General features: G+C 43.8%; 60 protein-coding genes (2 of these 60 running past the window's edge). 23 read left to right on the top strand and 37 right to left on the bottom strand.

What is annotated here, in order from left to right:
- The 6 genes from AB9P05_RS22890 to AB9P05_RS22865 all read left to right on the top strand — a co-directional run.
- Positions 1-529, top strand: partial view of a glycosyltransferase family 4 protein gene (locus AB9P05_RS22890; RefSeq protein WP_371911168.1) — the 3' end only. 683 nt of this gene lie to the left of the window's left edge; only the last 529 of its 1212 coding nucleotides appear in the window; its start codon lies beyond the left edge, outside the window; its stop codon occupies positions 527-529.
- Positions 529-1629 carry a non-hydrolyzing UDP-N-acetylglucosamine 2-epimerase gene (gene wecB, locus AB9P05_RS22885; RefSeq protein ID WP_371911167.1) on the top strand — a complete coding sequence of 367 codons (1101 nt, stop codon included), beginning with the start codon at positions 529-531 and terminating at the stop codon, positions 1627-1629. The genes AB9P05_RS22890 and wecB overlap by 1 nt, the downstream gene beginning before the upstream one ends.
- Positions 1616-2293 (top strand): GNAT family N-acetyltransferase, encoded by a 678-nt coding sequence (locus tag AB9P05_RS22880; protein WP_371911166.1) that lies wholly within the window; start codon positions 1616-1618, stop codon positions 2291-2293. Before wecB ends, AB9P05_RS22880 begins: the two co-directional genes overlap by 14 nt.
- Positions 2290-3522 (top strand): DegT/DnrJ/EryC1/StrS family aminotransferase, encoded by a 1233-nt coding sequence (locus AB9P05_RS22875; protein WP_371911165.1) that lies wholly within the window; start codon positions 2290-2292, stop codon positions 3520-3522. The genes AB9P05_RS22880 and AB9P05_RS22875 overlap by 4 nt, the downstream gene beginning before the upstream one ends.
- Positions 3519-4109, top strand: coding sequence for a sugar transferase (locus tag AB9P05_RS22870; RefSeq protein WP_371911164.1), 591 nt, complete (start codon positions 3519-3521; stop codon positions 4107-4109). The genes AB9P05_RS22875 and AB9P05_RS22870 overlap by 4 nt, the downstream gene beginning before the upstream one ends.
- 162 nt (positions 4110-4271) lie before the next feature.
- On the top strand, positions 4272-6200 hold the full coding sequence (locus tag AB9P05_RS22865) for a polysaccharide biosynthesis protein (RefSeq protein WP_371911163.1): 1929 nt from the start codon (positions 4272-4274) through the stop codon (positions 6198-6200).
- A gap of 286 nt (positions 6201-6486) precedes the next feature.
- Here AB9P05_RS22865 and AB9P05_RS22860 read toward each other — a convergent pair whose 3' ends face one another.
- The gene (locus tag AB9P05_RS22860; protein ID WP_371911162.1) at positions 6487-7347 is read right to left on the bottom strand and encodes a DUF6089 family protein; all 861 of its coding nucleotides are present in this window, start codon (positions 7345-7347) and stop codon (positions 6487-6489) included.
- A gap of 274 nt (positions 7348-7621) precedes the next feature.
- On the opposite strand from AB9P05_RS22860, the gene AB9P05_RS22855 reads away from it, so the two are divergent.
- The 6 genes from AB9P05_RS22855 (at position 7622) to AB9P05_RS22830 (ending at position 20331) form a co-directional block, all read left to right on the top strand.
- A complete protein-coding gene (locus tag AB9P05_RS22855; RefSeq protein WP_371911161.1) occupies positions 7622-8206 on the top strand; it encodes a phage tail protein in 585 nt (194 codons plus the stop codon).
- 5 nt (positions 8207-8211) lie between these two features.
- On the top strand, positions 8212-8793 hold the full coding sequence (locus AB9P05_RS22850) for a phage tail protein (protein ID WP_371911160.1): 582 nt from the start codon (positions 8212-8214) through the stop codon (positions 8791-8793).
- A 50-nt stretch (positions 8794-8843) separates the two neighbouring features.
- The gene (locus tag AB9P05_RS22845) at positions 8844-9893 is read left to right on the top strand and encodes a hypothetical protein (RefSeq protein WP_371911159.1); all 1050 of its coding nucleotides are present in this window, start codon (positions 8844-8846) and stop codon (positions 9891-9893) included.
- 351 nt (positions 9894-10244) lie between these two features.
- Positions 10245-18422, top strand: coding sequence for a Calx-beta domain-containing protein (locus AB9P05_RS22840; protein WP_371911158.1), 8178 nt, complete (start codon positions 10245-10247; stop codon positions 18420-18422).
- A gap of 19 nt (positions 18423-18441) precedes the next feature.
- Positions 18442-19431 carry a type IX secretion system membrane protein PorP/SprF gene (locus AB9P05_RS22835; RefSeq protein ID WP_371911157.1) on the top strand — a complete coding sequence of 330 codons (990 nt, stop codon included), beginning with the start codon at positions 18442-18444 and terminating at the stop codon, positions 19429-19431.
- 132 nt (positions 19432-19563) lie between these two features.
- Positions 19564-20331 (top strand): DUF6503 family protein, encoded by a 768-nt coding sequence (locus tag AB9P05_RS22830; RefSeq protein WP_371911156.1) that lies wholly within the window; start codon positions 19564-19566, stop codon positions 20329-20331.
- A gap of 13 nt (positions 20332-20344) precedes the next feature.
- On the opposite strand, the gene AB9P05_RS22825 is transcribed toward AB9P05_RS22830, so the two are convergent.
- Both AB9P05_RS22825 and AB9P05_RS22820 read right to left on the bottom strand, forming a co-directional pair.
- A complete protein-coding gene (locus tag AB9P05_RS22825; RefSeq protein ID WP_371911155.1) occupies positions 20345-21169 on the bottom strand; it encodes a universal stress protein in 825 nt (274 codons plus the stop codon).
- Positions 21170-21255: 86 nt separating this feature from the next.
- The gene (locus tag AB9P05_RS22820) at positions 21256-21405 is read right to left on the bottom strand and encodes a hypothetical protein (RefSeq protein ID WP_371911154.1); all 150 of its coding nucleotides are present in this window, start codon (positions 21403-21405) and stop codon (positions 21256-21258) included.
- Between the two features lie 111 nt (positions 21406-21516).
- Here AB9P05_RS22820 and AB9P05_RS22815 point away from each other — a divergent pair, with 111 nt between their 5' ends.
- Both AB9P05_RS22815 and AB9P05_RS22810 read left to right on the top strand, forming a co-directional pair.
- Complete coding sequence (locus AB9P05_RS22815; protein WP_371911153.1) at positions 21517-22680, top strand: lycopene cyclase family protein; 1164 nt, start codon at positions 21517-21519, stop codon at positions 22678-22680.
- A gap of 42 nt (positions 22681-22722) precedes the next feature.
- On the top strand, positions 22723-22866 hold the full coding sequence (locus tag AB9P05_RS22810; protein ID WP_371911152.1) for a hypothetical protein: 144 nt from the start codon (positions 22723-22725) through the stop codon (positions 22864-22866).
- A 150-nt stretch (positions 22867-23016) separates the two neighbouring features.
- On the opposite strand, the gene AB9P05_RS22805 is transcribed toward AB9P05_RS22810, so the two are convergent.
- The 4 genes from AB9P05_RS22805 to AB9P05_RS22790 are packed head-to-tail and all read right to left on the bottom strand — an operon-like array spanning position 23017 to position 24819.
- A complete protein-coding gene (locus AB9P05_RS22805; RefSeq protein WP_371911151.1) occupies positions 23017-23202 on the bottom strand; it encodes a hypothetical protein in 186 nt (61 codons plus the stop codon).
- 11 nt (positions 23203-23213) lie between these two features.
- The gene (locus tag AB9P05_RS22800) at positions 23214-23774 is read right to left on the bottom strand and encodes a hypothetical protein (protein ID WP_371911150.1); all 561 of its coding nucleotides are present in this window, start codon (positions 23772-23774) and stop codon (positions 23214-23216) included.
- A complete protein-coding gene (locus AB9P05_RS22795) occupies positions 23771-24664 on the bottom strand; it encodes a DUF692 family multinuclear iron-containing protein (RefSeq protein WP_371911149.1) in 894 nt (297 codons plus the stop codon). The genes AB9P05_RS22800 and AB9P05_RS22795 overlap by 4 nt, the downstream gene beginning before the upstream one ends.
- Positions 24664-24819 (bottom strand): hypothetical protein, encoded by a 156-nt coding sequence (locus AB9P05_RS22790; protein ID WP_371911148.1) that lies wholly within the window; start codon positions 24817-24819, stop codon positions 24664-24666. The genes AB9P05_RS22795 and AB9P05_RS22790 overlap by 1 nt, the downstream gene beginning before the upstream one ends.
- Positions 24820-25186: 367 nt before the next feature.
- On the opposite strand from AB9P05_RS22790, the gene AB9P05_RS22785 reads away from it, so the two are divergent.
- The 3 genes from AB9P05_RS22785 (at position 25187) to AB9P05_RS22775 (ending at position 28221) form a co-directional block, all read left to right on the top strand.
- Complete coding sequence (locus tag AB9P05_RS22785; RefSeq protein ID WP_371911147.1) at positions 25187-26740, top strand: OmpA family protein; 1554 nt, start codon at positions 25187-25189, stop codon at positions 26738-26740.
- A gap of 230 nt (positions 26741-26970) precedes the next feature.
- Complete coding sequence (locus tag AB9P05_RS22780) at positions 26971-27324, top strand: YtxH domain-containing protein (RefSeq protein WP_371911146.1); 354 nt, start codon at positions 26971-26973, stop codon at positions 27322-27324.
- Positions 27325-27453: 129 nt separating this feature from the next.
- On the top strand, positions 27454-28221 hold the full coding sequence (locus AB9P05_RS22775) for a metallophosphoesterase (protein ID WP_371911145.1): 768 nt from the start codon (positions 27454-27456) through the stop codon (positions 28219-28221).
- Here the strand turns inward: AB9P05_RS22775 and AB9P05_RS22770 are convergent.
- The 12 genes from AB9P05_RS22770 to pdeM all read right to left on the bottom strand — a co-directional run bounded on the left by AB9P05_RS22770 (position 28210) and on the right by pdeM (position 36790).
- Positions 28210-28764 carry a hypothetical protein gene (locus AB9P05_RS22770; RefSeq protein WP_371911144.1) on the bottom strand — a complete coding sequence of 185 codons (555 nt, stop codon included), beginning with the start codon at positions 28762-28764 and terminating at the stop codon, positions 28210-28212. The two genes, AB9P05_RS22775 and AB9P05_RS22770, sit on opposite strands and share 12 nt — an antisense overlap.
- A gap of 75 nt (positions 28765-28839) precedes the next feature.
- Positions 28840-29202 (bottom strand): phage holin family protein, encoded by a 363-nt coding sequence (locus AB9P05_RS22765; RefSeq protein ID WP_371911143.1) that lies wholly within the window; start codon positions 29200-29202, stop codon positions 28840-28842.
- A gap of 67 nt (positions 29203-29269) precedes the next feature.
- On the bottom strand, positions 29270-29929 hold the full coding sequence (locus AB9P05_RS22760) for a 3-oxoacid CoA-transferase subunit B (RefSeq protein WP_371911142.1): 660 nt from the start codon (positions 29927-29929) through the stop codon (positions 29270-29272).
- 29 nt (positions 29930-29958) lie between these two features.
- Positions 29959-30657, bottom strand: coding sequence for a CoA transferase subunit A (locus tag AB9P05_RS22755; protein ID WP_371911141.1), 699 nt, complete (start codon positions 30655-30657; stop codon positions 29959-29961).
- Positions 30658-30782: 125 nt separating this feature from the next.
- A complete protein-coding gene (locus AB9P05_RS22750) occupies positions 30783-31718 on the bottom strand; it encodes a bifunctional riboflavin kinase/FAD synthetase (protein ID WP_371911140.1) in 936 nt (311 codons plus the stop codon).
- Positions 31715-32398, bottom strand: a complete 684-nt coding sequence (truB, locus tag AB9P05_RS22745; RefSeq protein ID WP_371911139.1) for a tRNA pseudouridine(55) synthase TruB — start codon at positions 32396-32398, stop codon at positions 31715-31717. Before truB ends, AB9P05_RS22750 begins: the two co-directional genes overlap by 4 nt.
- Before the next feature lies 1 nt (position 32399).
- Positions 32400-33191 carry an undecaprenyl-diphosphate phosphatase gene (locus AB9P05_RS22740; protein WP_371911138.1) on the bottom strand — a complete coding sequence of 264 codons (792 nt, stop codon included), beginning with the start codon at positions 33189-33191 and terminating at the stop codon, positions 32400-32402.
- Positions 33188-33400, bottom strand: coding sequence for a DUF3098 domain-containing protein (locus tag AB9P05_RS22735; protein WP_371911137.1), 213 nt, complete (start codon positions 33398-33400; stop codon positions 33188-33190). Before AB9P05_RS22735 ends, AB9P05_RS22740 begins: the two co-directional genes overlap by 4 nt.
- Positions 33401-33402: 2 nt before the next feature.
- Positions 33403-34302 (bottom strand): cell division protein FtsX, encoded by a 900-nt coding sequence (locus AB9P05_RS22730; RefSeq protein WP_371911136.1) that lies wholly within the window; start codon positions 34300-34302, stop codon positions 33403-33405.
- A gap of 213 nt (positions 34303-34515) precedes the next feature.
- Positions 34516-35427, bottom strand: a complete 912-nt coding sequence (locus AB9P05_RS22725; protein WP_371911135.1) for a hypothetical protein — start codon at positions 35425-35427, stop codon at positions 34516-34518.
- Between the two features lies 1 nt (position 35428).
- Complete coding sequence (locus AB9P05_RS22720) at positions 35429-35968, bottom strand: RNA polymerase sigma factor (RefSeq protein WP_371911134.1); 540 nt, start codon at positions 35966-35968, stop codon at positions 35429-35431.
- 144 nt (positions 35969-36112) lie between these two features.
- Positions 36113-36790, bottom strand: coding sequence for a ligase-associated DNA damage response endonuclease PdeM (gene pdeM / locus AB9P05_RS22715; protein WP_371911133.1), 678 nt, complete (start codon positions 36788-36790; stop codon positions 36113-36115).
- A 249-nt stretch (positions 36791-37039) separates the two neighbouring features.
- Between pdeM and AB9P05_RS22710 the strand changes: the two genes are divergently transcribed.
- The gene (locus AB9P05_RS22710) at positions 37040-37492 is read left to right on the top strand and encodes a DUF2147 domain-containing protein (protein ID WP_371911132.1); all 453 of its coding nucleotides are present in this window, start codon (positions 37040-37042) and stop codon (positions 37490-37492) included.
- Here AB9P05_RS22710 and AB9P05_RS22705 read toward each other — a convergent pair whose 3' ends face one another.
- Together AB9P05_RS22705 and AB9P05_RS22700 are read right to left on the bottom strand one after the other, a co-directional pair.
- On the bottom strand, positions 37493-39991 hold the full coding sequence (locus tag AB9P05_RS22705) for a ligase-associated DNA damage response DEXH box helicase (protein ID WP_371911131.1): 2499 nt from the start codon (positions 39989-39991) through the stop codon (positions 37493-37495).
- A 1-nt stretch (position 39992) separates the two neighbouring features.
- Complete coding sequence (locus AB9P05_RS22700; RefSeq protein WP_371911130.1) at positions 39993-41618, bottom strand: ATP-dependent DNA ligase; 1626 nt, start codon at positions 41616-41618, stop codon at positions 39993-39995.
- A gap of 175 nt (positions 41619-41793) precedes the next feature.
- On the opposite strand from AB9P05_RS22700, the gene AB9P05_RS22695 reads away from it, so the two are divergent.
- On the top strand, positions 41794-42633 hold the full coding sequence (locus AB9P05_RS22695) for a patatin-like phospholipase family protein (RefSeq protein ID WP_371911129.1): 840 nt from the start codon (positions 41794-41796) through the stop codon (positions 42631-42633).
- 65 nt (positions 42634-42698) lie between these two features.
- Here AB9P05_RS22695 and AB9P05_RS22690 read toward each other — a convergent pair whose 3' ends face one another.
- From AB9P05_RS22690 to AB9P05_RS22645, 10 genes are all read right to left on the bottom strand, one after another.
- On the bottom strand, positions 42699-44951 hold the full coding sequence (locus tag AB9P05_RS22690; protein ID WP_371911128.1) for a sodium-translocating pyrophosphatase: 2253 nt from the start codon (positions 44949-44951) through the stop codon (positions 42699-42701).
- A gap of 113 nt (positions 44952-45064) precedes the next feature.
- Positions 45065-46117, bottom strand: coding sequence for a ligase-associated DNA damage response exonuclease (locus AB9P05_RS22685; RefSeq protein WP_371911127.1), 1053 nt, complete (start codon positions 46115-46117; stop codon positions 45065-45067).
- A gap of 54 nt (positions 46118-46171) precedes the next feature.
- Complete coding sequence (locus AB9P05_RS22680) at positions 46172-46633, bottom strand: MarR family winged helix-turn-helix transcriptional regulator (protein WP_371911126.1); 462 nt, start codon at positions 46631-46633, stop codon at positions 46172-46174.
- An 88-nt stretch (positions 46634-46721) separates the two neighbouring features.
- On the bottom strand, positions 46722-47360 hold the full coding sequence (locus tag AB9P05_RS22675; RefSeq protein ID WP_371911125.1) for a flavin reductase family protein: 639 nt from the start codon (positions 47358-47360) through the stop codon (positions 46722-46724).
- 1 nt (position 47361) lies between these two features.
- Positions 47362-47607 carry a hypothetical protein gene (locus AB9P05_RS22670; protein WP_371911124.1) on the bottom strand — a complete coding sequence of 82 codons (246 nt, stop codon included), beginning with the start codon at positions 47605-47607 and terminating at the stop codon, positions 47362-47364.
- A gap of 74 nt (positions 47608-47681) precedes the next feature.
- A complete protein-coding gene (locus tag AB9P05_RS22665; RefSeq protein ID WP_371911123.1) occupies positions 47682-47945 on the bottom strand; it encodes a hypothetical protein in 264 nt (87 codons plus the stop codon).
- A 5-nt stretch (positions 47946-47950) separates the two neighbouring features.
- Positions 47951-48397 carry a hypothetical protein gene (locus tag AB9P05_RS22660; RefSeq protein ID WP_371911122.1) on the bottom strand — a complete coding sequence of 149 codons (447 nt, stop codon included), beginning with the start codon at positions 48395-48397 and terminating at the stop codon, positions 47951-47953.
- 35 nt (positions 48398-48432) lie between these two features.
- The gene (locus AB9P05_RS22655; RefSeq protein WP_371911121.1) at positions 48433-49143 is read right to left on the bottom strand and encodes an SDR family NAD(P)-dependent oxidoreductase; all 711 of its coding nucleotides are present in this window, start codon (positions 49141-49143) and stop codon (positions 48433-48435) included.
- A gap of 79 nt (positions 49144-49222) precedes the next feature.
- Positions 49223-49918 carry a GTP cyclohydrolase I FolE gene (gene folE, locus AB9P05_RS22650; RefSeq protein WP_371911120.1) on the bottom strand — a complete coding sequence of 232 codons (696 nt, stop codon included), beginning with the start codon at positions 49916-49918 and terminating at the stop codon, positions 49223-49225.
- Entirely contained in the window at positions 49878-50288 is a 411-nt protein-coding gene (locus AB9P05_RS22645) for a 6-pyruvoyl tetrahydropterin synthase family protein (RefSeq protein WP_371911119.1), read from the bottom strand. The genes folE and AB9P05_RS22645 overlap by 41 nt, the downstream gene beginning before the upstream one ends.
- A gap of 267 nt (positions 50289-50555) precedes the next feature.
- Here AB9P05_RS22645 and AB9P05_RS22640 point away from each other — a divergent pair, with 267 nt between their 5' ends.
- The 3 genes from AB9P05_RS22640 (at position 50556) to AB9P05_RS22630 (ending at position 52345) form a co-directional block, all read left to right on the top strand.
- On the top strand, positions 50556-51212 hold the full coding sequence (locus tag AB9P05_RS22640; protein ID WP_371911118.1) for a phosphoadenylyl-sulfate reductase: 657 nt from the start codon (positions 50556-50558) through the stop codon (positions 51210-51212).
- Between the two features lie 4 nt (positions 51213-51216).
- Entirely contained in the window at positions 51217-52137 is a 921-nt protein-coding gene (locus AB9P05_RS22635) for an NAD-dependent epimerase/dehydratase family protein (protein WP_371911117.1), read from the top strand.
- 70 nt (positions 52138-52207) lie between these two features.
- Positions 52208-52345: a hypothetical protein gene (locus AB9P05_RS22630; RefSeq protein ID WP_371911116.1), complete on the top strand. Its 138-nt coding sequence runs from the start codon at positions 52208-52210 to the stop codon at positions 52343-52345.
- A gap of 86 nt (positions 52346-52431) precedes the next feature.
- Here the strand turns inward: AB9P05_RS22630 and AB9P05_RS22625 are convergent, their stop codons facing one another.
- Positions 52432-53376 (bottom strand): ion channel, encoded by a 945-nt coding sequence (locus AB9P05_RS22625; RefSeq protein WP_371911115.1) that lies wholly within the window; start codon positions 53374-53376, stop codon positions 52432-52434.
- Between the two features lie 194 nt (positions 53377-53570).
- On the opposite strand from AB9P05_RS22625, the gene AB9P05_RS22620 reads away from it, so the two are divergent.
- Positions 53571-53912, top strand: coding sequence for a hypothetical protein (locus tag AB9P05_RS22620; protein ID WP_371911114.1), 342 nt, complete (start codon positions 53571-53573; stop codon positions 53910-53912).
- A 48-nt stretch (positions 53913-53960) separates the two neighbouring features.
- Here the strand turns inward: AB9P05_RS22620 and AB9P05_RS22615 are convergent, their stop codons facing one another.
- The 5 genes in view from AB9P05_RS22615 to sufD are tightly spaced (at most 46 nt apart) and all read right to left on the bottom strand, a layout consistent with a single transcriptional unit that may run on beyond the window.
- On the bottom strand, positions 53961-54380 hold the full coding sequence (locus AB9P05_RS22615) for a BrxA/BrxB family bacilliredoxin (RefSeq protein ID WP_371911113.1): 420 nt from the start codon (positions 54378-54380) through the stop codon (positions 53961-53963).
- Positions 54381-54426: 46 nt separating this feature from the next.
- A complete protein-coding gene (locus AB9P05_RS22610; protein WP_371911112.1) occupies positions 54427-54738 on the bottom strand; it encodes an iron-sulfur cluster assembly protein in 312 nt (103 codons plus the stop codon).
- 22 nt (positions 54739-54760) lie between these two features.
- The gene (locus AB9P05_RS22605; protein WP_371911111.1) at positions 54761-55198 is read right to left on the bottom strand and encodes a SufE family protein; all 438 of its coding nucleotides are present in this window, start codon (positions 55196-55198) and stop codon (positions 54761-54763) included.
- 5 nt (positions 55199-55203) lie between these two features.
- Positions 55204-56469 (bottom strand): aminotransferase class V-fold PLP-dependent enzyme, encoded by a 1266-nt coding sequence (locus tag AB9P05_RS22600; RefSeq protein WP_371911378.1) that lies wholly within the window; start codon positions 56467-56469, stop codon positions 55204-55206.
- A gap of 7 nt (positions 56470-56476) precedes the next feature.
- Positions 56477-57671, bottom strand: partial view of a Fe-S cluster assembly protein SufD gene (gene sufD / locus AB9P05_RS22595; protein ID WP_371911110.1) — the 3' portion only. It continues 107 nt past the right edge of the window; the window shows 1195 of its 1302 coding nt (coding positions 108-1302); its start codon lies off the right edge, out of view; its stop codon occupies positions 56477-56479.

Genomic DNA, 57671 nt, shown 5'->3' with positions numbered 1-57671 from the left:
CGCAGGCCTGATTGGGGTGGCTCAGGGGTTGAAAAGGTACGTCAAAGAATTAAAATTTGCCGACCGTAACCTGGAGTTGCATATTTATGGAGATGGAGCAGAGAAAGATGAGGTGGAAAACTACATTAAGGCAAATCCTGATTGTGGCATAATTATGCATGGCCGTGTTAGCAGAGACAGGATTCCAGCCCTTTTATCGGCTCACGATGGTATATTTGCTCCCCTCACCCGGCCTATCTTTGGGGCAGTTCCCTCCAAGATTTATGAAGGGATGGCAGCCGGAGTACCTATCCTCTTTGCCGGTGGGGGAGAAGGTCAGGAACTTATCGATCGATTTGAAGCAGGGTTTAGTGCTGAGCCCGGCAATATTGAAGATATGCAGAGCATGCTGGATAACTTTGCCAGCAACGATGAAGAACAACTCAGGAGAAAAGGCGAAAATGGCAGAAAAGCCGCCCGGGAAGTTTTTGACAGAAGGATACAATTAGATTCCTTCGCAAATTTTTTAAATAAAAATATTAACTCATAATGGTTTCAATAACCTTTATAGCAGGTGCCAGGCCTAATTTTATGAAAATTGCGCCTTTAATTCATGCAGTTAAAAAGCAACAGAAAGAAGGTGAGGCTATTTCATACAGGCTTATTCATACAGGTCAGCATTATGATGAAAAACTGAGCGAGACCTTTTTCAGACAACTCAATATTCCCCATCCTGATGCAAACCTCGAGGTAGGTAGTGGATCCCATGCCGTGCAAACGGCCAACATAATGATTCGGTTTGAAGAAGAACTACTTAAGAATCCGGCTGATGTAGTGGTAGTAGTGGGTGATGTCAATTCCACTCTAGCCTGTAGTATAGTGGCTAAAAAGTTGCATAAGCAGGTAGTTCATGTAGAAGCAGGCATACGGTCATTTGACCTGAGCATGCCTGAAGAAATCAACCGGATGGTTACAGATTCAATTGCGGATCATTTCTTTACCACTTCCGAGTTTGCCAATAAAAACCTTAAGAAAGCTGGAATAGAGGCTGATCGTATTCATTATGTTGGTAACACCATGATTGACACGTTACTGGCAAACCAGGACCGGCTTAGAAAACCCGAGGTAGCAGATGAGCTGCACCTTGAAGAAAATAATTATTTTGTGCTTACTCTTCACAGGCCAGCCAATGTTGATGAAGGTGAAAAGCTAGCCGAAACACTTCGCGCCATCATGCAAAATGCAGGAGGTAAGCCGGTAGTTTTTCCAGTCCACCCCCGCACAGCATCCATTCTGGGGCAAACCGGCCTCAAATATGATAACCTGCATTTCATTGACCCCCTGGGATACCTGGAATTCATCTATCTGATCAAAGGGAGCTTTGGCGTCATCACTGATTCCGGAGGTATACAGGAAGAAACCACCGTTCTGCAAGTTCCTTGTCTTACCTTGCGAGATAATACTGAGCGACCCGAAACCGTAGATATTGGTACAAACGTGCTTGTAGGCACCGCCATTCCTGATATTGAAAGAGAAGTAAAAAACCTGGTTTCAGGAAACCGAAAAACAGGCCGTGTGCCTGAACTTTGGGATGGCGAAGCATCAGACAGAATCATCAGGAAGCTCATCGAATTGTATGGTGAGGAATGAAAATACGAGTCGAACGTCCAGCGTAAAGTTTGCGGGTAAAGAAAATCTGGAGAGTATCGCCAAATGTCAGCGGCGGGCTTTTCCTGCCTCTCTATCCAGTGCTATGGGAGTCACCTACCTGCAAAAAATGCTTGAGTGGTATATTGTACAACCCACAGCGTTCTTATTCTACCTGGAGACAGAAGAAGGCCTTTGTGCAGCATATTGTGGAGGATTCGTTGTAGATGGGTCTTTAGAAACCGGCTCTGCGAGTGGCATGCTTCAGCATAGTTTTAATCAGGCAGTAAGGGCCTTTGTAGTAAGACCCTGGCTAGTCTTACATAAGGAAATGCGGGCTAAAGCCTCCTTCACCCTCCGTAATGTCCGGCGTAGGTTAGGCTTAGTTGACCAACGTGGTGAAAAAATGATCAGTGCGGATATACCTCAGCCAGCGGAACCCTACACAGGCTTAGTTGTAATAGGTACGGACCCCGCCTACCGTGGAAAAGGGTACGGTACTCTATTGCTGAAAGAGTTTGAAGAAATATCAAAACAAAAGGGCGTTAAGCTCATGAGGCTTACTGTAAATGCATTCAACCATCAGGCTATCAAAAGTTATAAGCGCAATGGCTGGGTGACTGTTATTGAAAAGAACAAAGCCCTGGTAATGGAAAAAAAGATATGAGCGAGCAACAGGAAAAAATTAGCTTTTCACCTCCATTCATAGACCAGTCAGTCATAGATGAGGTAACAGATACACTGAATTCTGGCTGGATTACTACTGGCCCAAAAGTAAATGCCCTTCAGAACCTGTTAAAAAACCATACAGGAGCGAGTGAAGCACTCTGCCTTAACTCGGCCACTTCAGCCCTCATGCTTGCCCTGCATTGGTACGGAGTTGGTAAGGGGGACGAAGTCATTATTCCTGCATACACCTATTGCGCCACGGCCCTTGTGGTGATGCATCTTGGTGCTAAGCCTGTTATGGTTGATATTAAAGAAGACTTTACGATCGATCCGGAAAAGGTTAGAAAAGCTATTACGGCCAGAACTAAAGTTATTATTCCTGTGGACATTGCAGGGTGGACTTGCGATTATCATGCACTTTACGAAGTTATCAAATCACCCGAAGTGAAGGCTCTGTTTGACCCAGCCGGTGAACCACAGCTTTCCTTAGGCCGTATCTTACTCCTTTCGGATGCAGCGCATAGCATTGGCGCAAAATATCAAGGCCGTGATAGTGGCTCCCTGGCCGACATTACTGCGTTTTCTTTTCACGCCGTTAAAAATGTAACCACCTCAGAAGGTGGAGCACTATGTCTTTCGCTTCCTCAGCCTTTTGATAATACATCTGTTTATAACACCCTTAGGCTTTGGTCATTAAATGGTCAGACTAAGGATGCTTTCACCAAGACAAAAGCCGGCGGGTGGCGGTATGATATTGTCTACCCCGGCTTTAAGTGCAACATGCCCGATCTGGCAGCCGCCATGGGACTTGCCCAATACCGGAAGTACCATGAAGAGCTTCTGCCAGCCAGAATAACCATATTCGAAAAATACAATAAGGCTTTTGAACAGTATGAGTGGGCCCTGACCCCCCCTTTTCAAACTTCCGGTTCCACTCGCGGTTCAGCCCACCTTTACCCATTAAGAGTCAAAGGTATGAGCGAAGCTGGCAGGGATGCCATGATTGAGGAAATAAGCAGTAAGGGAATTGCTGTCAACGTGCATTTTGTACCCTTGCCTATGCTAAGCGTTTTCAGGGAGGCTGGTTTTACGGTAGAAGATGTACCCGTAGCCTATGATATGTATCAGAATGAAATTAGTCTGCCAATTTACCCTCAGTTGACAGATGCCCAGGTGAAGCGGGTAGTAGAAGCCGTGGCAGAAGCCAGGGAAGCGGTGATTGGATGAAAAGGATACTTGACCTTATAGCTTCCGGCGTGGGGCTAATAATCCTTTTTCCGGTGGTATTACTCATTGCTATTTTGATAAAGATGGACTCGAAAGGACCGGTTTTTTTCAGACAGGTGAGGGTCGGAAAAAACAACAAGGACTTCAGAATGTTTAAATTCCGTACCATGCACACCGGATCGGATAAAGGTAGGCAGATTACAGTAGGAGACAGGGATCCGCGCGTAACCAGAGTAGGATACTACATCAGAAAACTGAAACTCGATGAACTGGCCCAGCTTATTAACGTCTTTATTGGGGACATGAGTTTGGTAGGGCCCAGACCGGAAGTAAGAAAGTTTGTGAATTACTACTCTGAAGAACAAATGAAGGTTCTTACAGTAAGACCAGGTATCACTGATCAGGCATCTATACAGTTTGTAGGAGAAAGTGAGTTGCTTGCTCAGGCAAATGACCCCGAAACCTATTACATAGAAGAAATAATGCCCAAAAAGCTGAATTTGAACCTTGAATATATCAGAGATCAGTCCTTTTTTGGAGACATAAAACTAATTTTCAGGACTTTTTTCGCTATCTTAAAAAAATAGGTTCGTGGGTAAATTGTAGCGACGTACATTCAAAATGTATGTACCAGATTTAATATTTTTTTAATACAATACTCCTTCATAGGCTGTATCTTTACAGATGCATTGAATTTTTTAATGAGGGAGAGAGATTTTTTCACAAGGCGTGATTTTTAAAATATGGTAATGACAAATTTTATCAGAAGTTTAAAGATAATTCCCCGATGGATTATTTTACTGATAGACCTTGCCGTCATACTTTTATCGGTCTGGATTGCATATTCCTTAAGGTTTAACTTTGTGTTGAGCGATGTTATTGCCCAGCAGCCAGAGGTAACTCTTGGTCTGTACCTTATGGCCTCTCTTATTTCTATCCTATTGACCCAGAGTTATGCCGGTATTATCCGCTATACCAGCCTTCAGGATGGCCTTAGGTTACTTATCACCGTAACACTTACCTCCGTTCTGATCTTTTGTGGCTCAGTAATCTATCGTTATGTTACTGATGTTAGCCTCGTTCCCGTATCCGTTATACTTATCACATACTTTTGCAGTATTACCCTGCTGTTTCTTTACCGCATGCTTGTCAAGTATGTGTTTAGCTACTATGCAGAAGTAATGAAAGTAAGGCAGAAGGCCCTTATTTTCGGTGCCGGTCAGGGTGGACTTCTTACCAAGCAGGTAATTGATGAAGAGGCCGCCTCAAAAATTCGTGTGGTGGGATTTCTTGAAGATGATCCACGCAAGATTGGTAAGTTCATGAAAGGCGTCCGCATTTATGACGCAGAAAAAGATATAGTAAGACTTATCAAGAGAAATCATATCAAGGAGCTTATCATAACCGTCAAGAACATTACGTTGGAGCGGAAAAATGAGCTTGTTGATATTTGCCTAAAGCATTCTGTAAAGGTCCGGTCTGTTCCCCCGGCCGATAAATGGGTAAATGGCGAACTTTCCCTGAAGCAGATCAAAGAAGTTAATATAGAAGATCTTCTTGGTCGGGAGAGTATAGTACTTGATAGCCAGAATGTAAAGAGAGAAATATTAGGCAAATGTGTGCTCATTTCCGGTGCAGCCGGTTCCATCGGTAGTGAAATAGTTCGTCAGGTACTCCAGTTTCAGCCCAGAGAAGTCATATTGGTAGACCAGAGCGAATCTGCTTTATATGAAATCGAACGTGAAATATCTCCGTATTTCACTATGGTACAGGTGCATATTATCCTGGCAGATATCCGCAACAGTGAACGGATGAGACAAATTTTCTCCACCTACCGCCCTAATATAGTCTATCATGCGGCTGCTTATAAGCACGTTCCCATGATGGAACAGAACGTCACCGAAGCAATAAGGTCCAATGTGCTGGGCACTAAGGTCTTGTCAGACCTTTCCGTGCGCTATGAGGTGGAGAAGTTCGTGATGATTAGTACGGATAAGGCAGTAAATCCCACCAGTGTAATGGGAGCTTCCAAAAGGATATCCGAAATTTACGTCCAGTCACTGAACGATAAGCTTAAAAAGACAGGTGATAAACATACCCTCTTTATCACCACAAGGTTTGGAAACGTATTAGGCTCCAATGGTTCTGTCATTCCCCTATTTAAAAAGCAAATTGCTGCAGGGGGGCCGCTTACGGTTACCCACCCTGACGTTACTCGGTACTTTATGACCATCCCTGAAGCTTGTCAACTTGTGTTGGAGGCAGGAGCAATGGGTAACGGTGGTGAGATATTCATCTTCGATATGGGTAAATCCATTAAGATAGCAGACCTTGCACGGAAGATGATAAGGCTCAGCGGTTTGGTGGAAAACAGGGATATTGAGATTGTCTTTACTGGCCTTCGCGAAGGGGAAAAGCTGTACGAAGAACTTCTAAACGATTCGGAAAACAACCTCCCAACTCATCACAATAAAATTATGTGTGCACAGGTTCGTGAAATCGCATACCATGATGTGCTGCCCTTGATACGCGAGCTGATTGATTTGGCCAAAGGTACTGACGACATGGCTATTGTAGCACAGATGAAACAGATCGTACCTGAATACAAAAGCCATGCATCGCGTTTCGAAGAGTTAGACTCTGAACAGCAAGCCACTGCTGATCTGGCCCTTCGGTAATTGCCTAAATAATTCAACACTAATAATTAAAAAGCCACTGCTGAAATTTCAGCAGTGGCTTTTTAATGCTTCTCCACCTCCACGTCTATCATCTTGTGATGAATACCATACTTTTCCTATACTTAGGCGGCCTAAAGAACCTTAGTAAGGTTAGCAAAATAATAAAGCAATAACTCTGTGCTGGGTTCTTGAATTGATGTACTATTCCAGCCGGATGGAGTAATGAGAGCATATAAAAAGCCCACCCCATCAGGGGTAGGCTTAAATTCTTTATGGAAGGCAGACCTTACCTTCTGTAAGGGCTTCTTCTTGCTCGGTAAGGATTGTTTCTCACCAGGCCTGGAGTCAGGTAATATTCCAGGGAAAATTTAAGAAGTAAATAACCGTCATTCTTATCAGGGTTTCCTCTCAAAGTTCCTGCTGGAACCGGATCAAACCCTAACTCCTGGCGCCTGTCTGCCAGCGTACGCTCCGCCTCATTGGCAAAAGCGCTCTGTGGGATATATGTGTCACTCACATCATCCAGATAATCGCTGAATACCACACGATAGCCTACCTCAGCGTTGAAATTGAGGAAGTTACTTATCCTTAACTTCACACCTCCCCCGAAAGGCAGCACCGGGATTATGCTGGCGTATTCTTCACCTTCCGTTTGAATAGGGCGGAGATCGTAAGATTCACCGTTCAGGTTTGCAGTAGGGTTATTAGTCGTTGCACCTATACCAGCAAATAAATAGGGGTTAGCTATGGGTCTTCTATAAAAGGACGTAGCATCCAACGAATACCAGTGAAAGACACCTACCACGTTCCACTCAAAATTAGTAGCCTCAAATGATAGATTTCTTTTCTTCCTGCTTTGCTCAAATTCTCCTTTCGCGTTAGCATCATTGCCGGAGATGTGATATACGGAAATGTCCGATCTGAGTGCCCATCTGTCACGCAAGGCATACTGAAAACCAATTCCGGCATTCCAGTCTGTTTTAAGAATAACCCCATCATTTTGGAGCTCCCCGTAATAAGTGGATAGGCCACCACCGAATAAAAATGTTAGCCGCTGATTTCTGATCCTCCTATAGTACTGTGCATCAGCAGTAGAAACACCCAGGGTGATTAAAAAAAGTGCTATTAAAAATAGTCTGTTAATCATGATGCCGATTTAATTGACAATGCAATATACTAAAGTACCTGCAATTTCGATTGTTTGAACAATTCCTCTGTTTGATCCGGTAAGGTAAGGCTTTGTTGTTTTTTAAAAAAATATAGGCATGAAAGGTTTCCTTCTCTTTAAGTGTAAATCAAATAAAGGAAAAGCCACATATTGAGCTCAGGTCAGATAGAAAATTTATCATTACCTGTTACGAATTTTTATCTGAGCCAATTAATGAACTAGAAATTAAACTCAAACACTAAATTTTAGCGCAATGGATGACGCATTTATCGGTATGGTGGTGCCTTGGGCCCCAAACTTTGCTCCGCGCAACTGGGCGTTCTGTCATGGGCAGTTACTAGCTATATCAAGCAATACAGCTTTATTTTCTCTGATCGGCACTACTTATGGAGGAGATGGTCGCACAACTTTCGCATTACCTGATCTCAGAGGTAGGGCTATCGTAGGTCAGGGGGATGGTCCTGGTCTATCGATGAGACCTTTGGGACAAAAAGGGGGACTGGAAAATGTTACTCTTAACATTACTGAAATACCTTCTCATACTCATTCATCAGTAACTACTGGGCTACAAGCAAATATTGGAGTGAGTAGCCAGCCAGCAGATGAAGTTACACCTTCCAATGGTATGGTACTGGCAGCCGCTAACTCTATTGAAGGCGTAGATGTAAATGCTTATAAATCAGGTGTGGCTCCTGACGTTAGTCTTGCAGGTGGGACTGTTTCTGGTCAGGTTACTATTGGAAGCACCGGTGGAAACCTTTCTCACAATAATATGCAGCCCTATACTGTGCTGAACTACATCATTTGCATGTACGGTATTTTCCCACCTAGAAGTTAATCACTATGGCCTTAAATTATTTAGGAAATGTGGTAGCATGGGCTCCCAATTATGCACCTCAAAATTGGATGTTCTGCAAAGGGCAGTTACTACCTATAGCAAATTATACAGCCTTATACTCTTTAGTGGGCAACTACTACGGCGGTGATGGACGAACCACTTTTGCACTACCTGATTTACAGGGTAGAATGGTGGTTGGAGAAGGCAACGGCCCCGGAATCACCACTAAAATACTGGGGCGACGGGGTGGTGTAGAAACTGACCAACTGGATATTATGCATATACCTACTCATGGCCACTCGGCTGTTTCCAATATGTCGTTGGAGATACAAGCATCATCCAGTGAGGGGAATAGTCATGTGCCGCAAAATAATGATACCCTAGCTTCATTTGGCGCACCAGATTTTGGGTACGTATATAATGGGTATAATTCCGAGCCAGCAAATATAGTTCTAAACGGAGGTAATGTATCAGGTCAGGTAGAATTAGGATACACAGGAGGAAATAACTCCCACTATAACATGATGCCATACTCTGTCTTGAATTACATAATCTGTGTAAACGGAATTTACCCAAGCAGAAGTTAAAGTAACCTCTATCAAGTTTTGATCAGCCCCCGCTAGCGGGGGCTCTTTTTATGATTATTACAACTATCGTTCCTTATTCAAGCCTTTACCCTAAACTGGGGAAGCAACTCAAAAAAGGGCTTCAGCCACTGTATGAAGATCCGGGATGTGACATGACTTACGAGTACATTTCGGAGGGCTCTGTAGGCGAGTTAAATAATAAAATCAAAGCAGCCATCACAGGAGGCAGTGACCTGATCATTGCCTTGCTAAGCAGGTTCCAGAGACAGTCTATAGCAGAAATAATAGAGCGGAGTGAAGTGCCTGTCCTTGCACTGGACTCTGGGGAGTTTCTGCCTTACGCTCCTGAAAACGAATATGTGATACCCCATTCACTAGGGTTATGGAAAGAGACGTTCGCTCATGGCCTGTATACAGGTGGGGTAGAGGGCCGAACTATGATTTCTCTCGCGTTCTATGAAGCAGGCTATCAGTTTCTTTCGTCATTTATGCTTGGCATGCAACAAAGGGGAGATGAAGATTACGAGCTTTTTGTAAATGCTGGTAATAGTGAACAGAGTCTCTTTGACTTACAGCGAATGAAGGATGTTGTGGAGAGGTCTTCTATTAACTATTTGATTGCTTGTGTTTCCGGGAGTGAACTTGGTGAAGTAATGAATGGCTGGAATGATACATTGCCACCCTTAGGCTTACTATCTACATTCCATCCGTTTAAATTTAATAATGAGCGCCTCACCAGGGCTTATTTTGCTCTGCCTGAAAGCCATACTCCTGATGGGTTTAATTTTCAAGGTGATTTCAGGTTAGAAAAGCGGCATTATGAATGGTTAGGAGCCAGTGCCTCTTATATAGTTAATCAGGCCATAGGCATGCCTGGAGAATTAGATGATAATCTGAGGAAAATCGCCTTGGAATTTAATCCTGAACTTGAATCAACTTCCCAATTCAATGCGATAGTGTACCTGATGGAGGTAGCGGGTAAACGCATAACTCCCATAGAGAAGGTAAATGAAATTAGTGAATTGTTGAATCCCGGTGTTCTTTCTGCTTCAGCAGATCAGTACCTCAGTGGCTTTACAGAACCCTACCTGTGTCACTGATTATGTTTACTTCTGTAAAATATTACAAGGTAAGCATATTTAGATATAAAATTAATAGTCTGTAACTACGTACTTGATTGGTATTATTCTTATTTAAGAATAGAATATACTACTATTTTGCCTTATTTAGTTGTTCAAATAGCCAGGCCTATCCTTCATTCATTCACCCGATTATAAAAAAATACCGGGTTAAGATTACGTTCGGATTAGCTTAGACTATTAAGGGTGATTTTCGAGCCCGCAGAATTTAGCTCAAATTAGAACGATCAATAGTGAAGATTGCTGATGGAGAACAAATACATTTCTACCAGTTTTAGGTTTTTTCTTATAGCCGCATTTTTCATTTGCGGCTTGTCAACCCAAAGCCATGGCCAGTTAGTTTACGATACTACCGTAGGTACCCAGGGAACAGGTAACGTACAGTTTAATTTCCTTGAGGGCATAGCTTCTGGGCCTACTGGAAAAATTTTTGTAGCTGACCGAGGTAATGATAGGGTACAAATTCTAAATGCTGATTATTCTTATAGTGGCGAGTTTGGTTCTGCAGGAAGTGGTAATGGTCAATTTAATAATGTTGTAGACCTGGACATAGATAATGCAGGTAATATTTATGCTCTAGACCGATCTGACCACCGTCTGCAGGTTTTTAATAGCTCCTTCACTTACCAGTTTCAAATTGGCACGACAGGAACTTTTGGTTCAGGTAATAGCCAGTTTCGGTTTCCAGAAAGCGTTGCTGTAGATAACGATAACAACTTAATTTATATTGCGGACCGTGGAAATGACCGGGTTCAAGTATTTAATACTTCCGGTTCGTATATACGTACTATACCGGTTACTTATCCATCTGATGTTCATGTAGCTTCTACGGGAAATATATTTGTGGTTGCTTTGACTACAGATATGGTATACGAATACACCTCTACCGGAATTCTCGTAAATAGTATTAATGGAGGTGGCGGATCTGGAAATGGTCAGTTTGATATCCCTACAGGTATTGCCATCGATGCTGCTGACAACCTTTATGTGGTTGACAGGAATAATGATCGAATAGCTGTATTTAATTCTTCTGGGGTTTGGCAGTACAACATCACTACGCCTAATGCTTCCGGTGCTAATGGATTTACGCTCCCAACTGATGCAACTATTGATGGTAATGGAAACTTATTAGTAACAGAGGTTTCTGAACATCACTTTGAAGTGTTTGCCTCTCCGGTAGTAGCCCCTACAGTCACCCTTTCCGTTACACCTGCATCAGTAGCTGAAAATGGAGGAACTTTAACACTTAAAGCGACTCTTTCTAATACCTATACCAGTGATGTAACGGTAAATCTAGTCTATTCAGGAACAGCTACCGGTAGCGGAGTAGACTACTCAGGCCCAGCCTCTATTATAGTGCCTGCAGGAAATACCTCCGCAGATGCAAACATCACAATCGTCAATGATGCAACGGATGAGGATGATGAAAGTATCATCGTTGACATATCTTCCGTAACTAATGGTACAGAGTCAGGTACGCAGCAGGTGACTGCTACAATTACCGATGATGATGCGGCTCCTGCATTGTCTGTAAATGACCCTGCCATTTCCGAGGCCCTGTCTCCGTTGAGCTTTACCGTTTCACTCTCTGCAGCAAGTGCAAAAACCATTAGTGTAAACTACCTTACGGCAGACAATACGGCATTGGCCGGAGCAGATTATTCTTCAGTTAGTGGCACGCTCACATTCAATCCCGGAGAAACGACAAAGACTGTTAATGTACCGGTGTTAAATGATGTGATAGATGAGAATGACGAATCATTTGCCCTTAATCTCTCGTCCCCCGTTAATGCTACTATTGCTGATTCACAGGGAATAGCCACTATTACTGATGATGATGCACAACCTACGCTTACCCTCAGTACGCTTAACTCGGCCATTGGTGAAGATGGTGGAAGTAGCTACATCCGGTATCAGTTAAGTGCTCCCTCAGGTAAGGTTGTAACCTTTAATTTTGTCGTATTGACAGGCAATGTTGACGATGCGACTGAAGGTGTGGATTATACCCTTACGCAGAAAGCAATTACTATCCCCATCGGCCAGGTGCTGGATAGCATTCGTGTAACCTCCATAGCAGATGCTTTGGTCGAGGGCGATGAAACCGTTAGACTGGATGCGAACTCAGTGGTTAACGCTACCGATGGCACAAGCCCGGTTATAGTGACAATTCAGGATGCGGATGCCGCTGCTCTATCCATAAATGATGTTACCGAAACAGAAGGCAATACCCTCACCTTTACAGTCACCCTCAATAATACCGTTCAGGGAGGACTTACAGTAGACTACGCCACATCTGATAATACAGCTATTGCAGGTAGTGACTACACTGCTGCCAGCGGCACACTCTCTTTCACAGGAACCGCAGGCGAAACACAGACCTTTGCCGTAAATACCACTGGCGATACTCAATTTGAGGCTGATGAAACCTTCAACGTAGGTCTCAGCAATATTTCGGGTCTTTCAAATGGACAGAATGTAACATTTGCTGATGCTACAGGAGTAGGTACCATAGTAAACGATGATACCGCTCCTGCTATTTCCATAAATGATGTGACCGCAGGCGAAGGGGCCGGCACAATGACCTTTACTGTATCACTATCTGCTTCCAGTGGCTTGCCTGTATCTGTAGCCTATGCTACTGCTGATAATACGGCTATAGCAGGAACTGACTACACGGCTACATCAGGTACCCTGAACTTTGCAGCCGGTGAAACCTCTAAAACTGTGAATGTGGCTATTACAGATGATAGTGCTGATGAAGCTGATGAAACCCTGTTTTTCAATTTATCTTCAGCGGTTAATGCCTCAATAGCAGATAGTCAGGGAACAGGTACTATAACTGATAATGATACTCCTCCTGTAATATCAGTAGCGGATGCAAATGCTTCTGAAGCAGCGGGCCAGGTAACCTTTAGTGTTTCATTATCCGGCTCCAGTACCAATACCATTACTGTGGCATATGCAACTCTTAATGGAACAGCTTCTGCCGGTACAGATTATACAACGACAACAGGTACCCTAACCTTTAACCCCGGTGAAACCACAAAATCGGTGAACGTTCCAGTCATTAATGATGACATTGATGAGGGGGACGAGAATTTTGTTATTAACCTTTCTTCGCCGGTTAACGCTACTATAGCAGATAGCCAGGGTACAGGGGTAATTAATGATGATGACACATTTGGCGTTACCCTGAGCACAACCACTGTTAATGTTCAGGAGAACGGTACTAACGGATCCTATACAATCGTACTTGATAGTGAGCCTACCGCAGATGTAGTTGTAAGCTTTATAACTGATTCTCAGATTCAGGCGATATCTTCCCTGACTTTCACTCCAGGTAACTGGGACACTCCCCAGTCAGTAACCGTAGTGGCTATAAACGATCTGATCGATGAGGCAAATCCCCATACTGGCACCATACAGCATAGTCTGGCAAGTTCTGATGTGAACTACAATGGTGCTTCAGTTTCAGACGTAACCGCCAGCATCCAGGATGACGACGCTGCCGGGCTCTTCGTTACAGCTTCTACAGTGGACGTAACTGAAGATGGAGCCACAGACACATACCGCATCAGGCTTACTTCAGAACCGGTAGCAGATGTAACGGTATCATTTGTTACGGATGCCCAGCTTAATACAATAGCTGATATCACCTTTACTCCATCTAATTGGAATAACCTGCAAACCGTAACCGTGGCGGCGACGGATGATGATGTGGCCGAAGGCTCTCATACATCTGTTATTCAACACAGTATCAGTTCAACAGACCCTTTTTATGATGGGCTGAATGTGAGTGGTCAGAATGTGACCGCCACTATTGCTGATAACGATACTGCAGGTATCACCCTGAGCAAAACAAGTGTGACAGTAGCTGAAGATGGAACAGTCACTGATTCATATACAATAGCTTTGACATCTGAGCCAGTAAGCCCTGTGACCATCAGCTTCAATACTGGAGCAGATATTACAGCTATCGCCGATGTGGTTTTCACTGCAAATGGTGCTGATGCCTGGGATACCCCTAAGACAATAAATGTCACTGCGGTAGATGATGGAGTATGCGAAGGTCCGGAAACGGTATCTATAACACACAGTGCAACAAGTACAGACGGTACTTACGATGGAATAGACCTTTCTTCACAAAGTGTAACTGTGGATATACTCGATGATGGTCCGGCTACAGCCGCTGCCATTATCGATCAGGCCTCACAGGAAGTATGTGAGAGCACCTTCGCCCTTTCGGCAAATGCCCCAGCAAGCGGAGAAACCGGCGCCTGGTCAAGTACTACCTCTGGCGTAACCTTCACGAGTCCCTCAGCCAATACCACCAGTGTAAATCTGGTGCCTGGTGCAAATAATATCACCTGGACGATTAGTAAGGGAGGATGTGAAATAAGTACCTCTATAACAATCACCAATAATGAGGTAACCACCGTTGCCAATATCATTCAGTCAGACATGGGTATTTGCTCAAACTCCGTAGCACTAAGTGCTTCCGCAGTAGATGCAGGCGAAAGTGGTGTCTGGAGTAGTGCAAGTGGTCTGGTGAATTTCTCGCCAAATGCCTCTGCCCAGAATGTAACGGCAACAGATATTCCTGTTGGTGAAGAAACAATCTACTATACCGTCAGAAGAGGAGGGAGCACCATCTGTGAGCCAAGCATTGATTCGGTAAGTATTACCAATTACGATGTTACGGCCAGCGTAAATACAGCCAATACAGAGGTGTGTGATGGTACAGCCTCGCTTTCTGCCCAGCCCGCTCCGTCCGGTATTACCGGCACGTGGACTGGTCCCGCAGGAGCAGTGTTCAGTCCGGATATCAACAGCCCCAATGTGAGCGTTAGCAATATTCCTGCCGGGGCCCAAACATTTACGTGGACATTGGATCTGGCCGCTTGTGGCAACTCTTCTGATAACGTGGTAATTACGAATAATGAAGTAACTACCATAGCGTCTATTTCAAATCCGGCTGGTGAAATTTGTTCATCCACCTTGGAACTGACTGGAAATACACCGGCAGCAGGAGAAATAGGTACATGGACCGGACCTGGAAGTGTCGTATTTGATGATGCTAACAGCCCAACCGCGGTTGCCAGTAACATACCTTCAGGTACTGTCACTTTCACTTGGACTATTTCCCGTGGGGGATGTACACCCAGTGTGGCTACTGTAAACTTTACTAATAACACTGTCCAGTCTACCGTCAATATTATGAATTCGGATAACTCTGAAACGTGTGACGGTACAGTAGCCCTGAGTGCAACCAACCTGCTAAGTGGTGAATCAGGTGTATGGACAGGACCTTCCGGAGTAATTATTAGTAGCCCTACCAGCAATAACACCAATGCCACCGCTTTGGTAGCCGGTGACAATCAGTTTATCTGGAGTGTAACCAGAGGAGGATGTGTAGCGCGTGATACTGTAGTTATCGTAAACAACGAACTTCAGGCCGTAGCGTCTATATCCACTGTTACACAAGAAGTGTGTGTAAATACTTTTGCTATAGAGGCCAGTACGCCTGCTAACGGCGAAACTGGTACCTGGACCGGACCGGCAGGAGTCACTTTTGCCGATGCCAACAATCCGGTAACTACTGTAAATAACCTGGCAGCCGGAGCCAATACACTCACTTGGACAATCACCAGGGGAGGATGTAGCTCAAATGCTCAGGTTACGCTCACCAATAACCAGGTGAATACTGTAGCACAGATTACCTCTCCCGGATCAGACTCTGAAGTATGTAATAACACTATCAGCCTGACGGCAGGAGCCGCCGATACATCAAACGGTGAATCCGGACAGTGGAGCGGGCCCTCCGGTGTAATCTTTAACCCTACTGCATCATCAGCCAGTGTGACGGTTTCTAACCTTCTGCCTGGTGATAATGTATTCGTGTGGACTATTAGCAAAGGTGGTTGTACGCCAAGTACTGATACAGTAACTATTACCAATAACCAGGTGCTCTCTACTGCATCCGTACTGACACCCGCACAGCAAACCTGTGATGCCAGCATACAATTACAGGCAAATGCCATTGCTGCTGGTGAAACAGGTACGTGGACCGGGCCTGCAGGTGTGACCTTTAGCCCTAATGCCAATGACCGTGAGGCCGTTGCCGAGAACCTTATTTTCGGTGAAAATAAACTTTACTGGTCCATTGGCAGAGGTGGTTGTGATCCTTCTGTGGACAGCGTGACCATTACACGTAATGAGCCTGCTGCTGTTGTAACAGACCCAGTTAGTCAGGTGCTTTGCCCCGGTGATCAACTTGTATTATCAGTGGATGTGAGTGGTACATCGCCCTTCACCTATGAGTGGAGAAAGAACGGTGTAAGAGTACCAGGTGCCAATCAGCAAACTCTGACAATTGATAATATCACAGCCAGTAATGCTGGTACATACACTGTAAGAGTAGATAATATTTGCGGCGTACAGGTAACCAGTGGTGATGCGGTTGTTTCAGTTAATGATCCCGTTCAGATTACAGCACAGCCTCAGACAGATATAACCTGTGAGGGCGGTGATATTAGCTTCGGTATTTCAGCCGGTGGCACAGGGCTTACTATCAGATGGCAGGAAAATGACGGTGCCGGTTGGTCAGATATTGCGGAAGGTGGTGTCTATAGTGGCACGCAAACGGCTACCCTGACTATCAGTGGTACACCGGCTTCGCTGAACGGTTACCAGTACCGTGCAGTGGCCAGTGGAGATTGTGGCGATGTGATCTCAGATCCTGCAACACTTAATCAATACGATCCGCTGACAGGTGGCACTATTAATGACGATCAACAGATATGCTTTAATACGGTTCCCGATCAGTTAATCACGCTGATTGCCTCTGAAGGGGGTGACGGCACCTATGATTATCAGTGGGAAGTATCCGTGGATAACGTAACCTTCACAGATATAGCAGGAGCTACAGGTGAGAACTACCAACCCGAAGCCCTTACTCAGACTACCTATTACAGGAGAAGAGTAACAGCCGGAAGCAGTTGTGGTACTGAGTTGTCCAATGTGCTTACTATAGAAGTACTGCCCGGTACCTCACCAGGTACTATCGCCGGTGACCAGACAGTATGCTTTAATACCGTTCCCGCTACTCTTACTTCTCAAACCGACGCCAGTGGTGGTGGCAGTATAACTTACCAGTGGGAAGAGTCAGTAGACGGAACATTATGGGATGAAATAGCCGGTGCTAATAGTCCTGAGTTCACTCCGGGTGCTCTTACCGTGTCCACCATGTACAGACGGAAAGTTGTCTACAACGGTGGCGGCTGTGGTGAGGAATACAGCAATAGTGTAACTGTGGATGTATTCAGTGATATCCTTGCCGGGGAGATAGGCAATGATCAGGTAGTAGCCAGTACGGCCACACCCGACCCTATTCTTTCCATAGCTCCGGCACAGGGAGGTGACGGAAATTATACCTACCAGTGGCAGTCTTCTACAGACGGATTGAACTGGACAGATATTGCAGGTGCCAATGCAGAGTCTTACTCTCCGGATAATACGATGACAACATTCTTCAGACGAGTGGTCACCTCCGGAAGTTCTTGTGGTAGCGCTATTACTAATGAAGTACTGGTGCGTATAAATAATGCTCCGGTGGCTTCCGATATCTCCATCAACCTGGATGAGGACGTTCCATTCAACCTGTCTGAAGCTACTTTCCTTAATGGATATGTAGATAATGACGGAGATGATTTACAGCAAATCAGAATAGAGACAGTTCCTTCAAATGGTGAATTACAGATCAATGGTGTGCCTGTATTTGCAGGTGACATTATTGACGTGGCAGACCTTACAGAGTTCTTCTTTATTCCAGATACAGACTATAGCGGTTCTGATCTATTTGCTTACTCTGCCGGAGATGGCACTGAGTTTTCAAATTCTGCCTCTGTAAACCTTAATGTTAGGCCGGTGAATGATCCTCCTGTGATCAGCCCGATAGATGACATTGTCATTGGAGTAGGGGAGGTAATTCCTGTGTCACTATTCACTGTGACAGACCCGGACAGTGACCTTTCTGAGATCACTGTGACGGCCTCTACAGATAATAACGCTCTCATCAACTCACTGGATGTGACAGATAACGGAGGCGGTGACTATAGCTTGACTATTACAGTAAATAATGCGGCGGGTATTGCTATCGTAACCGTCACCGCATCTGATGGCCAGGATCAATCGACCCAGACATTCCTGTTCCAGCTCGAACCACGTATTACAGACGTGCCGAACCTGCTTATTATTAATGGCGCAGAAAGGAACAGAACCTGGGGTATTTCTCACTTCGGAATCAGTGACCCTGTGCGTATCAATGTTTACGACGAATCAGGAACTGTCCTTTTCGAAACCACAGACCCTTCTCGTGAGTGGGATGGTACATACAATGGTGACTTAGTTTCTAATGGAGTGTATTACTACACCATTGAGATAGACAGCCGTGAAGAAGTACTTCAGGGGGCATTAAAAGTGATTAGATAATATCATGATGACCGGTATAATGAAAAAATTAGCGTGTGTAATTCTGCTGGTATTTCTGGTTCAGAGTGCTATGGCACAGTCTGCCTATCATCTTAGTCAGTATTGGCAGGTGCCTTACCTCTATAACCCGGCTGCAACAGGTGCGGATGAAATGATCGATTTTCGGGCTGGTTTCCGTCAGCAATGGAGTGGATTTGATCAGTCGCCATCCTCATTCTTTGCCGGTGTTAACCTTATGGTTGATGCCCTGGGAAATAGCGGAGGCGCTTCCGGAGGGGGGAAGTTTTACACCGGGGGCAGTAGCGGAAGCCTGTTATCAGGAACTCATGGGCTCGGAGTATTTGCGAGACGCAGCACCATGGGGCCCTTCAGTACTACCCAGGGACTTGTCTCATATGCCTATCACTTGGCGCTGGACCGTAAGTTTTCCGCTTCGCTTGGTGTGGCAGCCGGAATCAGCAATAATGGCATAGAGCAGGGAGATGTCATAGTCAGAGAAGTAAACGACCCTGCCTACCTTGCTCTTATGGAAAATAGTGGCAGCATGTCTTTTTTTGACCTCAATGCTGGAATATCAGTATATAGTACAGAGATGTACTTTGGGTATGCAGCTAATCAGATCGTTAAAAGCGCTATTTCATCGCCGGAAGGCCTGGAAGAGCCAGAGTTTGCTATAGGGCACTACATTTCTGCCGGATATCGCGCAGAAATAACCCCCGAACTCGAACTACTGCCTAGCACCCTGGTACGTATCCAGACCGCTGATGATGTGCTGTTTGACGTAAACCTTAAAGCCAGATGGAATCAAATGTTATGGGGAGGCGTGAGCTACCGCCATCAGGATGCTATAAGTGTAATGCTGGGTATTTTCACTAAGCAAAATTTTAATTTTGGGTACTCATACGATGTTGTTACCGGCAACGTCAGCGATTACACCAATGGTACTCATGAGGTCACAGTAGGTTACATTATCAATAAAGGAGAGACCAGGTTGCCGCTTTTCTTCTGATAGAATCCTTTCTATAATAAAAACACTCGCCGATAGCTGAATCGGCGGGTGTTTTTCGTTTGTAAATGGCTTGAGGTTGCAATTGATAAATATTATTTAACCCTGCAACTAAGAATACCGTCTGTCTTAAATATGAGAATCATACGCTTATTATCTGTCTTCGTCATTGTGTTTGTCGGCTGCAGTGAGGAAAAAACACAAGAAAATGTCCCTCCAGAAACTTCCGATAAGGCTTCTGAGATTGTTTCCCGTGCCATAGCAAGTCACGGAGGTGAACGGTACGAGTCTTCGATGATTTCATTCACCTTTAGAAAAAGAAATTATACAGCCCGCCGGGAGGGAGGTATCTACACCTATACCAGAGAGTTTTCCGATAGCACAGGTAATGTCTTGGATAAGCTGGATAACCAAGGGTTTAAGCGTATGGTCAATGGCCAAGAAGTGAGTATTGGGGAAGAAATGGCAGACAGGTACTCTCAAAGTGTAAATTCTGTATGGTATTTTGCCTTGCTCCCTTACCCCTTGGGAGACCCTGCGGTAAATTTAGCTTACAAAGGTAAGACTAAGGTTGAAGGTAAAATATACGACAGGATTCAGGTTAGCTTCGATGAACAGGGCGGGGGAGAGGATTACGAAGACCTGTTCCTTTATTGGTTTGATTCAGAAGACTCCTCACTTGATTACATGGCTTATAGTTACAAAACAGAAGGGGGGGGAGTCCGCTTTAGAAAAGCTTTCAACAGGCGCACGATAGATGGTATTACTTTTATAGATTACCACAATTTCAAACCTAAGAAAAAAAGCACACCTCTTATACAGTTGGATAGCTTATACAAGGCCGGAGAGCTGGAGAAAGTATCAGAAATTATCCTTGAAGAGGTAAAGGTGTTACCTCTTTAATTATCAGGAGCCATTATTTCTTGCCCCGGAGCACAAGCATAGGAGTTGTGCCGCCCAGTACCATCTCTTCGGCAATATCCTGACTAAGTAACTTGTGAAAAAACTCCTTTTCATATATAGTCATTGTAAGAATAGCATCTCCATAATCATCAGTAAACCTGGCAAGTCCTCTTTCTACATCATCTGTATTTATCTTATGGAAAGTGATTGAGGCTGTAGGTATATTTTCTTTCACTTTTTCTACAAACCCCCGGTACAACATATCTTCCTCCTCGTCATGTTCCGGATATACATGCACTACCTCCAGCGGTAGTTTCAGCTTACTGATAATTGGCGCAAGGGTAGTTATCGCGCCAATATCCATGGTATTCAGGTCAGTGGCAAAAATCATTCTCCTTACTTTGTCCGGCCGAAAATTGGCGGGAATGGAAAGTACCGGGACAGGAGCGCTGTGGACAACTTCAGAAGTATTACTTCCGATTATGCTTTTGATACCACCGGCTCCAAGCGTTCCCATCACAATCAGATCCGCCTGAGTCTTTTCTGCAATATCTATTATCTCGGAAATCACGTCTCCCTTTCGTGTCTCACGCGTAATAGAGATACGTCTGAATTCCTCCCGCTGCCATATTTTTTGCTGTAATTCGTCGAATTTTTGATTAGCATCCTCCTCCTGCTTCTGTTCATATTCTTCAGAACCTGAGGAAAAATTGTAAACCGGGGGGTATACATGTAGCAAATGTATGTCCGTCTGCAATTTTTTACTGATCAGGAGGGCGTAATTAAGAGCATTTTGAGCGCATCCTGAAAAATCGGTTGGTAGTAAAAGCTTTTTCATAGTTGGCAAAACCAGGGTGATGCTGGCCAATCTATCTTAAATGAAAACAGGCAGCCTTTAAATAAGACTGCCTGTTTTCAATATTGTTAGGCTTCAGTATAAGTACCGCAGCAATATGACCACCACCCATAGGTTACTACAGTTGGTTTACCAATATTGTCAGCACCTGCCTTAACGTTTTCAGTTACGAAACTTTCTACATTAAGAGAGTCTAATTTCACTTTCATCTTTTTCATAAAAACTGATGTTTAAATTATAAATGCGTATAAATTACAAACCAGGGATGTACAGAAAATGTGTACATGTGTTTTTTTCCTGCCATTCAGGGAGCAGTTTATTAAATAATCTTGAATAGTAAAAGTAAACTATACTACGATTTTGTTTTTTCCGGCGGAGGATGCGCAGGTCTCTCATTAGCATACCGTTTGGCTAAGAGCAGTCTGACCTTCAGTGCAGTCATAGTTGATTCCAGTAAGAAACGGGAAAATGATCGTACCTGGTGTTTCTGGGAGGAAAACAACGGGCCTTTTGAAAATATCATCTTCCGGTCCTGGGACCATCTTAGCTTCTTTGGTACAAACGGTAAACAAGATCTGAATCTGCACCCCTACCGTTATAAAATGTTGAAAGGGATTGATTTTTATGACTACGTTTACGAGTTCCTGAAAGGGGATGATCGATTCTCTTTTCTTCATACTAGCATAAAAGAGCTCAGAAATACAGATAATGGCGCAGAAGTGCTTACAGATGCCGGAGAAATATCCTGTAGGTATGTTTTTAATAGTGCCTTACGGCCAGAGTTCACCCCAAATTCTATTACCTACTTTCAGCATTTTAAAGGATGGTTTATTAAAACATCTCAGGGTGCTTTTGAGCCTGAATCGGCCACCCTTATGGATTTCCGGATCAAACAGGAGCCAGGAGAGGCACGTTTCATTTATATTCTTCCCTTCTCAGAAAACGAAGCCCTGATAGAGTTTACTGTTTTTTCACCCGCACTTCTACCTCCTGAATCCTACAATCAGGCACTACGTAGCTATATCTCAGAATATACATCTATTAAAGAGCCCTTTAAAATTACTCATCAGGAGTTTGGTTCTATTCCTATGAGTGAGATGCAATTTGATAGGGTAGAGGGTAATATATTCCATATTGGTACTGCAGGTGGAATGGCCAAAGCCTCCACGGGCTATACATTTACCCGTATCCAAAAGGAGGCCGATGCTTTAGTGAGATTGCTTGAAGCCGGTAAAAAACCTATTGTGCCCCCGGGTAGTAAAAGATTCAGGTTATATGACAGCACCCTTTTGGATGTAATGGCAAACGAACGCTACCCTGCGGCGGATGTTTTTAGTACACTGTTTAAAAAAAATTCTCCGGCCACAGTCCTGAAGTTTTTGGATGAAGATACAACTATCCTTCAGGATATCAGGGTGATGGCTACTGTTCCCCTCTGGCCTTTTCTTTCAGGTATGTTATCCTCTCTGCGCCGATACCAAACCTTTCGCTAAATCAATAGTTTGTATTTTAGAAGGAATTAAAAATACTCTAATATGCGAAATTGGAAGCCGGTTTTATCAGTTGTCGGAGGCGTTGCATTGCTTACCGTATTCAGGAACAAAGTTGTGAGGAATTACATAATTGAACTTGTGATCGATGCAGGTGCTGAAGTCATCAAGTTGAAGCTCAAGAAATAAGTTAGATCAGACTGGGCTTCCGGACTTTCATGTCCGCTTTCAGTGATAGTTGTATGTTAGTACAGACAACTGTTCCTTATACGGTCCACATTAAAATTAAAGGCTGCCGGCAATCTTGCCGGCAGCCTTTAATTTTAAGTTCGTGGTGATTTAACATAATACAGCTTCTTCCTTCAACTGAGTTGCTCCACTTGAACAAGCTGTTTCTATGGTATCCGAAGTCTGGCAGCCAAGTGTACATCCTCCTCCACGTACCGCATTTCCTTCGCGGTCCTTAAAGGTGGTAACGAAGCTATTAATACTAAATCTCTTTAATTCAATTTTATTTTTTTTCATAAAAGCGGTATTTAATATTGATAATAAGTTTCATCTTGTTTTTTGCTCCACTCTTCACTGCTGTGTATTTCAAATCCTTGGGAAACTTCTGGCAGCACATGCGTAATAAAGCTGCCGGGCTTCTGAGCCTCTATAGAGTAGTTGTTTTTCATCAGGGCATGTAGTATAGCCGTGGGTTCACATTTCCACTTGGTTACCATTGGCACCTCTCTACCAAAACGCCTGGCCAGGTTTGCCCGCTCAAAGGCAGCTACTGAGGCCAGAATGTGGTCCTCACTTTCAGCCATTTTATCCAAAAAGGAAAAGCTCACCTCATCAGCAAAGTTAGACAGTGCATATTTCTTATAAAGCTCCATAATTACTTCACCCAGTCGGTTAACTGAATTCAGATAGCGCGTGGTTAGGACGCAAAGGCGTGATATTTGAGAAGTACGCCAATAAACCACTGTTTCGTGAGTCAGTTTATAGACATAACTACCCCGGAGGTCTGTAAAATAAGGATGCTCATCGCTAGGGCCTGATCTTTCCTTGAGAGCATTCAGTACGTTTTGCTGAAATTCCTCTAGCTTCATTTTTTTACAAAGGTTCTGTTCAACAGCTTCAGCTCTTTATCCAGCCCTTCCTGGCCAAGGGCAGGGAGTAGTTCAGGCAGGATTTCAAAAGTGATAGCTTCAGGGTTACAGCCAGGTGTCTTCAATACCTCAGTGGTGAAGTTTCTGGTTCTCTCACTAGTAGGAAACTGGTGCACATCCAACTTAAAACCTTCCTTCACAGGTCCGTTAGCGATATGAATCTCCTTTACGTTTTCCATTTTGAGTTCATGGAGAAAGGACTCCGCGTTCAGCTCATAATTATCAATGTCACATTCCAGGTTAAACGTATCTAATACCAATCCGCAGCCGCTTTGATCACATAACTTATTCAAAAATGCAGCTTCCGTGTAGTGTGGTTCGAATGCCGGCAGCACATGGGCTACATTTTCAAGTAAAAACGGGATAGCATACCTTTCTTTCAACTGGTGTACATGCTCTGAAAGGATATCAAGGCTTTCATCCGTCCTGGGCATAGCGACCATCGTCATCAGGTTTTCACCGTTTACTGTCGTAAATGCCAGGTGTTCGCTATGCCATGCGAGAGGTAATTCACCGTATAAAATATCCAGTAGTTCCAGGTAATCCTCATTCATGCCTGAAACAGAGCCTATACTGAGTCCAACGCCATGAACGACTATTTGCTTACCTGATGGAAGGTTTTGAAGTTGTTTTATAAATCGGGGGTCTATCTGAGCCCTGCCGTTAATTCGGCGTGATATCGAGTCAGGAGCAATTTCAACTACATCTGCGTGCCTCAGTATAGTTTCCAGTATGGGCGGGTCATACTGATCATAGGTAACTGCCAGAGAAACAGAACGTCCGGCCCCGGTTTCCGGGGTCGGACGTATCTTTTCGGTGCCTGTGATCATTAGCTGATCTTTTCGGGCGTACCCAGCAGCCCACAAACTGTGCAGCAGGGGTCATCAAAAGGATCAGGGTAGATTGCCTCAAGCCCGGCTTTTATACCTTTAAGGTCGATTTCTTCTGACTCGATTGCCTGAAGTTTAGAGGTGTTTGATTTCATAGGGATAATAAATGTTTAGTTATTAATTGGTAATGATGTCCGTACTACTGCTTTCCTGTAATAACGGGTACTTTAATGTACGAAAAAATGCGTCAAAATTAAAAATTAATTCACATGCTGTCATTATGGATAAGAGCGAATGAGTTCTTATTAAATTCATATTTGTAATTCATTTCATGTCTAAGGGAGGGTTGTTTTTGTTCTAAATTTCGAAAATAACCTCAGATACTACACCAGTCCGCCATCATTATAAGGTGCTCTCTCTCATTGTCTGAATATCATCTGCTTGTACTTTGATGAGTATTTTTGCACTGTCCGGTATACCCTATTCCTTTAGATTTACAATTGAGGTAAAATAACCGGTGTAATGAGAAAAGTTATATTTTTATTATTTATATTTCTATACATAAATACAGGGTGGGCCCAGGAAATTGAGGAGGGATATGAAGAACCAACTCATGAGCTTGTCAAGTTAGGCCTCAATGTAAACAGCCGCTTTAATGACTCAGCTCCCCTTGTTGCTCCGGATGGGTCCACGCTATATTTTTTTATTGCCAATCATCCAGATAATAAGTACGGAGTGGACAATAGCCAGGACATCTGGTACTGTCGTAAAGATTCTACAGGAAATTGGAGCAAAGCCGTCCGTATGGAGGAGCCCCTAAATAGAAACCGGTTCAATCAGGTAATGAGTATTTCCTTAAACGGGAATACCCTGCTCATCCGCGGAGGTGAAAAGAAAAACAGCAAGGGCTTTAGCCTTACCTCACGTAAAGATGATGGAGGCTGGAGTGACCCTGTTGAATTGGATATACCTAAGTACGAAGATATGGATAACGGCATGTTTTCCGGGGGTTTTCTGTCTTATGATAACGAGGTACTTCTTATGTACTTTAGTGAAAGAGCTAAGAGCAAATACAGTGACATATATGCCAGCTACAAGCAGGATGATGGTTCATGGAGCGAGCCTGAGAAGCTCGGTGACCCTATCAACACCCACATGGATGAGTTCGGGCCTTTTCTAGCTCCTGATAATAAAACCATGTACTTTGCGAGTAACCGCCCCGGCGGATATGGTAATAGCGATATTTATAAAACTGTAAGACTGGATGATACCTGGAAAAACTGGTCAGAGCCTGAAAATATTGGCGAACCTGTAAATACGGGAGGGTTCGACGCCTACTATACGATTGATGCTGCAGGCGAAACAGCTTTTACCACCAGGGCATACATGTCGGCTGATGGTGGGGGACTCGATATTCTCGGCCTGGTTCCTATTGTCAAAGAGCCTGAGCCGGAACCTGTCATTACCCTCAGCGGCATGGTACTTAATGCCAAAACTGATGATGCGGTTGCGGCAGATGTTCGCATAGATAGTGTGAGCATACCTTATACAACTGTCCAGTCTGATGAACTGGATGGTTTCTATGAAACACCACTACCATCTAAAGGCATCTATTACTTCCATATTAAAGAAGAAGGTTTTATTGAGCTTTTCGATAGTGTAGCGGTAGAGGAGCCGGGCGAGTATGGGCTAACCGTTATGAAAAACCTGTACCTTACCCCGCTGGAAGTCGGCGTGACGGTAAGGCTTGACAGAATATACTTCGATTTCGATAAAACAGTTTTACGTCCTGAATCCTATCCTGAGCTTGACAGAGTAGTCAGCTTATTAATGGAGAACCCCACGCTTAAGATTGAAATCGCCGGACATACAGATAATAAAGGATCTGACGGATATAATGAAACCTTATCACAGGGTAGGGCAGATGCTGTGCGTGATTACCTGGTGCAAAAGACCTTTGAAGCAGACAGAATTACCGCAGTGGGACACGGAGAGTCTAAGCCGGAAGCGACTAACGAAACTGATGAAGGCCGTCAGATTAATCGCCGCGTAGAGTTTACGATACTCAGCAAATAACCTTGTCTTGTCAATATATGTATTCATCGTTAATTTTTGCTTGTTAGTCTAATAGGTGGTGATATTTAAAAATCAAGGTGTATATTTGAATCATATAGCTGGTTGAAAGGTCTCGCGCAGAAATGCCGAGGCCTCTTTTTTTGCCCTAAATCCTAATCCCTCAAAACCTTTTTTCCATATGTGGGTTCCTAAATACAAGGAACTAACTTTTTTAAACATTAAGGTTGCATATGAGAAATACCACAGATAAGCGCAAAGAGCAAGTGCACGATATATTAGATAATTTTGGAAGGTACTTCAAAAACAGGGTTGGTGCCCTTTGGGGGGGCCAGGAGATCGTGCCGGAACCTAAGAAAGATAATACTCTGGAGATTGTTACATTAACACTGGGAGGATTTGTCGTTGGGTTTGCCGGAGCAGTTCTATTGGCCGCCAAGTCTGGTGAAGAAACTCGTGCCGAAATTTCAAGTGCCTTGCGTAAAAGCGGCAGTCAGATAGCCGATAAAACGAATAAAGAAGTGTATAAGCTTCATGATTCAGCGGATAATGCCCTGAAAAGGCTCAAAAAAGCCACAAAGCATTAAAATTACCATCTGCTAATTCCTGACTTAACTAATATCCTTGTAGATGGGAAATCCTCCTTTAGCATTAGCTTTTGGAGGATATTTTTTTTATAAGTGTGGCGTTACCATAGATTTTCTCATTTTTGCGCCATGCGTCTATTTGCCCTGTCTGATATTCATTCTGATTTCCCTGAAAATTATAAATGGATTGCCAACCTGAGTCATCAGGACTATACGGAAGATGTTCTGATAATGGCTGGAGATATAGGTCATGACCTGAAAGTGGTAAAGGATACGTTTAGAATTCTTACCGCTAAGTTCAAAAAGGTGTTTTTTATACCAGGAAATCATGACCTCTGGACAGTGAACTATGCGGGAGACAGTCTGGATAAGGAAAAAGAACTGATCTCAATGGCTATAGATGCAGGGGTGGAAACCCGGCCACGCGTTATAGGGGATACGTATATAGTACCTCTCTATGCCTGGTATGATTTCAGTTTTGGTGAACTTACCCCTAAGCTCAGAGATGCGTGGCAGGACTTCGTCTGGTGCAGATGGCCCGACAGCATGGACATGGAGGCCGTCACCAAGCACTTTTTAGATCGAAATAAGTCTCAGGTCAGAACGCCGGAAGCCTCCAGAGTTGTAACCTACAGCCACTACCTGCCCCGGATTGATGTTATGCCTACGTACATTCCTGATCACCATCGTATAGTTTATCCGGTACTAGGTACCAATAAGCTGGATAAGCAGGTGCGGGCTTTCGGAGCCGATGTCCATATTTACGGACATAGTCACGTAAACAGGGAAACGACAATCGATGGGGTTACCTATATTAATAATGCACTAGGCTACCCCCAGGAAACAAGGATATGCAGACGGGAACTGTTTGATCTGTCAACCCTTTCAGGGATGTAAGCGGATTCCTGCATTGAGCATAAACCCTGTAGCAAAGTAGGGGCTACGCGGAGCCAGATCTGCACGCGCGAGCGTGCCAACATAGCCTGTTTCTATAAAGAATGACAAATAGGTTCGTGACCTGGAAGCAATCCACTCACTACCTAATAATGCATATCCGCCGAATTTGGAATTCGAATTGCTCAGTTCCTCTGATGGAATCACAACTACAGGGCCACCCTCTCCATAAATTCTTACCGTTTCGCCGATACGCCCCACTATAAATGCCAGACCCGCAGAACCTCCCGCATATTGAGCCAGATTGGTTTCTCCGGTGGTTTGATTAAAGTACTCATGAATCATTAGCTGCCCCTTAAAGCGGAAGGCCAGACCTTTGTAAAAGGGTGTTGAGATACTTAGTCCGCCACCACCATCCTGTTGCCAGTTTGAAAAATGAATACCATATTTCCACACATCATCTTCCTCCACAAGTGCTGCCCGGCCCTGTGCCAGGGCTGATGCGCAAAAGGAAAGAAAAAGAGTAAGGCTAAGAGCTGTTTTCATGATTTTTTGAGAAGTCGGATAAAAAAATAAAAGGTCGCACCATGGCACGACCCTTGTTTTCTGAGGCCAAAAAACTTACGTGCTGTAAAGGAGGTAATCCGTCAGTGCACCTGCAATTGCTATCAGTATGGCCAGTATGATATTCGGGCTGAATCCTTTAGTGTCGAATCCACTGCTGAGTTTATCGACAATTTCAATAACAATCGCGTTTACGATAATTCTGATAACGATACTAAGTCCTGTTATCCAGAAAATGCCTAGCGTCAATGCATTCACTAAAAAGGTAAACAGCCAGCCCAGCAACCAGCCAATGATACCGAACAATATGGCTACCCAAATGGCTGTGCCAAAACTGCGGAGGTATACACTACTCATTACTTTGGATGCCAGTAGAAAGACCACCGCATTTACCAATATTGTGATTATGATGTCCATCATAGGGAAATAGTGATTAGTTAACAGCAAGTGAACCTCTTTATTTTAAAAAGGTTCACCTTATTATTTCCTATATAATCATCTCCGGCACGTCACCTTCCACGACTAGTTTTCCTTCGGTGGCTTCCTTTATTTCGTCTACTGATACGCCGGGTGCTCTTTCTACCAGCGTAAAGCCTCCTTCAGGAAGTACGTCCAGTACCGCGAGGTCTGTCACTATTTTCTTTACGCACTTAATGCCCGTGATGGGCAGAGTACACTCCTTCAGAAGCTTACTCTGGCCACTCCGGCTCCGGTGCTGCATTGCAACGATGATGTTTTCGGCACTTGCCACCAGGTCCATTGCGCCCCCCATACCCTTCACCATCTTTCCAGGTATTTTCCAGTTTGCAATATCTCCATTTTCAGATACCTCCATCGCACCTAAAATAGTAAGGTGCACATGACCACCCCGGATCATGGCAAAGCTTTCTGAACTGTCAAACAAGACCGAACCAGGACGCATAGTCACAGTCTGCTTTCCGGCATTGATAAGGTCAGCATCAACTTCTTCCTCAGTAGGGAAGGGACCTATGCCCAGTAACCCGTTTTCAGATTGTAGCACGACCTCTATATCATCAGGGATGTAGTTTGCCACTAAGGTAGGAATGCCTATGCCCAGGTTGATATACATGCCATTGCTGATCTCGCGGGCAATTCTTTTGGCAATTCCGATTTTATCTAAAGCCATTGATTTCTAGTTTGAGATGATGAAAAAAATTATGCCTCGCGGACAGTTCGTTGCTCGATACGTTTTTCGTAACCTGAGCCCTGGAATATTCGCTGTACATAGATACCAGGTGTGTGTATCTCATTTGGATTGAGTTCGCCGGCAGGCACAAGCTCTTCCACCTCTGCGATGGTGATTTTTCCTGCTGCGGCCATCAGGGGATTAAAATTACGTGCCGTACCCTTAAATATAAGGTTCCCTGCCGTATCACCCTTCCAGGCCTTTACCAGGGCGAAGTCAGCCTGCAGCCACTCCTCCATCAGGTATTTCTTACCGTGAAATTCTCTTATCTCTTTTCCTTCTGCTATTTCTGTACCCACACCGGCAGGCGTGAAAAATGCGGGTATACCGGCGCCACCTGCACGGATTCTTTCTGCGAGTGTACCTTGAGGAATAAGCTGAACTTCCAGCTCACCCTGTAGTAGCTGTCTTTCAAATTCCGCATTCTCACCTACATAGGAGGATATCATTTTCTTTACCTGCCTGGATTGTAGCATCAAGCCTATTCCAAAGTCGTCTACTCCCGCATTATTACTAATGCAGGTAAGGCCTTTGACACCTGACTTGAGCAGGGCGCTTATACAGTTCTCCGGAATGCCACACAGGCCGAATCCGCCGAGCATTAGCACCATATTATCGCTAATGTCCTTTACAGCAGCTTCTGCATTCTCTACCGTTTTCTGGATCATATCAGTTTTGGGTTTGAATCGTTAGTAGCAGCAAACAGACTTGACACTGTTTGCTGTGGCTCAAAATAATCAATAATAACGCCCAAAAAATAGCCTTTCAAGGAAAAATCAGATAGGAACGTGGTTTATTTGGAAAGACCGAGAACCTTACGACTTTCCACTTCGTCGTTCTTCATGGCTTCTATTAAAGCCTCTTTCGATCCGAAAGCCACTTCATCCCGGACCCGATGAATAAAGTGAAGGGTCAATTCCTCCCCGTAAATAACCCGGTCAAAGTCAAATAAGTAGACCTCTATCGTTTCCCGTTTGCCATTGAAGGTAGGGCGGGTACCGATATTAAGCATTCCTCCGTACCGCGTGCCTTGTACATCTACCTCCACAGCATAAATGCCATGAGCAGGAATCAGTTTGTAGGAATAATGAGGCCGGATGTTGGCCGTGGGGTAACCTAGCTGACGACCAATTTTATCGCCATGCACTACTTCCCCGGTCAGGGTATACGGCCTTCCCAGAAAACCGGTAGCAGTGGCTACATCACCTGAGGTCAGAGCTTTTCTGGTTTTAGTGCTGCTTACAGCGCTGTCGTCTATGTCCTGCCGGGATATTTCTTCTACTTTAAAGCCATATCTATCAGAGTTCGCCTGTAAGTGTTCAAAACTTCCTTCACGATTTCTGCCAAAACGATGATCATAACCGATCACTAACCGTTTAGTGCCTATCGTATCAATAAGGATGTGGCGAATGAACTCCTCTGAAGTTGTCTGACTGAATTCTTTAGTAAAGGGGATCTGTATAAGATGGTCTATACCGAATTTCTCAAGTAAGGCTGACTTTTCTTCAAATGTCGATAGAAGCTTTAGCGAGTCATCATCCGGGTTTAGAATGAGGCGCGGGTGAGGCCAGAATGTAATCAATACCGTTTCTCCTCCTGTCTGGCGAGCCACCTCCCGTACGCGTTCGAGTATTTTTTGGTGGCCAATATGGACGCCATCGAAGGTGCCGCTCGTAACTACCGGATTGGTTAGCTTCTTGAAGCCTTCCGCGCTGCGGTATATTTTCATTCTGCTCTACCTTTTATCTTTGCTTCCAGTTCTTTCAGTTCCCAGGCATTATTGACATCAAACTCGCCAATCCGGGTTCTCCGGAGTGAAGTCATTACCGCACCGGCACCTAGTTTTTCTCCCATGTCCCGCACCAGACTTCGTATATAGGTTCCTTTCGTGCAAACCACCCTGAAAGTTACCTCAGGAAGAGTTATGTCCTGAAATTCAAGCTCGCGTATAGTCACCTGACGGGGATCTATTTTTACTTCTTTGCCTTTTCGGGCCAGACTGTAGGCCCGTTTACCATCTACCTTAACCGCGCTGTGCATAGGCGGTATTTGTAAAATGTCCCCGGTAAAAGTTTCTTTCAACTTTTCCACCTCCTCAGCAGTAATGTGGGAGACATCAATTTGCTCAGTAAGTTCCTGTTCCAGGTCATGAGATTCTGAGGTAACGCCCAGTCTCATGGTAGCTTCATATTCCTTTTCCTGTGCCTGATACCCTTCTATGCTTTTCGTCTTTTTACCTGTACATATAATAAGGAGACCTGTAGCCAGAGGGTCTAACGTACCAGCATGACCGACTTTCTTGACGCGGGTCATACCCCGAACCTTTTTGACTACGTCAAAAGAAGTCCACTCCATAGGCTTGTCGATTAGCAGAACTTCTCCGGCCTGAAAATCAAACGAATTATCCATATCAGATCATGCTAAGGATGGCAATAAAGCCAATAATGAAACAGTAGATAGCAAAATAGATAAGCTTTCCGCGTTTAACTATGGCTATCATCCATTGGCAAGCCAGCAAGCCTGACACAAAGGCTGCGATGAAGCCTGCAAGTAAAGCAGTGGTTGAGATATCTCCTGCGCCAGTGCCAGCCTCCATGTAGTCCTTTAACTTTAAAAGTGAGGCACCAATTATTGGGGCCAGCACCATTAGAAATGAGAACCTGGCCGCCTTGGCCTTATCTACATTGAGCAGAAGAGCCGTAGCTATGGTAGTCCCGCTTCGGCTTATTCCCGGAAGAATAGCGATTGCCTGAGTTATCCCTATGATAAATGCCTTGGTATAGGAAACCGATTTTTGAGTGTCCTTTTTATAATAGGTAAACGTAAGGAGCAAACCGGTAACCAGTAGCATAGCACCGACAAGCAGGATATTTCCGTCAAAAAACGCACTGATCTGGTCTTCAAAAAATACACCGACAAGCCCGACAGGGATCATCGATATTATCAGTTTGGATACGTATTGGGTAGACTCATTCCATTGAAAAGCAAACAGACCTTTGAGGAGGTCCGCAATATCTTTTCTGAAAACTACAATAGTGCTGAGCGCAGTGGCAAAATGAACAATCACTGAAAACAAAAGATTGTCCTTAACTTTGATGCCGAGCAGGAATTTACCCAGCTCTATATGTCCGCTACTGCTTATGGGCAAAAACTCTGTCAACCCCTGTACGATGCCCAAAATGAGGGCTTCGATTATGGTCATTCACTCTTCGATTTGTAAAAAATAGCAAAAAACTCAAAAATAAATCCTGCCATTACTATGATAGGACCCAGGGTCAGACCCAGGAATCCAAACCCATGAGGCTCATTATCAAGACTCATGATGGTAAAGCCAGCGATGATAATGCCAATGCCTACCAGCATTAACACATAGTTCTTTTTTCCGAATGCAAGATTATCTTTCTCACTCATAATCAATATAGTTCGTCCAGGGACATTTTCAGGTATTTATTCACCGATCGGAAGGTGCTCAACAGACCGATAAAAGCTCCGGTAATGATTAATACACCAAACAGGATTAAAATACTTTCTCTGTCCTGAAGCTTCTCAAGATCAGAGATGGTGCGCGTACCATAGTAAAGGAGACCTGCCAGCAGGGCGCATGCAAGCACACCACTCACAGCGCCATGAATGGTGGCTCTCTTGATAAAAGGCTTACGAATAAACCCTCCCGTAGCTCCTACAAGTTGCATGCTGCGAATTAGAAAACGCTGGCTAAACAGGGCCAGTTTCATGGTGTTATTAATCAGAATCACAACAACCAAAAGAAGAATTACGGCAAATGCAGCAATGACAATACTTACCTTGGTCAGGTTCTCATTAATGGAGCTGATCATGTTGCGGTTATAGGTCACCTCGAATACCCCGCTAATGTTTTCAGTTTCTTCCCGGACACCCTCCAGGCGATCAGGGTCCTGAAATGACTCAGCTATGTTTATTACGTAAGCATCCCGCAGCGGATTTTCTCCGAGTAGTTCCACAAACTCTTCACCGGTACCTTCGACCAGGTCTTTAGCTGCTTCCTCTTTACTTATAAAAGCAATGACAGGCTCGTCATTTCGGTTAAGTACGTAGGGTTTACTTTCGAGCGTTTTTAAGATACGCTGCTGCTCTGTGTCGGTTATGTATTGATTCAGGTATACCTGCATCTCTACATTTTCCTTTATCCCCTTCTTTAGTGCTTGTGCGTGGAGAATAAGCAAGCCAAATAGTCCCATAACAAACAGGGCCATCGTGATGCTGAATACTACACTAATAAAAGGGTAGCTGCCCAGCTTCTTTTTCTTACGGTACTTTTTTGCTTTATCATCCATGCCAGGGCCAAAGTTAATAATTCTAAAAGACTAACCTATATGATGCCTGTTTTGGTATATGGCCTGCAAGATATAGGTTATACGCCACATAACAGGGAGAGGGCGGTTAAAAAACGTTAAGGAAGACCAAGATTGAGGGGGGCATGAATAGGGGATAATTAAAAAAGTCGCCCGCAAGAGAGCGGACGACTTTATTCTATTAGATAGAAGTTATTACTTATTGGTGCGAACGATATCCAGCTCGCGGACAATTTTCTTATTTGTTATTTCCAGCAATGGCTTGATATCCATTTGGTTGCTGTTTAGCCTGTAGTATAGTTCATTATGGTACAGGTAATATGATTTGCCCTTTTTTCCATTAATTTCCAGAATTTCATACGGCACACTTCCAAAAGAGCCATAGAGATAAAGCTTACCATTATAGAACTGGTATTGACGCTTTTCACTTTTGGTAGAAATATGCTCTATCTCTACATTGTCCGTGAGGTTCTCTTCAAGCGGATCAAGACCGCTTTCAGGTAGTTCAATCTGCGTATTATCGATAGCATCGCCATCACCTTCCGAATCCTCCATTAAGTTCGGTAAGTCTATACTTGCTGTTGGCTCGCTTACCTCTTCTGTTCGTGAGCTTGCTTTGTCAGTCAGGTTCAGGGATGCAGTTACCTCGTCCTTTATTAAACCTGCTTTATATTCTGGTATGCTTTCATCCTCCGCCTTATCTTCAGGTATTAATACTACCTGTGGACGCGCTGGAATGTCCTGTTGCTCAATGATGAATAAGTTATTTGCTGTAAGGTCAATTTGATCCTGCTGCTCTGCAAATGGATCTTCCCACATGAAATAACCTACCAGGGCTAAAACGCCCACGAGCATTGCCCCACCTATAAACTGAGCAGGAACAGAAATAAGCCCTGTGCCCGGTGTGGGAATATTTTGTAATCGACTCTTTAGCTCAACCCGGCGGGTTTCTTTAAGAGACTCGATAATATCCTGCTGTAAATCGAACTCATTTCTGAGCAAGGGATCCTGTGCTACCTGTTGCTCAAATAACTGTCGTTCGCCTTCGCTCATAGCCTGGTTGAAGTAGGCGTCGATTTTGTCGCTATGGTAAAAATTTTCGCTCATTCTAATCCAAAAAGTCGCTCGCCGAGTATTTACTTTTTACTAGTGAATCAAGGCGCTTTTTGCATTTATACTTTTTTGTTTTTGCTGTATCGCTATTAGCCAAACCTATCTTTACAGCTATATCTTCCATAGATAAACCATCAAAATAGTAAAGCGTCAGCAGTTTTTGACAAGTATCGCCCAACTGGGCAATGCAATCATGAATAATTCTCACACGTTCTTCACGATCATTATCCATATACTCTTCACCGTCTTTTTCCTCATTTGATAATCGGCTCTTACGATCAAGCTCTTTTCTCCAGAGGTTCAGACAAATGCTATACAAATAAGTACTTATTTTAGAGGTGAGTACTAATTCACCTGACGCGGCCTTTTGCCAGAAAACAATTAGGGCATCCTGATAAATGTCCTGTGCCTCCTGTTCAGTACCGTTATTGGAAATGATCATGCGGACCATCATGCGATAATGCTTCTTATACAGATAGTCCAGGGCACGCTCATCTCCTTTATGGATTTTGGAAAGGATTTCCTTATCCTTCATTGTACCGCTTCAAGTGTTTATACTCCCTGTTTAAAAATAGTAACCTCTAAATAGCATTTTTTCCTCATCATTTGCCAATAAGTGATGTAAGGAGAAGTAATGAAGTGTGCTTGATATATAAAAACCGGGCTTCTTTTTTATTAATCAGAAGGAAATTACACGGGTTCCGGCAATGGCAAAAATCTTATCCCCCGGGGCAGGTTTTATTCTGCTTAAACCAGTAAACCTTCCGAAAGCAGGTAATACAGCACCATCATTACCAAAGTGAAAACAAGGCAGGGTCTCGGACTGCCTTCCGAAGCCTTGAAGTTTCACTCCAGGGTGAAGATGTCCGGACAGCGTATAGCTTTCTTCGTTTCTGTTGTGAGATCCGGGAGGTATATGACAAAAAAGAAAGGGTAAAGCTTCCAGACAATCCTCAAAAATAGCCATCCGGCTATTTTTATAGAGAGCTGGAGGGAGAATATCATGATTGCCTTTAACTAAAATAAAAGATAGTGAATGATGTGATTCGAGCCATTTTTCAAATACCAGCCACTCACTATTGACATCACTGTGAAAAAGATCACCTATAAAAATAATATTAACTGGCTTCCATGTCTTTATTAACTCATCCAGCAGTTGAAGGTCATCAAAATGAATATTTCCCGGGATGGGTATGCCAGCTTTGCGAAAGTGTCCGGCTTTGCCCAGGTGCAGATCTGATAGAATAAGTGTTTTTTCCTCGTGCCAGAAAAGGCATTTTTGAGGAAGCAGGCTTAATCGCTGGCCTTTTAATTCGATAGTACAGGAGAGAGTATGTTGAGATATGGCTTCTATCACCGTTATTGATGGGGCAGGATCAATCTACGAACTGCAAAATTAGGCCGGGTATTTTAATTTGACAAATTCAGGTTCAGATATTTCTATTGTTACATCCGGAGCAATGGGCTGTTATTCAAGTAGATTACTTCAGGCTTCACGTTAAAGGCTCAAATGTTGTAGCTGAAAGCGAACAGGACTGAGATATTATTTGAATAATTAAAGTTTGGCACCTATTTTGGACAGGATTCAGTAAACTCAATTAATGGTATGAAAAAATTACATTTTATTTTTGGCGTATTTGCACTGATGATTTTCTCTTTTAGTCAGGTTATGGCTAATGTTTCTGCTGATGATGTAGTAGGTGTATGGTGGAATGAAGAGAAAGAGGCCAAAATTGAAATATACAAATGTGGCGACGAGTATTGTGGCAAAATCATCTGGCTAAAAGAGCCTAATCGTGAGGATGGTTCTGTAAAGCTGGATCGGGAAAACCCAGAGCCTAAGCTTCGCAGCCGTAAGGTCATGGGACTTCAGATCCTTAAAGGGTTTGAGTACGAGGGTGATGGCGAGTACGAGGACGGGGAAATTTATGACCCCAAAAAGGGTAAAACTTATGACTGTATCATGACTCTTTCAGATAATGGTAATACCCTGGATGTTCGCGGGTACATCGGCTTTTCGCTAATAGGGCGTACGACTACATGGACACGTGCTGAGTAACTATTCACCAGTTTCAGCATATTTCTCCAACTGAAGCTGAAGTTTTAAAATCCTATCCTCCAGTTTTTCGGAGGTCAATTTCTCCCTGAGCCTGTCTACCATTATCGGAAACGCAAATGGGGTAGGCTTTGGGGGATTTTTTATTATTAGCTGTTGCTGGTTTATTCTATGGATAGCTTCGGTAAGTCTTGATTGCTCAATCTGAAGACTCAATACCTCCTCTTCTGCCTGCTTTATCAGCAGATTATCAGGGTCATATTCCTGAAATACATCGTACAGCACTCCTGATGAGGCCTGCAAATGTTTATTGGTGATCGGCTTGCCTGGGTAGCCCTGAAAGATGAGACCGGCTATAGCTGCTATTTCCCTGAACCTGCGCCTGGCCATTTCAGCCTCGTTTATACTTGATTTTACATCTTCCAGTAGGTTGTCTTCACTGAAAACATCTAACTCCAGGACATCCTCGGCCCTTATTTCTATATCTGTAAGTAGTTCAAACCCATAGTCATTCATGGCTAATGAGAAGGTGACAGGCATGCTAACACTGATACGATAAGCTACCAGGGCAGCCAATACTTCATGGACGGCGCGGCCTTCAAATGGGTAAAAGAATAGGTGATACCCTTCCCTGGATTTAAAGTTTTCAACCAATAACTCCTTCATAGTAGGTATGACACTCCACTTAGATTGTAGCTGAAGGAGGGGCATTATTGTTCTTAGTTCAATGCTATCATAGCGATTATTTCGTGCATCTTCGAGCTTTTTACGGATCATACGGCTCATTTGAGAGCTTAGTGGCATACGGCCTCCGGCCCAGCGAGGTACAGTGCCTTTTACCTTTTTTGCCTTTTTAACCTGTACCGTAAGCTCTTTTATCCGGACAAATTCCAGGCTTCGCCCGGCAAACCAAAAGACATCCCCCCGGTTCAGCTTACTTGCAAAGCCTTCCTCGACAGTGCCAATAAACCCACCGCCAACAAACTTCACTTTCATTACGGGATCACTTACAATAGTGCCAATGGATAGCCGGTGTCTCATGGCGGTCTTGCGGCTGGTTACTTTGTAATAGCCTTCTTCACTAACTTCTATTTTTTGAAATTCATCATACTGTCCCAGACTTTTGCCACCGGTGGTAACAAATGTGAGGGCCCATTCCCATTCTGCATCAGTGAGGTTTTGGAATGAAAAGGTGGTTTTTACCTCTTCAAGAATATCCTGAGGATAGTACCCTTCACCGACGGCCAGAGTTACCAGGTATTGCACCAGGACATCTATACTTTTTTCCAGTGGTTTCCTGCTTTCAAACTGACCGGTGAGTACAGCTTCTTTAAGCGCTGCGGCTTCTATGAGCTCCAGTGAATGAGTAGGCAGGAAATATATATGGCTTACTGCCCCCGGCTGGTGGCCACTCCTGCCGGCACGTTGCATGAACCGGGCCACGCCTTTAGGAGACCCTACTTGTATTACGGTTTCCACAGGTCTAAAATCGACACCAAGATCCAGACTACTCGTACATACCACTAATTGAAGCCTGCCTTTGTGCAGTGCTTCTTCTACCCAGCCGCGTACGCTGTTATCAAGACTGCCATGATGCATGGCCATGGCTCCGGCTAGTTCAGGGTGTTTATCCAGTAGTCTCTGGTACCATATTTCAGTCTGAGAACGGGTGTTAGTAAAGAGAAGGGTTGTCTGGCTCTTATTCAGGATTGGCATCACCTTATCCCATAGCTTAATGCCGAGGTGTCCGGCCCAGGGAAATTTCTCCACCTCATCAGGTAAAATGCTATCTATTCTGAGCTTTTTATCCACCTTTGCTCTGACAATAACGTGATCTGCTGAGTCTTTTATACCAAGTAATACATCTAAGGCCTGATCTAAATTGCCGATGGTGGCTGATACACCCCAGACCTTGATGGGGTGTTTATTAAAATGTCGTATTCGGGACAGGGCCAGTTCTACCTGAACCCCACGCTTGGTACCCAGTAGTTCATGCCATTCGTCTACAATGACGGCACGCAGGCCTTTGAAAAAATGGCGCGCATCTTTTTGCGCAAGCATAAGATGCATACTTTCCGGAGTGGTAATCAGGCATTCCGGGGCATTTTTACGTTGCCTTTGTCTTTCTGCCGAGCTGGTGTCTCCGGTTCTTAAACCTACCTCCCAGGGGATTTCTAGATCAAAGCATAAATGCTGCATGGCCAGGCGTATATCCTTTGCCAAGGCACGGAGGGGAGTGATCCAAAGTACCTGCAGGCCGTTTTTTTTAGGTGTTTTGTAGGTCTCTGGATTCTTCCTGATATAGTCTAGCAGACAAGGCACCCATAAGGCATAAGTTTTCCCACTGCCTGTCGGTGCATTGAGCAAGCCGCTTTTGTCAGCGAGAAAGTTTTCCCATACTTTTTTTTGAAAGGGGAAGGGTTTCCATCCTTTCTGTTCAAACCAGGCATCGGCAACTTCCGTCACCGGGTATGCCGTTTTACCTGAATTACGCTTAGGCATTTTAATTATTGGTTTCGGAGATTTTTGGCGAATCTGGTCCATACACTTCTAACAAGCTTTGTAACTCTTCCAGTGTGTTGGCTTCTTCCGGCTTTTTATCAAGGCGCCATCGCAGCATTCGTGGAAAGCGGACGGCTACCCCACTTTTATGCCGACTACTTGACTGAATACCTTCAAATCCTATCTCAAAGACCAGCTCCGGCTTTACTGTTCGTACGGGCCCAAACCGTTCTTTCGTGTTGCGCTTAACGAAATTGTCCACTTTCTTCATCTCAGTATCGGTAAGCCCTGAGTAAGCCTTGGCAAAAGGAACCAGGGTGTCCACGTCCCATACGGCAAAGGTATAGTCTGAGTATAGGTCTGCTCGCCGGCCATGTCCTTTCTGAGCATACAACAGTACTCCATCTATAGATAGAGGCTCCACTTTCCACTTCCACCAGTCGCCCCGCTTCCTCCCTACCTGGTAGGGAGAGTCAACATGCTTCAGCATAAACCCTTCAGCATAATACTCTCTGCTTTTTTCTCTTAAGTGGGCTAAGTCACTCCAAGAAGCGAAATTAACAGTGGGAGACAGTAGTAGCACGCCACTTTTTGCGGCTTCATCTGCTATTTCCTCGAGCAAAGACCTGCGTTTGCTCATAGGCTCCTTTCTCAGATCCTCTCCATGTAACTCCAGCAGGTCATAGGCAAAAAGTACCGCCGGAGCCTTTTTAAGGATGTTTTTCGTGACATTTTTACGACCTATCCGAGTCTGCAGAGAGGCAAAGGGGAGGGGAGTCCCGTCTTTATAAGGCATTATTTCTGCATCGATAACCACATCGTCGGGAAGGTAGTCCTGTAGTGCATGTAGTTCAGGAAACTTGTCAGTAATTAACTCCTCCCCACGAGACCATATATAAACATTCCCTCCTCGAAATATAAATTGACTGCGAATGCCGTCCCACTTCCACTCAGCCTGCCATTGGTAGGGGCTGCCTAACTCTTCAGGGGCACTCTCAAGAGGATAAGCAAGGTAGAAAGGGTAGGGGCGACTCAGGTCATCTCCCTGGCTCTCTTCCAGAACAAGGCTTTCAAAAGTTTCACTTTGTGGGGTCCAGTTACCCATGATCCGGTGCGCGATAATGGCTTTATCTATATCATTTACCTCTGCAATAGCACGGACCACCAAAGCCTGAGATACACCCAGTCTGAAGCCACCGGTCATTAGCTTTGTAAAGACAAATCGCTCGTATTTAGTCATCCGATCCCAGGCCTGCAGGATATGGTATTTCTTTTCCTCTTCCTCCATACCAGCCATGGCAAGAATGTATTCCATCCAGTAGGTGAGGCCTTCATCGTTTTCCTGGCTTGGAAAGGGGAGTAGGAGGGACATAGTTTCTGCCAGGTCACCTACTACATGGTAGGATTCATCAAATAACCACTCTGGAATGCCCGCCTGTTCGCGAGCCCACTGGCGTAGCAAGGGGCTGTTGACCTGCCGCTTAGGTCTTTTGTGAGTAAATAAGGCCAAGGCCCACAGTTTATCCTGGTCAGGAGCCAGGGAAAAGTAGCGTTTAAGTGCTGCTACCTTTTCATTGGTCTTGTTGGTTTGATCTAATTCCGTAAAGAGTTGAGCGAATTGTTTCAAATAGCCTCCTTATCGTTTCTGACTAATAATGACTACCCATGTTCAATAGATACTGTGTATTCACTGTCATGAACCCCATGTTGTAAAGAAGGTTTTTATGTCGTTTTTAAACAATTAGGTGAGTGGGGTGCAAACTTTTGCCTTACTATTCGTTAAGAAATGAAAGGAGGCTAAGATGGGCGAAAACGAAAATAGGCAACCGGTAACGGATACAGGACTTGTAATAAGCGGAGGCGGGGCAAGGACAATTATGAGCATTGGCGTTCTGCAGGCGCTGGAAGAATCTGGTGTTAAGGTTGGATGTGTTGCTGGAACGAGTATGGGAGCCGTCATCGGTGCATTATACGCAGCGGGACTAAGCCCTGCTGCTATCAGAGAAGTGTTTCGTGGAAAACAACTTGCCAAAACATTTTCCTTGCGAATTCCCCGGCTTGGATTTTTACAGCTTGATTTTCTTCGGGAGGTGCTCAAGAGCTACATCCGGACAGATAATTTTAACTACCTGCAAAAGCCTCTATATGTTTCGACTACCAATATTAATACAGGGGAAAATGTCATTTTTAAATCAGGGACCTTGTATGATAAGGTACTGGCTTCGGCTACTTTGCCTGTTTTATTTGAGCCTGTCCAGATTGGTGACCATTATTATGTTGACGGAGGACTCACGAATAATTTCCCGGTAGATTGTATTCGTGATTGCTGCAAGAAGCTAATAGGTGTTCATGTCAACTGCATTTCAGGTGAGCAGGAGGTAAATGGAATGGCGCATATTATTGCCCGTACGTTTGCGCTGGCAGTATGGCAAACGGTAAAGGATAAGCTTAAAGCCTGTGATCATCTGATCGAACCAAAGCAAGCAAGAAATTACACAATTTTTGATTTCGGAAAGGCTGATGAGCTATTCGAGATAGGGTATGAAGCTACGATGAAAGGGATAGAGGAAATAAAAGCCCCTTGCCATACACCTTCTCCTAACGGTTGGATCAGTACTTTTAGGAAAAGGTTTAGTGCATAAAGATGTCAAAATAAAAGGCTGCCCGCATATGCAGGCAGCCCTCCGTATAGTGTTCTCAACCAATATTAGTTGGCCTTCTCTATTACTTCAACAACCTCTATTGTCTCAGTTTCGGTTACAGGGCTTTCTTCTGCCTGCACACTGATTTCCTTTACTTCTTCCTGAATAGCAGCAGATTCGCTATGGTCTGTGTCCACGGCTATATGAGGAGCAATGATCAGGGCTACAATAGAGGTAAGCTTAATTAGAATATTCATGCTAGGGCCAGAGGTGTCTTTAAAAGGGTCACCTACCGTATCGCCGGTCACAGATGCTTTATGTGCCTCAGACCCTTTGTATTCGATTTTGCCGTTAATCATGGCGCCTTTCTCGAATGACTTCTTAGCGTTATCCCATGCACCACCTGCGTTGTTCTGGAACATTCCCATAAGTACGCCGGATACGGTAATCCCCGCCAGCATACCGCCAAGGATTTCTGCAGACGAAGCTTCAGCAAAAACGCCTTTCAGTCCAAACCCGACGATAAGAGGGGCTACGAGAGCGATAGCACCAGGCAGGATCATTTCACGAATTGAGGCCTGAGTAGAAATCTCCACGCACTTTTCGTATTCAGGCTTGGCTTTGTATTCCATAATGCCTGGTATTTCACGGAATTGGCGGCGAACTTCTTTCACCATATCCATGGCTGCACGGCCTACTGCGGCGATAGCCAACGAGGAGAAAATGAAAGGTATCATGGCGCCAATAAACAGGGCGGCAAGCACAGGGGCTTTGTAAAGGTCGATAGAGTTAATGCCAGCCACACCTACAAAGGCTGCAAAAAGTGCCAGGGCAGTAAGTGCAGCAGAGGCAATGGCAAATCCTTTACCAGCAGCAGCGGTAGTGTTACCTACTGCGTCAAGGTTATCTGTCCGCTTACGTACTTCCTCAGGAAGACCACTCATTTCGGCTATACCACCGGCATTATCAGCAATAGGACCGAAAGCATCAATAGCAAGCTGCATAGCTGTAGTTGCCATCATACCTGCAGCGGCAATAGCCACGCCGTATAGACCGGCAAAAGAATATGAGCCAACAATGCCGGCTGCCAGTACGAGGATCGGCATTACTGTAGATTCCATACCAACTGATAGGCCACCAATGATGTTAGTTGCATGACCGGTAGAAGACTGGGTTACAATGGAGTTCACGGGACGACGACCCATAGCAGTGTAGTACTCAGTAATTATACTCATGAGTGCACCTACTACCAGACCAATAATAATGGCCACGAAGACATCTAGAGGAGTGAAAGAAAAGCCACGAATGGCCATGCTGTCAGGAAGCATATAAGTAACCAGGAAGTATGAGGCAATGGCTGTTAATATGATTGACGACCAGTTACCAAGGTTCAGTGCCTTTTGTACATTTCCGTTCTCATCTTTAACACGAACGAACCAGGTACCTACAATTGAGAATATAAGACCGAGCCCTGCGATCATCATAGGGAGTAGTACCGGAGCAATACCACCAAAATTATCAACAGATCTGATCTCACGACCAAGTACCATGGTAGCCAGGATAGTAGCTACATATGATCCGAAAAGGTCAGCTCCCATACCGGCGACATCACCTACATTGTCACCTACGTTATCTGCAATAGTAGCGGGGTTTCTGGGGTCATCCTCAGGGATTCCAGCTTCAACTTTTCCTACCAGGTCGGCCCCTACGTCAGCAGCTTTAGTATAAATACCACCACCTACACGAGCAAAAAGGGCAATACTTTCCGCACCAAGGGAAAATCCTGCAAGTACTTCCAAAGCTTTTTCCATGGCAAGGCCATTTACATCGGCACCGGTGTTAACCACATAAATTGTGTAAAACACAATGAAAAGGGAACCAAGTCCGAAAACAGCAAGTCCTGCTACCCCGAGTCCCATTACGGAGCCTCCGGTGAATGATACTTTTAACGCTTGTGCAAGGCTGGTACGAGCAGCCTGGGTTGTACGAACATTAGCTTTGGTAGCGACATTCATACCAATATAGCCGGCAAGTGCAGAGAATACAGCACCTATAACGAAAGATATCGCTACGACAGGGCTAGAGTTCTCTACCGTGGTTCCGGACCAGGCAAGAAGAGCGCCTGCTATCACAGCAAAAATGGCCAGTACTTTCCATTCCGCTTTGAGGAACGCCATAGCCCCTTCGGCAATATGACCGGCAAGTTCCATCATGTTTTTATCACCAGCGTCTTGCTTAGATATCCAGGCAGATTTTACGGCCATAACTATTAGACCGATAATGCCCAGAAAGGGAATCACGTAAATGATTGAATCCATTCTTTCTTCGTCGTTATTTTAAAATCCCGACAAAGATAGAAGATGAGGGAAATAATTAAAATTATTTAATGGTGAGCTAAAACATTCCTGCTTTTTGTTCGTACTAAAGTGTCTTACGCTTCATTCAGTTCCTTTTCGGTATTTTGTGATGAACTACCTTCATTAATTTCTGAGAGTTCACCCTCATATTGAGTTTTTACCTCCTCAGCATCAATACCTTTACCCTTTAGCCAAAAACTGAATGCTGCTGTATAGCCATGAGTGACAAATACTTTTTGAGCCCCCGTGGCTTTTACTGCTTCGTTCAGTCCATTCCAGTCTGCATGGTCACTTAGTATAAATCCCCGGTCTACAGCCCTTCTGCGTTTGGCTCCGCGTAAATTCATCCATCCGCTGCCTATGGCTGAGCTATAAGGACGGAATTTTCTTATCCAGGAGGAGCCAAGGGCTGAGGGTGGAGCCACTATGAGGCTTCCGGGAAACTCTTTCTTATTAGTATCTGCGGTGACTCTTTCCGTGTCGGGGAGCTTTAAACCCGCTTGTAAAAGAGCTTCATTAGTATTGTGAATAGCCCCGTGTACAAAGATTTTTCCGATAGAGGGGTCTATATTGGTAAGCATTCGTTGAGCTTTTCCTAATGCATAGCCGCAGAGAATAGATGCTTTTCCTTCGCTCTTATTTTTTTGCCACCATTGATTCACTTCTTTGAATATGTCTGCCTGTTTTTCCCATTTATAAATGGGTAACCCAAAAGTTGATTCTGTGATAAAGGTATGACAGCCTACAGGCTCAAAGGGGGTGCAAAAACCGTCATCTTCTGTTTTATAATCGCCACTGGCTACCCATACTTCATCTTTATAGGTTACTCTGGCCTGGGCAGATCCGGGAATGTGACCCGCCGGAAAAAATGTTACCTGTACACCATTGATCATGCGAGGTTCACCATAGTCAATACCTTCACAGGTTATATCATGTCCTAGCCGGTGTTTTAAAACAGGTATAGAATGGAGATGAGAAAGATAATATTTGCTACCCCACCGGGCATGGTCAGAGTGAGCATGAGTTATGATCGCACGGTTCACAGGCTTCCAGGGATCAATAAAAAATTTACCTTGCGGGCAATAAATACCTTTGTCAGTAAAAACAAGAAGGGGTTTTCTACTCATGTGAAGAAAACCCCCTGTGATAGGCAATGTTTAGGATGTATACGTATAGGCTTTTCAGTCTCTCAATCTGTCGAGCAGTTCATTCAATAAGTCTGCTTCCTCAGTAGAAAGCTTTCTGAAATCTTCTTCAAGGACTTTTACGCTATTATCCATTTTTTGAAGAAGGTTTACTCCCTTGTCTGTAATGGTTACTGTGACAGCCCTCCGGTCCTCCCTGTCCTGATGCCGCTCCACCAGTCCTTTTACTCTAAGCCTTTCCACTATGCGGGAGGCATCAGACATTTTATCCAACATACGGTTTTTAATCACGTTTACCGATGCGCCGTCCGATTGATGGCCGCGAAGAATGCGAAGGACGTTGTATTGCTGACGGGTGAGGCCATATTTCTTAAAAAAAGCATTGGCCTTGTAAATGATGTGATTTGAGGTGTAGATTAGGTTAATAAGAGATTTTTGATATACTCCGCTAAACTCTTTCTGATGGATATCCTCCGATAAACCCATGGCAATATTCATAATAATTGACTTAAAGATGACCGATGTTTACACGTACAATCTTTAATGTCACTTTGCCTAAAATGTAACCCTGAGTATGAGAAAAAAATTATTGGATTTCGGATAATGGCTTGGCCGGTTTAGGGTAGGATAGGCGTGCCAAGGATGAGGTGGTGTGATATTTGTCAAGCCCTGAGCAAGTTATGGTTTTTATAGCTTCCAGGTCAATAAATCCGTCTTCTTGAATTATTTTTGGGGGAATGGTCAGTTCTTCTACCTTACCTACTATCAATACAGTATCATTCATTAAAATATACTTCTCCTGAAACCGTAATCCGATTCTTAGAAATGACTCTTTAACATAGGGAGCAGAAATTTGGCCTGTATAAAGAGGGGTGAGGCCAGTACTGTCAAACTCACTGACCTGGTAACGTGCGCTGGTTTGGTGTGCCTGCTTGAATATGCCTGGGTGAATATGGTTAATGGTAAAAACTTCTGTAGAGAGTATGTTCTCCAACGTATGTCTGGGTACGGAGTGCGGTCTGAATAAAATACCCATAAGCGGAGGTGTGGCCCCCACATGGATTACCTGACTAAAAACAGATAAATTAGTTTCCCTGTTTTCTGAAATTGTACCGATTAAGTTGACACTCTTAAATCCACTAAGACAATTTATAAGATTTCTTCGAAAGAATTTTTCCATTCCTTCAATGTCTTTTCCGGTATAATGAATGGAAGATTCGTTCACTTTATTCAGGTTTTGGAGTCGAAAGAGTTTTCTTTATAGTCTTAAGTTCACTTTCCAGACGTTTAGCGTGATCTACCGCCATTTGCATCATCGTCCTTTGAGAAGAAATTTGCTCTTTCAAAAAGCTGATCTCATCCGTAAGCTCATCAACTTCATGTTGATACTGTTCCTGAAGCTGTGACTTTTGCTTCTGGATTTTTTTTAATTCTTCCCTGAAAATAAGAAATGCCTCAGGAGGGGTTCGCATAAATAATAATTGTTAATGGTAACTTAGTAGATGCTATTCAGGGTGGTAGTCGGTAATAGATGGGGCACAAAACCTTAATGCATGCTGGTTTTATGCAGGTTTTTCATAGAGTTTACTTTATGTTTAAGGTTTTCTAACTGATGCTCCAGTTTGTTCGCATAGCGGATGATTTTTCTTAGGACTTCATGCTGGTCAGATAACTCTTTCTTAAGAACGTGAGCATTGTCATGAAAGGTAGATCTGATTTCTGTTATCCTGGTTTCCAAAGCAACTATCTCAGCCTTCTCTAAATCTATCTGAGCTTTAAGCTTATCCACATCCGTATCAGCTACTTCCATGCATTTTAATTTTCCAGTGCCTCTTTCAGCGATTCGTAATACCTGATATCCAGTTTATCAAGATCTAAATCAGGGTTTTCGCGCAATATCTTTTCGCGCCCGATCTTAACTGAATCACGAAACACTTCATCTTCCGGAAGCAGTTTGCGGTGCTTTTTCAAGCCGTATTGAAACACATCCATCTTCCATTGAGTGAAATACCATTCCATACTCGGTTGATGAAATACTTTCAACGAGCGCTTATCAAAGACCAATTTTTCTATTTGGTCATTTTGTTTTACGAATTCGCCAACCTTATGGAATATTATTTTGAACTCTTCGATCGGTATGTAAGTGTCAGTTGCCTGGACGATTACACAGTTGTTTTTCCGGTCAATGAAGATGCTCGCGCGTTTTGCTGCGGAGTAAAGTTCAAGTTCGTTGTAGATGCCTTCTTCAAGTACAGTTTGCATGTAATTGTAGGTATAATGGTTTAATTAATTATTTGTCAAATAGGCCGTAAGGTTGATAATCCGCCATCAAGAGATAAAACTTGTCCGGTTATCCATGTGTTTTCATCTGAAAGAAGAAACATAGAAGCGGATGCAATGTCTTCTGGTTTGCCATATCTTCCGATCGGGTGTCTTTTTTTTCCTGCCTCACGCTTATCCTCACTGTTAAGAAGGTTTTCTGCAAGAGGGGTATCGGTAAGGCTGGGGGCTATACAGTTAACCCGTATATTCTTTTGAGCCCACTCGCAAGCGAGCGATCTTGCGAGCCCTTCTATTGCTGATTTGGCAGATGCTATGCTGGTATGAAAATTCAGGCCTACTTTTGCTGCAACAGTGCTAAATAGAACAATACTGGCATTTTCTGCCTTAACCAGTTTTTTATATACTTTCTGCAGAACTTTGACAGCACCCAGAACATTAATAGTATAGTCCTCTAAAAATTGCTCTGAAGAAAGAGCCTGAAAAGGTTTTAAGGTGATAGTGCCAATGGCATAAACTACGCCGTGTAATTGATCAGGCAAATCATTTAACTGGTCATCTAAGTCATTTACGTCCAAAGCTATGCTGTTTACCCCATCGGGGAGGTCATTACCGCTGCGGCTAGTGCCATATACAGTAGCTCCTTTATCTATTAATTGACTGGCAATGAGCTCTCCAATGCCTGAATTCGCACCTAATATTAAAAAATTTTGTGAGTTAAATCCCATATCTACGGTGAATTATATCAGGATAGCCACAAGGTAGTAGCTATCCATTATTAAAAAATCATCACCGCCCAGATAGAAGTTATTCTCCTAAGGTTATCAGGCGAAGGAACTCATTTTTAGTGCCTTCTTCCTGAAATTTACCACTATAATGGGCGGTCACTGTGCTGCTATTAACGTCATTCACTCCCCGTGAAGCCACACACATGTGCAAAGCGTCCAGCACTACAGCTACATGTTCAGTTTGTAAGGTTTCCTTGAGCTCATTGGCAATTTGCACAGTAAGCCTTTCCTGTACCTGCGGCCTTTTAGCATAATACTGAACAATCCGATTAATCTTACTGAGCCCTATTACTTTACCACTACTTATGTAAGCCACATGAGCTTTGCCATATATTGGTACGAAGTGATGTTCACAATTACTGTGAAAAGTAATGTCTTTTTCGAGTAAAATTTCGTCGTAGCGATACTTATTATCGAAGAGGGTTGCTTTAGGCTTGTTTTTAGGGTCAAGTCCACTAAAAACTTCCTTAATATACATTTTAGCAACCCGGTGGGGGGTGCCTTGAAGACTGTCATCGTTGAGGTCTAACCCGAGAATTTCCATGATTTTTCTAAAATGCTTCTCGATAAGCTCAATTTTGAGATCATCATCCATTTCAAAAGCATCCGGACGCAGAGGGGTGTCGAAGGAAGAGGCGACATGCTCATCGCCGATTTCATCTATATTCAGACCATTAATCTGCGGGGTACTCAACAATGTTTCTTTCTGTTTCATAAAGAGTAACTTTAAGCTCTAAGCTCGGATCGATTTCTTTTCTCAGAATATTCCAAATAACCACTGCAATGTTTTCGGCTGTCGGATTAAGGCTTCTGAATTCATCGGTATCCTGATTTAGGTTTTTATGATCAAATTTTTGAATGACTTTGTCACGAATGAGGTCACTTAAAACCTTCATGTCATATACATATCCCGTTTCGGGATCCGGTTCACCAATCAGTTTAACGTAAAGGTCATAGTTATGGCCATGAAAATTAGGGTTATTACATTTGCCAAAAACTTTTTCGTTTTTTTCGTCTGTCCATTTAGGGTTATACAACCTGTGGGCAGAATTGAAATGCTCTTTACGAATGACGGCTACTTTCATACAATTATCGAACGTAACTTACGATTCTTTGTTTAAAAAATTTCCTTATTTGTTAAACAAAAATACCTGGCCAGTATCAAATATACGAAAGCCATACTTGTTTAAGGCAATGGCTTCATCGAAATACCCACTTTTTACCTGCTTCCGACTAATGTAATTTGATTTATAGATAGTTTCCACCTATGCTTCAAAAGGGTGAACCCAGAATAGTATAAATGCGTTCCGACATGGAAATTTAGTGCAGAATTGGCAATATTGCGCGTAGATATGACAATTACGGAGATTAAGGATTACCTGGACCGGTACGAGGAAGAAGGCAAGCAGATGTTTACCACTTCATCATTTCAAACTCATAGCTTGGTACTTTTACATATTATTAGCCGGGTTAAGCCAGAGATTCCGGTATACTTCATAAATACCGGATACCATTTTCCTGAAACTCTTCGCTTTCGGGATTTGATCACTGAGCAATTTGGGCTGAAATTGATTGACCTTCATACCTCCACACCCCGTAACATGCAGTGTGGGAGTGATGGCCGCTTACTATTTACGTCAGATCCTGACTATTGTTGTTTTCTGAATAAAACCATGCCTCTGGAAGGAGTGCTCCAATCCTATGATGTATGGATTAACGGGGTTCGCCGGGATCAGAGTGCTGTGAGAAAAGCGATGAAAACTGAGCAGCCTGCTCCGCATGGTACGGTGCGATTTCATCCCATGCTGGATTGGAATGCCAGACAAATCTTTAGGTACCGAAAAGAATATGATCTGCCTGAACATACATTGGACGCTCAGGGCTATATGAGTATTGGATGCGAACCGTGTACTCGCAGGATAGATCCTGACATGCAGGAGCGCGAAGCTCGCTGGTATGGACTAAATAAAACCGAATGTGGGCTTCACACGGACCTTGTGAGCAAATAGAGTTATGAAAATATTTATAACCGGCGGAGCCGGATATATCGGGACAGCCCTGGCGGAAAAGCTTGCAGTTCTTGATGAAATAAAAGAGATCGTACTGTTCGATAACCTTTCCCGTCCAAACTATAATCTTTTTCTAGGTAACCCTATTCCTAATGGGAACAAAGTACACTTTGTAAAAGGGGATCTTTTGGATACTAGAAAGCTGAAGAAAGAGGTGGTTGGGGCCGATGTAGTGTATCATCTGGCTGCTAAAGTGACGACACCTTTTGCAAATAGTGATCCTCATAGCTATGAACAGGTTAACCACTGGGGTACTGCTGAACTAGTGTATGCGCTAGAAGAACAGAAGGTAAGTAAGTTGATCTACCTAAGCAGCACCTCAGTTTATGGTGCTACAGATGAAGAAGTGGATGAATACTCACCAGTAAATGCTAAAACTTACTATGGATTAAGTAAATTACGTGGAGAGAAACATGTGCAGCGGCTTGCCGACAAAGTGAACGCCTTGGTTATCCGTTGTGGTAATGTTTATGGGTACAATAAATCCATGCGATTTGATGCCGTGATCAATCGTTTTATGCTTGATGCTCATTTTAATCGCCGGATCAGCATTCATGGTAATGGAAAACAGGTAAGGGCTTTCATTCATATAAACAGGGCTGCAGCGAGCCTGGCCTCAATGGCAGTGGGTAGTATGGAAAGCGGCGTGTATAATCTTGTAGATAGAAATCTGCAGGTCCTCGATATAGTTGATGTGCTTAAAGAGATCTATCCTGACCTGGAGTTTATTTTTGTGGATCAGCACATTGGCCTTAGGGAGTTAAAAGTAAATTCTGTTAAGACAGAACTGGATCATGTACTGCAGCAAAACTCTGATGACATCAAATCCGAACTAATTGATTTCAAGAATCAATTTTCATTTTAAGCATAAGAGAGAATTGATTAAGTAGGTTTTTAGGGTATATTGGTCGCTTCTTATTTAACTAAATGTAATTATGAAAAAGCAAAGAATTAAACTGAACGACCTTAAAGTAGCCTCTTTCCTGACTAATGTAAAAAAGGATATTAAAGGTGGACGTGTTGACTCATGGCAAGGACACTCGCAATGTGACGGTTGTCATATATCGCACTAAGAAGTACGAAGCTTTAGATATAAGCCTGGCAATGTCAGGCTTTTTTATTGGCTTTTCTTAGTAGCTAATCAGCATTAGTACTGACCTTAATTAGGGACATGACTCCTCTGGTCCTCGATTGATTCATACTCATCCAGCCAATGCATGGGAAAAATTATGTCTCCTTGATCGTCGGTGTAAAAAGGGTGGCGAAATTTTGCGTCCCATATAAGGTCTTCGTGAACGTAACTAAAGCGGGTATGTACATCCTGGCTAAAGGTGTCATCAAAACCTGTTATTAAAACCAGCAACTCTACATCCTTCATTTTTAAATCATCAAGGTTGAAGTTGTATAGCGGACTGCTTTCATCTATGTCATGTACAAGCGTCCAGTTTAGAGGGAAAAAGTGGATATGATTAAGACGGAGGGGGAGCTGGTGGTAGTTTCTGGTAAACCCCTCTTCAGTATGGTCAATAAGTTTGAGCATTACTACCGCATTTAGGTTTACAAGCATGTTTTTCCGTTGGTTTGCGATTCGAAGCTGTAATGACCGGTTCCCTTTATCATCCCGGACAAATAAGGCCTTATGGCTAAAACGGATGCGGGCGCTTGGTCTGGAGAAACGCCCATATAGCAGACCGGTAATAATCGCGAAAAGTCCCCAGCCTAACACCGTTTCGAAGCTGGATATCACACTGCTAAGGTGGCCTGATGGGTGCATGGCCCCGTAACCTACTGTAGTGAAACTCTGGAAACTAAAATACAAGCAGCTTAAAAATGCGTCAATCCAACTGCCACCCATAGTATGGCCTATTGTTTCAGCTCCAGCCATCATGTACAGTGATGCAAAGATGATATTAATAATCAGGATGACAGCTAGTGTAAAAGATAGGAACTTTATCCACCCCATATTGATAAGGCTGATATACCCATCACTATAACTGTAGGGCACTATTTTTTTTACATTGAAAGATCCGTCTTTATTAATGATCCTCTTTGTCTTGCGCCGGTATTTGACACCTGTGCCCGGATCCTTTGATTTTTCTGACATTTATAAAATTATAGTAACCATATGTAGGTAAAGTACAAACAAAATATTGGTAAAGGTTTTTTCAACAACTATTTATTTGTATCTTATATATGTGTGTACGGGTTGTAAGACGAGAATTATCGCCAAGTGCCCGGGTGTTGTCTTAACGGATCAAGTATTGAATAAATGACGTAAAATCCAAAAGTAAAAAAAGCGTGAAACGTATTGCAGGAAGGTGCCTGACAGTAGCTTGTCTCTGTCTACTTCCGATTTTTTCATCTGGCTTCACATTTCCCGATTTCCCGGGTAATTCTGAAGAAGCCGTATTGGCACTATTAAGCGATGTGGATATTGCCGAATACCAGGAAAGTCTGATCGGCCAAAAGACTCCTGCTAAAATGGAGGTGTTGGTCTATAATCAAAGTAGTGACCTCGTTTTCAAACAGAGTTTTGATTCCGGTGAGGAAGCCTCGAGAGATAAAAAATTATTAAGGTTACTGAGGAAATGTGATGTCGTAGTTAAATCAGAGTCTTCGGTGCTTTATATGCTAAAATAAAAGGCTGCCTGTAGATAATACAGGCAGCCTTTTTATTTATCAGTCTGATCAATTGCAGAATTCTTCAAAAACTTCTGCCAGGTGCGCACTGATCATTTCAGCATTTCTACCTTCTATGTGATGACGCTCTATAAAGTGCACCAACTCCCCATCTTTAAATAAAGCTATAGAGGGAGAGGAAGGAGGGTAGGGGGCTGTATATTGCCTTACCTTGTTTACGGCGTCCTTGTCCACTCCGGCAAAAACGGTCATAAGGTTATTAGGATGCTTTTCAGTCTTCTGAAGGGCCATTTTCACACCAGGACGCGCGGAACCGGCAGCACAGCCACAAACTGAGTTGATTACTATAAGAGAAGTGCCGGAGTGGTTACCAAGATGATTCTCCACGTCCGCGGCAGTTTTCAATTCTGTAAAACCAGCTACCACCAAATCTTCCCGCATAGGGGCTACTAATTCTTCGGGGTACATATTTGTATAGTTAAAATATTGAAAATCAATTAAGTGTAAGTAGGGGTTACATGAATCCAAGTTCAAGCTTTGCCGCCTCTGACATCATATCCTGATGGTAGGGCGGATCAAAAGTGACTTCAACTTTTACCTCATTCACACCTTCTATTTCTTTAATATTCTGTTCTACCTCCGCAGGTAAAGCTTCTGCTGCAGGGCATGCGGGGGAGGTAAGGGTCATGAGTACATAGACATTATCCACAGGGTATACATTGATCTCGTAGATCAGCCCTAACTCATATATATTGACGGGAATCTCAGGATCATAGACCAACTGGATCTTTTCAAGTACTTTATCTCTTAACGTCGCTTCTTCCATAATCAATAATTGTTGGATTAGGTCAGTGTTCCATTTTCACCTTGCATGCCTGGGCATAATTTCGCATTTGCTTGATCATAGCGGCAAACCCATTACTTCTTTGAGTACCAATAAACCTGCTCATGCCTATTTTTTCAGGGAAATAAATTTCAGCACTTAATATGTCGTCCGGGCTACGGTCGTTTAGTACTCTTCTAAGCAGCGATACAAGTCCTTTGGTAATTTCAGTATTACTATCGCACTGCCACTGTACACGGTCATTTTCCATTTCAGGGTACAACCAAACCTTTGATTGACACCCTTTTACTATGTTATCCTCTGTACGATAGGCTTCATCCATAGCCGGCATTTTCTGCCCTAGTTCCATCATGTAGAAAACGGTCATCTCCATGTCACCGCTTAATACTGAAAACTCCTCTATGATTTCATCCTGGACTTCCTGAATACTCTTTTCTGCCATGTTGCTTACTTTCTCATTCTGCTGATAATACGACCCAGACCTTCTACCAGTCTGTCTATTTCCTGCTTAGTATTATAAACAGCAAAAGATGCTCTAATGGTGCCATCAATATTAAAACGATCCATGAGAGGTTGGGTACAGTGGTGCCCCGTTCGTACGGCTACTCCTTGAGTATCCAGCATCATTCCTACGTCAAAATGGTGCAAACCCTCCATAATGAAGCTTATAACGCTAACCTTATCTTTTGCGACACCCACCGGGCGAAAACCATCTAAATTCATAAGGCCCTCATAAGCATAGGCCATAAGTTCATTTTCATGATACCTGATTGCCTTTTTATCCAGTCTTGTCACGAAGTTGACTGCCTCTTTAAGGGCTACTATATCAGCTATATTTGGAGTGCCAGCCTCAAATTTATATGGGATGTCGTTATAAGTAGTTTTTTCGAAGGTGACGTCCTTAATCATCTCACCACCACCAAAGAAAGGTGGCATTACCTCCAGTAATTCACGCCGGCCGTATAATGCTCCACTACCCGTAGGTCCATAAACCTTGTGACCGCTCATTACAAAAAAGTCGCAACCAAGATCCTGTACATCAATATCCATATGAGCAGTGGACTGGGCACCATCAACGAGTACTTTAGCGCCTGCCTGATGAGCTTTTGAAATAATCTCCTTTACAGGGTTGATAGTACCGAGGCTATTAGATGCATGCACCACACTTACAAAGGCGGTTTTTTTGCCTAGGAGTTTGTCAAAAGCCTCCATGTCCAGTTCGCCATTCTCTTTGACAGATATTACCTTAATGACTGCCCCTGTAGCTTCAGCCACTAATTGCCATGGCACAATATTGGAGTGGTGCTCCATACCTGACAGAATGATCTCGTCACCCTCTTTGAAAAAGTGGCGTCCATAACTGGAGGCTACAAGGTTTATACCGTTAGTTACCCCGCTGGTAAATATTATTTCTTCCGTTTCAGGTGCGTTCAGAAACTTCCTTATGGTTAGCCTAGTCTCCTCAAACGCTGCTGTAGCTTTTTCAGCCAAGGTATGGATGCCACGGTGAATATTTGCATTATACTCACTGTAATAAGCACTTAATGCATTGATAACCCCAGAAGGCTTCTGGGTGGTAGCCGCATTATCGAAGTAGGCCAAGGGTTTACCGTTCACTTCCTGTTCTAGAATAGGAAACTCCTGGCGTACTTTATTTATGTCGAAACGGTCGATAGCAGTTGTGCTTTGTACTGCGTGATCGGTGTTGGCCATAAGGTTGTTAAGCGTTAAGTCTTTCTCCAACAATACTATCTATATACTTGCGGAGAGGTTCTATGTTAATCTGCTCAGTTACTTCAGACGCGAAGGCCCCCAGTAACATTGCACGGGCCTGTTCAGCTCCAAGTCCACGTGACATAAGGTAGAAGACCTGCTCCTCATCCAGTTGCCCCGTGGTAGCTCCATGTGAACACTTGACATCGTCAGCCCAGATCTCTAGCTGAGGTTTCGTGTTTATCGTTGCATCATTACTAAGGAGCAGGTTTTTGTTGGATTGAAAGGCGTTGGTCTTTTGCGCATCCTGCCTTACAAAGATTTTACCGTTGAATACGGCGTTACTTCTATCAGCCATTACTCCTTTGTAAAGTTCATTGCTAAAAGAGTGAGGCTTTTTGTGGTCCACAACTGTGTGATTATCCACGTGCTGCTTTCCGGTAGGAAGGTACAGTCCGATCATATGTGCTTCGCAATTCTCAGCATCCAGCACAATGTTAAGGTTATTGCGAACAGTTCCACCAGTAAGGTTTATGGTAACGTCGTGGTAGTGACTGTCGCGGGACTGGTGGACCATGGTATGGCCTGCATGAATAGTGTTCTCGTTTTCCAGACCCACTTTGTAGTGTTCTACGCGGGAATTCTTTTTTAGGATGATCTCGGTGGCGGTGTTTACAAAAGATGGGTTGTTTCCCTGGCTATGAAAAACCTCAACCAGACTGATATTAGCAGAAGGCTCCGCTACAACAAGGCTGTGCACCTGTGCTACACTTTGCTTCTGACTACTGTCGGCGATATGGTATATATACAGAGGAGTACCTGCTTTACGATCTGTCCCTGCTTTAATGATAAGGCCATCCTGGGAAAAAGATGCATTAAGTGCTGCCCAACTATCCTGGGTTATAAAGGGGTGAGTACCGTAATGCTCACTTAATAAATCCGTAAGATTACCGCCTTCTGACAGAATGGTTATTTCCAATCCGTTGCTAAGTTGGCTATATTGTGAAGCATACTGCCCATTAATAAAGACCACCCGATCGCCTACTGCATCAGGAATGAAATGAGGTGTGGGATCAAGGTCCGAAGGAGTAGCGTGACCGAGTCCCTCTTCCAGATCAAATTGCTTCTCAATTAACTTGGTAAGAGGAGTATATTTGTATTCCTCATCACGACTGTTAGGAAGACCGTTTTCTTGTAGGTAT

Origin of the sequence: Roseivirga sp. BDSF3-8 (genome assembly GCF_041449215.1) — a bacterium.
GTDB lineage: Bacteria > Bacteroidota > Bacteroidia > Cytophagales > Cyclobacteriaceae > JBGNFV01.
The sequence above is the reverse complement of the archived record's forward strand: the minus strand, read 5'-3'. Positions and strand labels throughout refer to the sequence as shown.

Bases quoted from the DNA above. Each gene is read 5' to 3' on its own strand.
- wecB (WP_371911167.1), top strand. From the start codon at position 529: ATGGTTTCAATAACCTTTATAGCAGGTGCCAGGCCTAATTTTATGAAA.
- AB9P05_RS22880 (WP_371911166.1), top strand. From the start codon at position 1,616: ATGGTGAGGAATGAAAATACGAGTCGAACGTCCAGCGTAAAGTTTGCG.
- AB9P05_RS22875 (WP_371911165.1), top strand. From the start codon at position 2,290: ATGAGCGAGCAACAGGAAAAAATTAGCTTTTCACCTCCATTCATAGAC.
- AB9P05_RS22870 (WP_371911164.1), top strand. From the start codon at position 3,519: ATGAAAAGGATACTTGACCTTATAGCTTCCGGCGTGGGGCTAATAATC.
- AB9P05_RS22865 (WP_371911163.1), top strand. From the start codon at position 4,272: ATGACAAATTTTATCAGAAGTTTAAAGATAATTCCCCGATGGATTATT.
- AB9P05_RS22860 (WP_371911162.1), bottom strand. From the start codon at position 7,347: ATGATTAACAGACTATTTTTAATAGCACTTTTTTTAATCACCCTGGGT.
- AB9P05_RS22855 (WP_371911161.1), top strand. From the start codon at position 7,622: ATGGATGACGCATTTATCGGTATGGTGGTGCCTTGGGCCCCAAACTTT.
- AB9P05_RS22850 (WP_371911160.1), top strand. From the start codon at position 8,212: ATGGCCTTAAATTATTTAGGAAATGTGGTAGCATGGGCTCCCAATTAT.
- AB9P05_RS22845 (WP_371911159.1), top strand. From the start codon at position 8,844: ATGATTATTACAACTATCGTTCCTTATTCAAGCCTTTACCCTAAACTG.
- AB9P05_RS22835 (WP_371911157.1), top strand. From the start codon at position 18,442: ATGAAAAAATTAGCGTGTGTAATTCTGCTGGTATTTCTGGTTCAGAGT.
- AB9P05_RS22830 (WP_371911156.1), top strand. From the start codon at position 19,564: ATGAGAATCATACGCTTATTATCTGTCTTCGTCATTGTGTTTGTCGGC.
- AB9P05_RS22825 (WP_371911155.1), bottom strand. From the start codon at position 21,169: ATGAAAAAGCTTTTACTACCAACCGATTTTTCAGGATGCGCTCAAAAT.
- AB9P05_RS22820 (WP_371911154.1), bottom strand. From the start codon at position 21,405: ATGAAAAAGATGAAAGTGAAATTAGACTCTCTTAATGTAGAAAGTTTC.
- AB9P05_RS22810 (WP_371911152.1), top strand. From the start codon at position 22,723: ATGCGAAATTGGAAGCCGGTTTTATCAGTTGTCGGAGGCGTTGCATTG.
- AB9P05_RS22805 (WP_371911151.1), bottom strand. From the start codon at position 23,202: ATGAAAAAAAATAAAATTGAATTAAAGAGATTTAGTATTAATAGCTTC.
- AB9P05_RS22800 (WP_371911150.1), bottom strand. From the start codon at position 23,774: ATGAAGCTAGAGGAATTTCAGCAAAACGTACTGAATGCTCTCAAGGAA.
- AB9P05_RS22795 (WP_371911149.1), bottom strand. From the start codon at position 24,664: ATGATCACAGGCACCGAAAAGATACGTCCGACCCCGGAAACCGGGGCC.
- AB9P05_RS22790 (WP_371911148.1), bottom strand. From the start codon at position 24,819: ATGAAATCAAACACCTCTAAACTTCAGGCAATCGAGTCAGAAGAAATC.
- AB9P05_RS22785 (WP_371911147.1), top strand. From the start codon at position 25,187: ATGAGAAAAGTTATATTTTTATTATTTATATTTCTATACATAAATACA.
- AB9P05_RS22780 (WP_371911146.1), top strand. From the start codon at position 26,971: ATGAGAAATACCACAGATAAGCGCAAAGAGCAAGTGCACGATATATTA.
- AB9P05_RS22775 (WP_371911145.1), top strand. From the start codon at position 27,454: ATGCGTCTATTTGCCCTGTCTGATATTCATTCTGATTTCCCTGAAAAT.
- AB9P05_RS22770 (WP_371911144.1), bottom strand. From the start codon at position 28,764: ATGAAAACAGCTCTTAGCCTTACTCTTTTTCTTTCCTTTTGCGCATCA.
- AB9P05_RS22765 (WP_371911143.1), bottom strand. From the start codon at position 29,202: ATGATGGACATCATAATCACAATATTGGTAAATGCGGTGGTCTTTCTA.
- AB9P05_RS22760 (WP_371911142.1), bottom strand. From the start codon at position 29,929: ATGGCTTTAGATAAAATCGGAATTGCCAAAAGAATTGCCCGCGAGATC.
- AB9P05_RS22755 (WP_371911141.1), bottom strand. From the start codon at position 30,657: ATGATCCAGAAAACGGTAGAGAATGCAGAAGCTGCTGTAAAGGACATT.
- AB9P05_RS22750 (WP_371911140.1), bottom strand. From the start codon at position 31,718: ATGAAAATATACCGCAGCGCGGAAGGCTTCAAGAAGCTAACCAATCCG.
- truB (WP_371911139.1), bottom strand. From the start codon at position 32,398: ATGGATAATTCGTTTGATTTTCAGGCCGGAGAAGTTCTGCTAATCGAC.
- AB9P05_RS22740 (WP_371911138.1), bottom strand. From the start codon at position 33,191: ATGACCATAATCGAAGCCCTCATTTTGGGCATCGTACAGGGGTTGACA.
- AB9P05_RS22735 (WP_371911137.1), bottom strand. From the start codon at position 33,400: ATGAGTGAGAAAGATAATCTTGCATTCGGAAAAAAGAACTATGTGTTA.
- AB9P05_RS22730 (WP_371911136.1), bottom strand. From the start codon at position 34,302: ATGGATGATAAAGCAAAAAAGTACCGTAAGAAAAAGAAGCTGGGCAGC.
- AB9P05_RS22725 (WP_371911135.1), bottom strand. From the start codon at position 35,427: ATGAGCGAAAATTTTTACCATAGCGACAAAATCGACGCCTACTTCAAC.
- AB9P05_RS22720 (WP_371911134.1), bottom strand. From the start codon at position 35,968: ATGAAGGATAAGGAAATCCTTTCCAAAATCCATAAAGGAGATGAGCGT.
- AB9P05_RS22710 (WP_371911132.1), top strand. From the start codon at position 37,040: ATGAAAAAATTACATTTTATTTTTGGCGTATTTGCACTGATGATTTTC.
- AB9P05_RS22705 (WP_371911131.1), bottom strand. From the start codon at position 39,991: ATGCCTAAGCGTAATTCAGGTAAAACGGCATACCCGGTGACGGAAGTT.
- AB9P05_RS22695 (WP_371911129.1), top strand. From the start codon at position 41,794: ATGGGCGAAAACGAAAATAGGCAACCGGTAACGGATACAGGACTTGTA.
- AB9P05_RS22690 (WP_371911128.1), bottom strand. From the start codon at position 44,951: ATGGATTCAATCATTTACGTGATTCCCTTTCTGGGCATTATCGGTCTA.
- AB9P05_RS22685 (WP_371911127.1), bottom strand. From the start codon at position 46,117: ATGAGTAGAAAACCCCTTCTTGTTTTTACTGACAAAGGTATTTATTGC.
- AB9P05_RS22680 (WP_371911126.1), bottom strand. From the start codon at position 46,633: ATGAATATTGCCATGGGTTTATCGGAGGATATCCATCAGAAAGAGTTT.
- AB9P05_RS22670 (WP_371911124.1), bottom strand. From the start codon at position 47,607: ATGCGAACCCCTCCTGAGGCATTTCTTATTTTCAGGGAAGAATTAAAA.
- AB9P05_RS22665 (WP_371911123.1), bottom strand. From the start codon at position 47,945: ATGGAAGTAGCTGATACGGATGTGGATAAGCTTAAAGCTCAGATAGAT.
- AB9P05_RS22660 (WP_371911122.1), bottom strand. From the start codon at position 48,397: ATGCAAACTGTACTTGAAGAAGGCATCTACAACGAACTTGAACTTTAC.
- AB9P05_RS22655 (WP_371911121.1), bottom strand. From the start codon at position 49,143: ATGGGATTTAACTCACAAAATTTTTTAATATTAGGTGCGAATTCAGGC.
- folE (WP_371911120.1), bottom strand. From the start codon at position 49,918: ATGAAACAGAAAGAAACATTGTTGAGTACCCCGCAGATTAATGGTCTG.
- AB9P05_RS22645 (WP_371911119.1), bottom strand. From the start codon at position 50,288: ATGAAAGTAGCCGTCATTCGTAAAGAGCATTTCAATTCTGCCCACAGG.
- AB9P05_RS22640 (WP_371911118.1), top strand. From the start codon at position 50,556: ATGACAATTACGGAGATTAAGGATTACCTGGACCGGTACGAGGAAGAA.
- AB9P05_RS22635 (WP_371911117.1), top strand. From the start codon at position 51,217: ATGAAAATATTTATAACCGGCGGAGCCGGATATATCGGGACAGCCCTG.
- AB9P05_RS22630 (WP_371911116.1), top strand. From the start codon at position 52,208: ATGAAAAAGCAAAGAATTAAACTGAACGACCTTAAAGTAGCCTCTTTC.
- AB9P05_RS22625 (WP_371911115.1), bottom strand. From the start codon at position 53,376: ATGTCAGAAAAATCAAAGGATCCGGGCACAGGTGTCAAATACCGGCGC.
- AB9P05_RS22615 (WP_371911113.1), bottom strand. From the start codon at position 54,380: ATGTACCCCGAAGAATTAGTAGCCCCTATGCGGGAAGATTTGGTGGTA.
- AB9P05_RS22610 (WP_371911112.1), bottom strand. From the start codon at position 54,738: ATGGAAGAAGCGACGTTAAGAGATAAAGTACTTGAAAAGATCCAGTTG.
- AB9P05_RS22605 (WP_371911111.1), bottom strand. From the start codon at position 55,198: ATGGCAGAAAAGAGTATTCAGGAAGTCCAGGATGAAATCATAGAGGAG.
- AB9P05_RS22600 (WP_371911378.1), bottom strand. From the start codon at position 56,469: ATGGCCAACACCGATCACGCAGTACAAAGCACAACTGCTATCGACCGT.